This is a genomic window from Rhizobium sp. CFBP 8762, assembly GCF_014841565.1.
Lineage (GTDB): Bacteria > Pseudomonadota > Alphaproteobacteria > Rhizobiales > Rhizobiaceae > CFBP-8762.
Genome location: NZ_JACYUD010000002.1, coordinates 402,753 through 459,322 on the forward strand (window position 1 = coordinate 402,753; position 56,570 = coordinate 459,322).

Genomic DNA, 56,570 nt, shown 5'->3' on the forward strand with positions numbered 1-56,570 from the left:
GTGGGCAGGCCTGCCAGTGCTTCCAGCGTTGTGGCGCGAGGATGCTCGTCGCGGTCCACCACTTTCGGGTCGCCTTTGCGCTGAGGAATGGTCACAGGCACGATTTCGCGTGCCAATCGGCCATTTTGCTGTGCGCTGGCGGCTTTCGTCTGCGACGCCAAGGCAAAACGATCCTGATCGTCCCGCGACACCTGAAAATCCGCCGCGACATTCTCCCCGGTTTCCGGCATCGAGTCCACGCCATACTGTGCCTTCATCAGCGGGTTGACAAAGCGCCAGCCAATCGTGGTGTCATGGATTTCCGCGTGGCGGGAAAAGGCAGTTTCAAACTTTGGCATGACAAAGGGCGCGCGGGACATGGATTCGACCCCGCCCGCAATCACCAGTTCCAGTTCACCGGATTTGATGGCGCGCGCCGCTGTCAGCACCGCATCCATGCCGGAGCCGCACAGGCGGTTGATTGTCGTGCCGGTCACGCTGTCTGGCAGGCCCGCCAACAGCAGCGACATGCGCGCCACATTGCGGTTGTCTTCGCCTGCCTGATTGGCGCAGCCATAGATAACATCATCCACCGCTGCGAAGTCCAGCGCGGGTTGCGTCTCCATCAGCGCCTTCAGCGGAATGGCACCGAGATCATCCGCCCGGACCGATGACAGCGCGCCGCCGAAACGGCCAATAGGGGTGCGCACATAGGCGCAGATAAATGCCTCTGCCATGATCACGCTGCCTTTTCTTTTGTGCCACCATGGGCGGCGGCGGTGCGAGCCTGCAAATCACGCAGGGTGGAGATTTCAAGCTCGGAGGGCGGCGGGGTTTCTTCCAGCGTTTGCGAAAACCGCACGGTCCAGCCGCAGGTTTCCTGCACCGCAGCACGGGTGACGCCGGGGTGGAGAGAAACCACGGTAAACTCTTTTGTCTCCGGGTCAGGCCGCCACAGAGCCAGATCGGTAACCAGCAAGGTTGGCCCCTTGGTGGTAATGCCAAGCTCCTTGCGATGCTCGCCGCCCCGGCCATGGCCGAAGGAGGTGAAGAAATCGATGGTGTCGACCATCGAGCGGGTGGCCTGTTTCAGTGTAATAAAAATCTCCTGGCAGGATGTGGCGATCTCCGGCGCACCGCCGCCGCCGGGAAGCCGGACTTTTGGCTTGTCATAAGGGCCGATGACGGTCGTGTTGATATTGCCGAAGCGATCCAGTTGCGCTGCCCCCAGAAAGCCCACGGTGATGCGCCCGCCCTGCAACCAGTAGCGAAACATCTCCGGCACCGATACGGTGGTCAGCGCCGTTTCGCAAAGTTCACCATCGCCGATGGAGAGCGGCAACACATCGGGCCGGGTGGCGATCGTGCCGCTTTCATAAATCAGGGTGATATCCGGCGCATGGGTCAGCCGCGCGACGTTGCAGGCCGCAGACGGTGCGCCAATGCCGACGAAGCACACATCGGTATTCTTGAGCGCGCGCGCGGCGGCGATCGTCATCATTTCGCTGGGAGTGAAGGCAGCGGTGCTCATGCTAACAAATCCTTGACGCGGGTTTCGAACATTTCAGGCGTTGCCTTCAGCACATTGGCGTCCATCCATTGGGCAAACAGATCGCGGTCTGCTGAAATCCTGTCCCATTCCAGATAGGCGGCGTTGTCACGGGCGTAATAAGTATGGGTGTAGGATGGATGCGCGCCACCCGGCACCACCGCGATGGACGTGATGGCCCAGTGTGGCACGATGCAGAGATTGGGATGGGACCCACGCAGATCGTCCACCACCTCCTCTACCGTGACGACGGCGCGTTGGGCGGCGAGAAGCGCCTCTTTCTGAACGCCAATAATGCCTTCGATCAGCACATTGCCCTCGCGGTCCGCCTTCTGGGCGTGGATGAAGGTCACATCGGGGCGGTGCGATGGAATTGCCGCCAGTTCCTCGCCTGTGAATGGGCAAGTGAGCGAGCGAATATCCGGATTGACGCGCGCCAAATCCGCGCCCTTGTAACCGCGAAACACCGCGCAGGGCAGACCGGACGCCCCGGCCTCATAGGCATTGGCCATGGCCGCATGGGAATGCTCGACGGTTTCAATTGCGCGGGGATATTCATTCTCGATGGCGTCGCGCATGCGCCGCAGCAGCCCCACGCCGGGATTGCCCGCATAGGAAAAAACGACCTTCTTCGCCAACCCCATGCCAATCATTTGGTCATAGATCATATCCGGCGTCATGCGAATGAGCGTCAGGTCACGCTTGCCCTGACGAATGGCCTCATGGGCAGCGGCATGCGGTATGAGATGGGTAAACCCCTCAAAGGCCACCGTATCGCCGTCGAACAGGTTGTTCGCGACGGCATCGTGAAGAGATTGGAACTGAGCCATGGTTATTGACGTCTCACATATCGAGAAAAACAGTTTCACCTTCGCCTTGCAGGCGAATATCGAAAAAAAACACCGGCAGGCCGTCCCGCTCGGAACGAGTTGCGATCAGGGTTTTGCGGCGCTCTGGCTCCGGTATGCGCAACAGCAGCGGGTCAGCCGCGTTTGCCGCGTCTTCATCGCCGAAATAGGCACGGGTCTGCAGGCCCAGATTGATGCCGCGCGCAACGATCCAGAGCGTGATGTGCGGGGCTTGCATCCGACCATCGGGATAGGGAACACGCCCGGGACGGATCGTCTCGAACCGGAATGACCCATCCTGATCGCTGACCGGCTGGCGTGCCCAGCCTGCAAAACTGGGGTCCGCCTTGCCACGGGTTTCGGAGGGCGAATTGTAGAGACCGTCCGCATCGGCCTGCCAGATTTCCACCAGCGCGTCGCGCACCGGCGTGCCCGCACCATCTGTAATGCGCCCTTCCAGAATAATCGGCTCGCCTCTGGTTTCCGGGCCGACGATCGCGAGGCCAAGGTCCTTGTCCCAGACCCCTGTGATGTCCACCCAGTTCGGATTAAGCCCGATGTGAACATACGGACCTGCCGTTTGCGATGGCGATTCCTTGAGATAGTGGAGCTGCTGAACCATCAGTTGCCCTCCCTTTTGTTCTCGAACATCGTGGAACGTCGCCCGCGCAGCACGATGTCGAATTTATAGGCCAGACTGTCCATCGGGATTGTCGCATGGCGATCCAGAGCGGCGATGAGTTGCCCGACTGCCGCCGGATCGGCAATTGTCAACACAATGGGACATTGCCAGATCATCGGGTCGCCCTCGAAATACATCTGGGTGATGAGCCGCTGCGCAAAGGCATGGCCGAACACGGAGAAATGGATGTGGGCCGGTCGCCAATCGTTGACGCCATTGGGCCAAGGATACGCGCCGGGCTTGACAGTGCGAAACTCGTAGCGCCCGTCCGCATCGGTGATGCAGCGTCCACAACCGCCGAAATTCGGATCTATGGCGGCCACATACCCCTCTTTCTTGTGGCGATAGCGCCCACCGGCATTGGCCTGCCAGAATTCAACCAGGGTATTGGGAACGGGCCGTCCAGCTTCGTCCAGCACGCGGCCATAGACGAGAATGCGCTGGCCGATAGCCTCCTCGCCGTTCTTGGCGTAGTTGCGGATCAGGTCGTTGTCGAGGGGCCCGAGAATATCATGGCCGAACACCGGCCCAGTCTCTTCCGACAGGGTGGTGGGCAGCGATAGCAGCGCGTTGCGCGGCGACCGCAGAATGGACGTCTTGTAACTTGGTGTCAGTGCGGGCGGATGCCACGTGCGGTCTCGCTGGAAGAAAGAGCCGCTCATGGTGTCCCCTCCTTGGCTTCACGTAGCTGCCGGAATGTCGCCTTGGCAATCTTGATGGCATGGTTGGCCGCAGGCACGCCGGCATAGACCGCCACATGCATCAGCGCTTCGGCGATATCGTCCTCTGTCGCGCCGGTGTTGCGGGTGGCGCGCACATGCATGGCCACCTCATCATCCTGGCCCAGCGCAGCCAGCAGCGCGATGGTGACGATGGACCGTTCGCGCTTGGTAAAATGCGGGCGCGACCAGAGCGAACCCCATGCTGTCTCGGTGATGAACTGCTGGAAACCCGCATCAAACGGTGTCATATCGGCGGTTGCGCGGTCCACATGGGCATTGCCCAGAACCGAGCGGCGCACGGCCATTCCGGTCTCGTACCGTTCAGACTTAGGGGCTTCAACCATGATAAACGTCCTTCATATGCGCCCGGATCAAGCCGGCGACAGTCTGTGGCTGCTCCAGAAAGGGAATGTGTGCGGCCTGCGCGATGACGTCAAAGCGAGCGCCGGGAATCCGTTTGGCGGTATCCTCTACCAAAGCAGGCGTTGTCGCCGCGTCCTCTGCGCCGCACAGAACAAGGGTGGGAACCCGGATGTGCTTAACGGCCTCGCGCAGGTCTGCATCCCGCAACGCGGCGCAGGTTGCGACATAACCGGTAGCCGGGGTGCGTGCCAGCATGTTGCGCCACCCATGGAACGCTGCGGGAGACCGCCCGGCAAACCCTTGAGAAAACCAGCGGCTGGCAATGGCATCGGCCATAGCCGGTAGCCCGACGTCCTCAATCGCCGTGATCCGTTCTGACCAACTGGCGTCTGTTCCAATTTTTGCAGCTGTGTCCAGCAGCACCAGCCCCCTTACGCGCTGAGGCGCCGTCACCGATACCGCCTGCGAAATCAGCCCGCCGACAGAGACACCGATCAGCGCAGCGTCCTGCCAATCCTCTGCATCCATCAGCGCCAGCACATCATCAGCCAGAGTGGACAGAGCATAGGGCGTGTCTCCCACATCCGAGAGGCCATGGCCGCGCTTGTCGTAGCACAGCAGTTCAAAATCCGGCGCAAGATGCTGGCAAACCTCATCCCATATGCGCAGATCCGAGCCAAGCGAATTGGCAAGCACCAGACGCGGCGCACCCTGCCGCCCGCTGATGCGGTAGTGAATGGATGTTCCGTGAACGGACACAAACGGCATACGCGTATCACTCCTCCCAGACCCCAACTGCGCCTATCAACAGTTATATCCCTTGTTTAGTGATGTAAAATGATGTTTCATACGGCTCTCATAACCAGAGGGTTATATTGTGCTCCATCCCGCCATTCGCTTGCGCCATCTTGTGACGTTCGTAGAAGTGGCGCGCACGCAAAGCGTCGGGCGCGCCGCTGTCAACCTGTCCGTGACCCAGCCCGCCGTGTCCAAAACCATGCGGGAGCTGGAAATCATTCTGGACGTCGCTCTGTTTGACCGCACCAAGCGTGGTACGGCGCTGACGCAAGTCGGCGAGATTTTTCTCCGCCACGCGGAGGCCGGTTTGGAGGCGTTCCGTCGCGGGGTGGAAGAACTTGGTGCGGCATCTTCGCCCGGTGCAAGGCCCATCCGCATCGGTGCCCTGCCAACCGTATCGGCGCGGCTGCTGCCCGCAGCCGTTAAAGGCTATATGGCCCATGGATTGAGTGCCAGCCCACGTATCGTCACAGGGCCGAATGCCTATCTCATGCGCGAGTTGCGGGAAGGCGCGCTGGATCTGGTGGTGGGACGGATGGGCCAGCCAGCAGAAATGGTCGATCTGGCGTTCGAGCATCTTTACTCGGAGCGGATCGTTCTGGTGGGCCGCACCGGCCATCCCCTGCTGCAATCCGCGAGCTTCGATCCGCAAGCGCTGCGCCGTGTGGATATGCTGCTGCCCCCGCCGGGGTCGGTCATTCGCGCGACGGTGGATCGGCTGTTTCTGTCTGAGGGCTTGCCCTATCCGCGCGCCGTGGTCGAGACGGTATCGCTGGCTTTCGGGCGTGCCTATGTGCGTGAAACCGATGCGGTCTGGATTATCTCGGAGGGCGTGGTGCTGAGCGATATTGCCGATGGCACGATGAAGGCCCTGCCGGTGGACACGTCCGATACACTGGGTCCGGTTGGCATTACCATGACCGCCAGCGCGCCGGTAGCAGCAACGGTGGACGTGTTTTTGCGCGAAATCCGCCGTGCCGCGCTGCCGATCCGGCAAAAGGTTTTGTCTGCCAATACGTGATATCAGCGCAGCGCCGCAACTGCATCCTTCAGACCGACGCCGCTGATCCCGGTTTGCCGGATAGCTGTAACCAGAGCAACGATTGAATCCAGTGCCTGAGGGATGGCAAGCCCACCCTCGCGCACATTGGAGATGCAATTCCGGCTGGAATCCGGGGTGCCCGCCTTCGGCTGATGCGTGATATAAACACCAATGCTGTCGGAAGCGGAAAGACCCGGGCGCTCACCGATCAGCATCACGACAATGCGTGCCCTCAAAGCCTCGCCGACCGGATCGGACAGGGCGACACGCGCCTGTCTTGCAACGATGACAGGACTGAGTGCCATATGAAGCGACGCAAACCGGCTCATAAGTCCTGCCGCCAGCGGTATCGCGTTTAACTCCACGGCCGTTGACGACAACCCGTCGGCGATAACAATCGCCACATCGTAACCAGTACCCAAGGCGGTCAATCGCTCGGCAGACGCGTGCGATAACAGACGTCCAAGGTCGGGACGCCGGATATAGGTGCTGCGGTCCTGCGCCTGACTGTCCACAATCACTGTCTCGCAGCCATGACCGCCGAGACCTTTCGCCAGACGGTCGGTATCGACAGTGGACCAGACTGCCTGACGGGCTCGCGCATGGTCTAGCAGGAACGCCTGCGATGCGCGCGTGGGCATCCCTGCGCCAAAGCGACCGAGCGCAACCCGCGCATCGGTCATCTGCGTCAGGTCGATGCCGGGGTTTTGCCGGGGTGTCGCGATGGAATCCGCCATGTCAGGCTCCCACTGTTTGCGTGTGCGCGAGATAGTGCGTGAGCTTTGGCGGTGCGCCGACCAGCGCACCGGCTCCATTTGTCAAGCCGATTTCCTGCAGCCAGCGCTCGAACTCCGGTGCCGGAGGGCGCTTCAGCGTTTCCCGGCAATAGACGGCATCGTGATGGGCGAGCGACTGATAGTTCAGCATGATATCGTCAGCACCCGGCACGGTAATGACGAAATTGACGTTGGCGGCGCACAGCAGCGTCAAAAGCGCATCCATGTCCTCCTGATCGGCATCGGCGTGGTTGGTGTAGCAGACATCCACACCCATCGGCAGGCCGAGCAGCTTGCCGCAGAAGTGATCCTCCAGCCCGGCCCGGATAATCTGCTTGCCGTTGAAAAGGTATTCCGGACCGATAAACCCGACAACCGTGTTGACCAGCAGAGGATCGAATGCCCGCGCCACGGCATAGGCACGGGTTTCCATGGTTTGCTGGTCAACGCCGAAGTGCGCATTGGCAGACAGCGCCGCACCCTGCCCGGTTTCAAAATACATGATGTTGCCGTCTGCCGGTGCGCGACGAAGTGACCGTCCGGCATCATGAGCCTCTTTCAGCATGGCAAGGTCGATACCAAAACCCTGATTGGCCTTCTGCGAACCCGCCACCGACTGAAACACCAGATCGACCGGCGCACCCGCCTCCATAGCGCGGATGGCGGTGGTCACATGGCCAAGGCAGCAGGTTTGCGTGGGGATCGCAAGGCGCTCGCGCAACTCGTCCAGCAGAGACACGATCCGCACATAGTCTTCCACACTGTCGGTCGCCGGGTTAACGCCGATCACGGCATCGCCCGACCCCATCAGCAGACCATCAATGGCAGACGCGGCAATTCCTCGGCTGTCATCGGTCGGGTGGTTGGGCTGGTTGCGGGTGGACAGTCGCCCGGTAAGACCAATGGTGCTGCGAAAACGGGTTACCACTTCCCGTTTGGCCGCCACCGCAATCAGATCCTGCAGCCGCATGATTTTGGAAACCGCTGCGACCATCTCCGGGGTTACGCCAAAGGTGATGGCTTCCAGCGCCCTCTGGCCCGTTTCCGGTTTCAGCAGCCACTCCCGAAACTCGCCGACCGTCAGCGAGGCAATGGGTGCGAAGGCTGCCGCATCGTGCTGATCGGCGATCAACCTCGAAACATCATCGTCATCCGAGGAAATAACCTCTTCGTTCAGAAATGTCCGCAGCGGCAGATCGGCAAGCGCCATCTGCGCTGCCAGACGCTCCACCGGACCGTGCGCCGCAACACCGGCAAGCTGGTCGCCAGAGCGTTCCGGCGTGGCCTTGGCCAGCAAGTCTTTCAGATCGGCAAAGGTAAACACCGTCTGTTCAATCGTCATCCTGTAGGGCATGGGAGCAGAAACTACCGGTTTATGAGGGCAAGCGCTTCGTCATGAAGCTTGGGCGAGGCGGATGCCAGCACCCGACCCTGCGCGTGGATCGTCAGTTGGTTTCCCTCCCAATCGGTGATGCAGCCTCCCGCGCCGCGAACCACCGGTACCAGTGCCATATAATCATAGGGTTGCAGGCCGGTTTCAAGCACAATATCGACATGGCCGGAAGCCAGCAGCCCATAGAGATAACAATCGCCGCCAAACCGGCGTAATCGAGCGCTTCTCGAAAGACGCTCGAATTTCGCAGCCTCGTCACCGGTAAACATATCGGGAGAGGTGGTGTAGAAGCGGGCATCCTTAAGCATTTCGCAAGCGCTGGTGTGCACCTGCTGGCGCTGAAACAGGCACATGCCGGGTGCGCCCGTCCATCGCTCGCCGGTGGCGGGAATGTCGATCAGGCCGCAAAATGGCACGTCATCGCGCACCAGTGAAATCAACGTTCCGAACAGCGGAAAGCCGGTGATAAAGCTTTTGGTGCCATCAATGGGATCAATTACCCAGGTGAAGCGGTTGCCGGGTTTTGCACCCATTTCTTCACCGAGAATGCCGTGCTCGGGAAAGCGCGCCTCGATCATGGCGCGCAGCGTTGCTTCAATCGTGCGGTCGGCAATGGTCACGGGGCTTTCATCAAGCTTGGAGATGATGTCCAGAGGCGTGCGAAAATAAGACAGCGCGAGCGGCCTGACCGCCTCTGCCAGTTCTTCCGCAAAGGCCAGATAAGGGGCGGCCTCGCTGGTGCCGATACGCGTATTGTCCATTACAGTGCTTTCAGGAAAAGTGGCCAACGGGGATCGTTGATGATGTCGCGGGCGCGCATATGCTTCCAGATGCCGTATTTGTAGAAATCGAAATCCAGCGTGGAAATTCGGTTCTGCACCATCGCCCAGGTGCTCCACTTAATATCGGCCAAGGCCTTCAACACAGTAAAGCGCGCATGATAGGCGAAGGTGTAGACGCCGAAATATTCTTCGATGACCTCCCGGTCGATCTCTTCGGAAAAGAACATTTCACCGCTCCAGATGGCCAGATCGTAGAGCCGCTCATTGTTGGAAGCATATTCAAAATCAATCAGCTTGACCGATTTGTCGTCTCCGATGAGAAAATTGCCAGGCATGGGATCATTGAAGCAGGGAACCAGATCAAGGCCCGAGGCTTCCAGTGCCGCCCGTGCCTGCCGGTATTGGTCACGCAGCCAGACATGGTCCAGCGGCCAGTATCCGTTGAGTTCGCTAACTTGCGCAAAATGCTCCTCGATCATGTCGAAAACGGTTTTCGTGAGCGGCAAGGGCGGGGCGGAATGAAACTCCCGGTAGGTCGCGACCGCATTGCCGCGAATGTGCGGATCGGCAAAATCCCGGTGGGTCGAAGGGCGGCGGTCGCAGATGAACTCCGCAATTTCTATGTCGAGATGGTCGAGATAATCGAAGGTTCGTGGACCGATGCCGATGGATTCCGCCTGCTTGCTGGCCGCTGCCGCCGATTTGCGGTCGATGAACATTTCCGTTCCGCGTCCGGGAATTTTCAGGAAATAGCCGACCGGATCATTTTCGACCTCGATGCGGAAATTGGTGTTGCTGATACCGCCCAGCACCGGTTTGTAGCGCAAACGGCGCGCTTTCCACGCTTCAACCTGAACAATTGCGGCTTCGACTGCGCGCTCGGCGTCAGATGCCGCCATGCCGATATCCTTCATGATGCCATCCTCTCACACCGACCGGACATAGTCTTCAAAACCGGGATGCCCCAATAGCATGCGGCAGCGCAGAAACCGCCAACCGGCATATTTCAGAAACTCAATGCCGACGGCTTGCGAGCGCGCTTCCATCAGAAGGCTGCGCAGTGCCCAGTAGAAGTCATCGGCAGCGGCATACAGGCGGCACCGCGCAAACTTTGCGCGGCTGACTGAACCGTCATGCAATTCCAGAAGCGGCTGCATCTGCGTCTCGAACTGGTAGAGTTCGTTCATCTGCACACCGAGCTGATAATAAGGGTCCATATCGCCCGCCATATCGAAGTCCACCAACTGCATGGCACCATCCGGCCCAAGCATGACATTGGAGGAATGGGGATCACCGTGGGCCGGGCGCTGGTCGATCCCGGCGGCCTCAAGCGCTGCCCGCAGGGTATTCATCCAGTTCGCCATCCAGTCGGCATCGGCGGGAAGATGGCTTGAGCCGCGCAGCTTCATCCAGAGCCTGTCGATGCCGTCAAACACCGACCAAGGCCTGCCCAATGGCGCGCCGGACGCTATCGCCTTCTGCATGGCCACAAGCCTGGTTGCGGTACTCTCATGCATGAGATCGTCGATGCGCGCGGCCTTCCAGCCTTCACCCAGATATTGCGACAACACGGCGCGCTCCGCAGGCGCGCGGGCTATGGGTTGCGGCGAAAAACCGAGATCGAACCATCGCGACTGCGCCTCATATGCCACATCGTCATCGACCAGTTCTGCGGTTTCCTCACCGGATAGTTTCAGAAACAGCGTCGGCGTGCCGCCCCCTTCCGAAACCGTGTAAGTTGTCGACTCCACAGCGTGGTAAGAGGGCGAGGCAACCGGAGGCAAGGCCAGCTCGAAGCCGAGCGGCGCGGATACATCCGACGCAAAACGGGCAAGCGCGCGCTCCAGCCTGCCTTCCACAGCCATCGCCGCTGGACCGGTTGTCATGCAACCCCCTCCAACCCCTCGCAAGCAAGGCGATAGAGCATGTCGGCCACCACCTGCGTTCCAAACGCCTGATCTTGCGGCGTCGTCAGCTCTGTGGGGTGGTGAATGACCCCATCCTGACTGCGCACCGCAAGCACCACAGCCGGGCAGACAGACGACAGGGCCACGGCATCATGTCCGCCGATCGTGTCCAGATGGCGCGCGGTTTCGCCGAAGCCTTGAGCCGTGTTTTCAGCCAGCGCAATCAGCCCCGGTGCGAAGCTGCCCGCCTTGCGGCGGTCGATGGAGCGGACCTCAAATCCGACGCCTGCGCGCGTCGCCGCCTGCTCGATGCTGATTTTCATCTTGCGCTCGGCCTCGGCCAGAATATCGGGTGAACCGGACCGAAGCTCGATGAACAGAACCGCTTCTGCCGGTACGATATTGGGAGAATTCGGGTAGACCTCCAAACGGCCAACCGAGGTGTGCAGGTCCAGCCCGTGATCGGCCACCATGGCGCGCAGATCGGCCATCAAATAGGCGGCTGCGAGAAGCGCATCCTTACGCTCGGCCATCGGCGTCGGTCCGGTGTGGGCCTGACGGCCCAGAAAGGCGAGACGATATTTGGTGGCACCCCAGAAGCGCGTGAAGATACCAAAGGTTTCGCCGGCATTGAACAGCGTTGCAGCGCCCTCAATGTGCAACTCGATCAAGGCTGCGGGAATATCGACCGTATCCGTTCCCGCATAGCCGATAGCCTGAAGCGCGGTGCGCACGCAAACGCCGTCGCCATCGATGCGGTCCAGCGCCCATTCCAGCTCTGCTGCGCCGGTAAAGACGCTGCTGCCGAGGAGGCTCGGCTGAAACCGCGCGCCCTCCTCGTTGGTCCAGTTGGCAACCTGAAAGTTACACGCAGACAGACGGTTTTCCGCCGCCAGTTTTTCCCGAACGGCCAGAATGGCTTCACAGGCCGACACAACCCCCAGTGCACCATCGAACCGGCCACCATTGGGCTGGCTGTCCACATGTGAACCGACCATCACCACCGGAGCATTGGGACCGGCAAGTGACAGTGCGCCGAACTGGTTGCCAATGGCATCGACAGATTGCTCGAAACCATGTTCCGCAAACCAGCGCCCCAGCCAGTCCCGCGCACGGCCATCTTCTGCCGTCAGCGTCTGGCGGTTCATCGATCCATCAGGCTTGCCGCCATAGGACGACAGCGTTTCCATCATGGTTTGCAGCCGTTCGGGGTTGATCGGTGCTTTGGCGTTTGTGACGGTCGGATGTGGCATAGGACGATCTCTGTTATGGGAATGAGGCTTCATGCAATCACACGCTGCCTGTCCTGCGCCGCTGTTGCCAACGGCGGCACGACCAGATGGCAGGCAGCGAAATTCTGGTCTCCGCGCACGGTCAGGCTCGGATTGATGGTTGCACATGGCGCAAAGGCGTGCGGACAGCGTGAGCGAAAGCTGCATCCGGCGGGGATGTCAATGGGGCTCGGTGGCTCCCCTTCCAGAAGACAATCCTCTGGTTGGTATCGGCGCTCTTCCAGCGTCGGCATCGCGCTGAGCAGCGCCTTGGTGTAGGGGTGGCCGGGGTCGAAAAACAGCCGGTCGTTTTCGGCCAGTTCAAACACCTCGCCGAGATACATCACCGCCACCCGGTTGCACACCTTCCGTACCATCGCCAGATCGTGCGAAATGAAGATGTAGGTGAGGTTGTATTCCTTTTGCAGTTTCTGAAACAGGTCGAGAAGCTTGAACTGTTCGGCCTGATCGAGCGCCGAGAGCGTTTCGTCCATAATGAGGATTTCCGGCTCCAGAACCAGTGCGCGCGCCACGTTGATGCGTTGACGCTGCCCGGCGCTCAGGCCTAATGGCAACTCCTCATACAAAGCTTGGGCCAGTCCCACCTCGTTCATGACCTTCAGAACCCGTTCCCGGATCTTTGCCTTGTCGCGCCAGCCATGGGTGCGCAACGGTTCTTCCAGCATATGGCCGACGGAGGTGCGTGGCGGCAGGGAGCCAAACGGATCCTGCAACACCATCTGCAAGGTTCTGCGAAATCCCATAAGGTCCTTGCCGTGAAGCTTGGCAATATCGGCACCGTTACAGCGCACCTCACCGGAACTCGGGCGCTCCAGACGGCTGAGCAAGCGCATGAGTGTGGATTTGCCACATCCGGATTCACCCACGATGGCGAAGCTGTCACCCCGGCGCACATCAAATGTAACGTTGCGCACCGCACGCACCTCGTTCACACCGCCAAAGCCGCTTTTGCGGCGCACCTTGTAGATTTGCGACGCGTCCCGCAGGCTGACGACAACCTCACGATCATCACTGAGGCGGGGAACTTCGGCCTTCTCACTCCAAATTTTTGGCGTTTGAGCCACAAGTTCCTGTGTATAGGGGTAGTTCGGTCGGGAAATCAGCGCTTCGGTGGACTGCTCCTCCACTATGCGCCCGTCTTCCATAACGAGGATGCGCGAACAGGCTTCCCGCGCCACCGGCAGTGACGAGGACACAAACAGCACTGCTGTGCTGAAGTCTGCCGTCAACTCCTTCATCAACCGGATAACCTGCGCCGCCACCGTCACGTCCAGCGGCTGAGTTACGTTATCGGCCACCAGAAGGGCCGGGTTCGTGACAAGCGCATCGACAATCAGCGCACGCTGCATCATCCCGCCGCTAAACTGCGAGGGGTAATCATTGAAACGGCTGCGGGCAGAGGGAATGCGCACGGCCTCCAGCAGTGAAATCACCCGTTTTTCGGCCTCCGCACGCGCAAGCCCCGGCACAACCGCCCGCAGCTTCTCCACAATTTGCGACCCGACTGTGAGGGTGGGATCAAGCGCGCCCATCGGATTGGAGCCGACATAGGCCACGCGGCGGCGCAGCGTGCGCATTTCACCCTCGGCGATGGTCAGAATATCCTGCCCTTCAAACAAAACCTGTCCAGACTGGACGTGAAGCGGCGCTTCCAGCCAGTTCACGACCGCTTTTGACAGCACGGTCTTGCCCGCGCCGCTGGCGCCCACCACGCCGACAATCTCTTGGGGCTCCAGCGTTAGCGAAATACCATCCAGTATTCGGCGCGCCTGCGGGGTGCGGCCTACGGTCACGACGAGGTTTTTCAGTTCAAGCAGCGGCACGGCCATTATTCAGAGCCTCCGTGAATGGTGTTGCGCGCACGTTCAAGCGAGGCGCCCATAAGGTTGATGCTGGTCAGCGTCAGGCCCAGAAAAATTCCAGGCATAGTGGCGATCCACCAGGCATTGAGCAGATATTTGCGTCCGTCTGCGATGATGTTGCCGAAGGTCGGCGTCGGCGGTTGCACGCCAAGACCCAGAAAACCCAGCGTGGATTCAAAGATCATCATGCGAGCCACATCCAGAACCGAGGTGAACAAGACCGGCGGCAACAGGAGCGGCACCAGCAAGGTGAGGATGATGCGCAGGTCCGTGGAGCCGCCAAGCTTGGATGCGCGCACATATTCGCGCTGGCGCTCGGTCATGACGATACTGCGCATGATACGGGCGTAAACCGGCCAGTTGGACAGGCCGAGGACCAGAATGATAGCGGGAATCGTGGGCCGTGATACCCCAAGAACGGCGATGGCCAGAATGATCATCGGGATCGATAACTGCGCATCGGTCAGCCGCATGATGATGGAGTCCGTGCGACCGCCGAAATAACCGGCAATGGTGCCGAGCGTACAGCCGATAATCAACATGACGACGACGGACGCCACCCCGATCAGAAACGAATAACGCAGCCCGACAAGCGAGCGCACGAGCATGTCGCGCCCGATCTGGTCCGTACCGAGCGGATGGGCAAGGCTCCAGTTTTCGCCAATAAACAACGGTGGCAGCAGGCGCGCACGGACGTTCATCTTGGTGGGATCGATCCCGCTGATTTCCGGGTAGAGCGCCGCCGCCAGAACCAGCAGCACGAAGATGGCAAGGCCGATGCGAAAGCCGGGCATGGACGCCGCCTTATCGAACACGCGGCGGGGAATGGACCGCGTGAGCGACGGCGCGATGCGTGACGGGCTGGTCTCGACGATAACGGACATCAGTATTCCAATCGTGGATCGATGGTGGTTGCGGCGAGATCGACAATGATGTTGATCAGAACGAAGATGGCACTGGTGACGATGGCGATACCCTGAATCAGCGGGAAATCGCGCTGCAAGACGGCGTTGATGGTCAACAGGCCAAGGCCGGGATAATCGAAGATGTATTCCACGATGATCACCCCGCCGAGCAGGCTGGAGAACTGCACGCCCAAGAGATTGAGAAGCGGCACGGACGCGTTGCGCAGGACATGCCCGCCGATAATGCGCCGTTGACTAAGCCCGCGAACCCGGCCCACCGCTACGTAGGGCTCCATCATCTGTGCGGACACGGAACTGACGAGCGTGCGGATCAACACCGGCGACAGTTCCACCGCTAACACGATGGCCGGGAGAATGGTATAGGCAAAGCCCTGATAGCCGATGGCTGGCAGCCAGCCGAGCTTGACGGACAAGAGCAGCGCCAGCACGATGCCGAGCCAGAAATTGGGCAAGGAGATGAAGATGGACGAGATGTAGAATGCAACCTTGTCCGGCCACCGCCCCGGAGACAGGCCCCCGGCGATACCGACAATGGCAGAGAAGACCAGCGCAATGGCAAGCGTCACCGCCGCCAGTTGCAGCGTCATGGGCAGCGCCTCGAAAATGAGGCTGAACACCTCGGCCCGTTCGCCCCGTGTGGTATCGTTGAACGTGGCACCACCGGTGGCAGCACCATTGGCCGGGCGCACGAAGGACTGGCCGAGATCACCCTGTACAACGCCGGTCATGTACCGGCCGAACTGCACCAGAATAGGGTCGCGCAGGCCCATATCCTTGGCGATCTTCTCAATCAGCGCTTCCGGTGCCATTCCACCCGCCATCAGGCGCACCGGGTCCCCCGGAACTACGCGCAACAGCGTGAAGATGAGCAAGGACACGAGAAAGATGATGATGACACCCTGAAACAGGCGTCGCATCAGAAAGTTCAGAGCGAACATCAGCCGGTTCTCCGTTCCGAATTCCCCCGATCTGCCAGTTCCAGACCGGGGCTATCATCCATAAGAGGGTCGCGCCGACGAAACGGGCGACCATCCTTGCATCAGGCAGCGGGCCTCGACGCATCCATGGAGCCATCGGGATAGATGTAGAGACCGGCCAGATCCTTCTGCATGGCGTGGATCATGACCGAGGTAAACAGTGACAAGGATGGCATCTTGGATGCAATCAGCGGCATGGTTTCCGTCTGCAGAATGGTCTTGCGTTCTTCCAGCGTTGCAGCGTTGCGCTCCTTGTCGAGGCTGGCATCGATGTCCTTGTCCTCGATGCCGCAGATGCGGTGCGAGGAGGAATGGAAGTGCGTGCGCAGAATGAGGTCCGGCTCCGGCGAACCGGTGGACCAGCCGCAATCGACCATATGGCCAGGGCCGCCGCCCGGACGATGATAAAGCTGCTCGTTCCACGCAGCAGGTTCCAGCACGGTCAGGCTGACCTGAAACCCTTGCTCGTTGAGCATGGCGGTCAGAACCTCACCATATTCTTTGGTCTTGGGGTAAAAGCCGACGGAGGTGATGTATTCCAGCGGCGGCAAACCCGCACCGTTGGGAAAGCCTGCTTCTGCAAGCAGCGCCTGACATCTTTCCGGGTCGAACTTGGGATAGTTTTCAAGATCGACATAGCCAAACTTGACGGGAGATACGAAATTGGCGGAGGCATGTCCCGCCGAACCCAGCACTTCCAGGATCATGTCGCGGTCGATGGCATGGCAGGCAGCGAGGCGGATGCGGGGATCGTCAAACGGTGCCTTAGAGCAGCGGAACCACAGATATTTGTTCTCGACCGACACCACTTCGTTAATGGATATATTCGGATTGCTCTTCAGCGTCTCCACCTGCTCCGGCTCAAGCCGTTCCACAATGGAAGCTTGCCCGTTCATCAACGACAGCATGCGCGTTGTGGAGTCGCCGGTGAAGGTGAAATTGATGCCGGGAATGGCGGGCTTGCCTTTGAAATAACCATCGAAGGCTTCCATGACCGTATCGTTGCCGCGTTGCGCCACGAATTTGAACGGGCCTGTGCCATTCAGCCGCTGCGACAGCACACCCCCTGGGCCACCAGCGATATCCTTGGCGGACATGATTGGCAGGAAGGATGCCAGAAAGATAAATAGATGTGCGGGATAGCCACCCTTGGACGTATCAACGATGACGGTGTAGTCATCCGGCGTCTCGATTGTCAGGGTGTCCGTTGGGCCCGGATACCACTGCGCGGGGCGATCCGGCAGCGCGCCATATTCAAAGGTCGCCTTCACGTCCTCCGCCTTGAATGGCTTGCCATCATGGAACAGGATGCCTTCGCGCAGTTTGATTTGCAGGCGGTGCGGATCAAGCAGCTTGATATCCGTCGCAAGTTCGTAGACGACCTCGCCGGGGTTATCCAGCTTCATCGGCGAGCGGGTCAAAAACCCCATGACGAAGCCTTCGATATTCTTCTGAGACAGGGTGGTGTGTGCGGTCGGGTCCCAGTTGCCCGTGATGTTTTCCGCCGACAGGAAGCTCATGACTTTGCCCGACTGGGCAAAGGCCGACGAAATGAAAAACTCGGGATTTATGTGCATAAATCCGGCAGCCGCAGCCGCGCCCGCTGCTCCCTGAAGAAAGGCGCGACGGTTGATCTCCTTGGTCATATCATTCCCCTTTGTGTATGTCGCGATTGTCCCGTTAGCCTTCTGAGTGAGGCCTTTCCCGGTTGCCGCGGATTGTTGTGCGTGTTTGTTGCATCTTCCAATTCCAGTACGGCCAACATGCCACTGAAATTGAGGGTTGACCACAATAAAACACACAAAAGCACAAAATAATGAGGGTACTACACATTTTGGGCAGGTTGCTTATTGCATATGCACAAATTTCCACATAATGCCTTTTCTATACGCAGTCACGCACTCGTCTTAGCTCATGGGCTTTGTTAGTCTGGCTGCAGGACTTGAGAGGGAGGAAAGACTCATGTGGGCGTCAGAGCGTCAGGCCAAAATTCTCGAAATTTTGAACACCGAGAAACGGGTTGTGACACTCGATCTGGTCGATCTGTTTGACGTGTCTCGCGAGACCATACGCCGTGACCTTCTGGACATGGAAACGGCGGGCGCCCTCCACCGGGTCCATGGCGGAGCGATCTGCGTGGATGGGGGTGTGGCGACCGAGCCTGATTTTGCGGTGCGACTGGAGGCGGGTGCCGAATACAAAGCCGCAATCGGGGCGGCCACCTGTGATTTGATCGGCGATGGCGCAACGGTTTTCGTGGATGCCGGAACGACCACGCGGGCCTTCGCTCATCAGGCCCTGCGCAAGGGCAATTTGAAATTCATTACCAATTCCATCGAGATTGCGCAGATGGCTTCCGGCTCGAACGCGCGGGAAGTGCTTCTGCTGGGCGGACGCCCGCACAAGGATGTACCGGCAACCTATGGGGAACTGACGTTATCGGAAATCGACCGCTTCCATGCTGACTTTGCGGTCCTCTCGCCTGTTGGCCTGCACCCAACGCGGGGGGCCAGCTACTATGAACTGCATGAAGCCGAGGTGGCGCGCGCCATGATCCGGCGCTCTGCCCGCTGCATCATGCTCTGCCATTCTCCCAAGATCGGCGTGGAAAGCCGGGTCGCCGTATGCCGACCGGAGGAAATCGACCACATCGTAACCGACGAACTGGCCGACAAAAGCCTGCGCCTGCCCCGGGGGCAGGTGCACTTCACGTCGCTGGCGAGCGCAGTGTCGGGCTGAGCCCGCTCACGACATGATCAAGCCGCCATCCACGTTGATTGTTTGGCCGGTGATATAGGCGGCATCGTCACTTGCCAGAAAGGTCACCAGACCCGCAACATCCGCGCCGGAACCCGCGCGTTTCATGGGAATACCCTCGACCCATTCTCGCATCAACTCTCCCGGCGCGTAGGTGCCCAGCAGCTTGCCCCACGCTTCGTCATTGTAGGCCCACATGTCCGTCTCGATAATGCCGGGGCAGAAGGCATTGACGGTGATATTCTCGACCGCAACCTCCTTGGCAAGACTTTGTGTGATGCCGACAACGCCCATTTTCGACGCCGCATAATGGGGCGTATAGATGAAGCCGTCACGGGCCTGCCCGGACGCTGTGTTGATGATGCGACCGCCACGCTTGTGCTTGCGCATCCGCGCAATCGCCTCCTGAGCACACAAGAAAACGCCCTTTGTGTTGACGGCCATAACCTTGTCCCACTCGTTTTCGGTCATGTCCTCGATTTTGGCGATGGTAATGACACCCGCATTCTGAATCGACACATCAACGCTTCCGAACGCGGTTTCTGCAGCGTCATAGAGGGAAACAACGCTGGATTTGCTCGTAACATCGCCGACAAACGAAATGGCTTTGCCGCCTTCCTTGTTGATCAGCGCTGCCACGTCATGCACGGCATCTTCGTTCGCCGACACAACGAGGTTAGCCCCTTCCGCTGCGAAGCGTTTGGCAATAGCTGCGCCGATACCGCGACTGGCACCGGTGATGACAACTGTCTTGTTCTGAAACCGGGACATGAGATCTCCTTTGATATGCTGTAGAACCGAATGCAGTTACCAGCAGCAAAAGCCGCCATCGACCAGCAGATCCACACCGGTTACGTAGCTGGCGGCGTTGGACAGCAGGAACACGGCAGGCCCCACCATCTCATCGACGCTTGCCATGCGCTGCATGGGTGTCTGCTCTTCGAACATTTTGGTTTGATGCACCATTTCGGGCCGGGTATTCATGGGTGTTGCGGTGTAACCGGGCGAGATAGTGTTGACCCGAATGCCGCGATCCACCCACTCCATTGCCATGGATTTGGACATATGGATCACGCCGGCTTTGGAAGCGTTGTAATGGCACTGGTTCAAGCCGCGATTGACGATAACGCCGGACATGGACGCGATGTTGACGATGGCCCCTCGCCCGTGTTGCAGCATGGCGCGCGACTGGGCCTGGCAGGACAGGAATATTCCCTTGAGATTGATATCCATCAGGGTCTGATACTGGTCCTCCTCCATATCCTCTGCACGATTGGCATTGGCGATGCCAGCTGCGTTCAAGGCAAGCGACAGGCGACCAAGTTCGGATTCCGTCTGAGCGACCGCATCGGCCAGCGATTGCTTGTCCGTCACATCGGCTGCAATCTGAATGGATTTTCGACCGCTCGCGTGCACAAGCTCGGCGGTTTGCGCAAGGCCGTCATCACTGCGCCGGTCGAGCAGCGCGACATCCGCGCCGCATTGTGCCAGCCCGATGGCAATCCGTTGGCCTATGCCGCTGCCAGCCCCGGTTACAATTGCAATCTCTCCCGATAGATCAAAAAGTCGGGGTGCATTGAGCGTTATGGTTGCCATCGCTCGTCCTTTCCTAAAGCATGTCGCGCAGAAGTGCGCAGCGGTTTTGCGATAACGATATGCAACAACATGTCTTATGCTGTTGCGAGTTCCATGACCGACACATCATTGGCCTGTTCCCGCTCCAGAATGCCCGCCTGATTGCCTTGCGCCAGCACCAGAATACGGTGCGAGACGCCCAGAACCTCCTCAAGATCGGAGCTGACGACGATAACGGCGACGCCCTGGGCAGCAAGGTTCACAATGATGTCGTAAATGCCTGCGCGTGCGCCCACGTCGATGCCACGGGTCGGCTCGTCCAGCACCACGACCCGTGGGTTGCGTGCCAGCCATTTTGCAATCACCACCTTCTGCTGGTTGCCACCCGAAAGGTCCGATGCCAACTGGTCGCTGCGGCCTTTGACGCCAAATTTGGCAATTGCCCTGTCGGCAAAATCCCGTTTCATTCGGCCCGTCAGCCAGCGTCCGCCAAACTGGTCCAGATTGGCATAGACCATATTTTCGCCGATACCGTGTTTGACCACCAACCCCTGAATTTTCCGGTCTTCCGGAACCATGACGATACCATGCGCGATAGCATCGACCGGGCTGCGAAATGCCACATCCACGCCGTCAACACGGATAGTTCCCGATGCAAGACTATCGGCACCGGTGACAGCACGCACCAGTTCCGTGCGTCCGGCCCCGACCAACCCCGCAATGCCCAGAATTTCTCCGGCATGAAGATCGAACGTCACATTACGAAAAGCATTGACGGACGATGTCAGCCCGCTGACCTGCAAAACGGGTTTGTCGGTCGGCTGCGGCACTGGTGGAAACATCCGTTCCAGCGGCCTGCCGACCATGCTTTCCACGACCGTTCTAACCGGCGTGGCGCTATCGGCAAACTCGTTGACCTTCTCGCCGTCCCGCAAGACGATGATCCGGTCCGTGATTTTTTTGATTTCTTCCATTCGGTGGGAAATATAGATGATGCCGACACCCTGCGCCCGAAGCTTGCGCACCTGCTCAAACAAGGCTTCCGTTTCCGCGCCACCCAGAGCGGCGGTCGGCTCGTCAAGGATCAACAGTTTGGCATTCAGGGCCAGCGCCTTGGCAATCTCGATCAATTGCTGGTTGGCGGTCGATAGGCCGGCAACCTTGCGTGTGGCAGGGATATGCAGGTTGAGGCGCGACATCTGGTCCTGTGCCCGCTGAACCATTTTTTGGCGATCAACAACACCGTTGCGCATCGGCCAGCGTCCCAGAAAGACATTTTCGGCAATCGACAACTGCGGCAGCAGCTGCAACTCCTGATGAATGAGCACCACACCACGGTCAATCGCATCGCGTGGAGACGCCGGAGCGTAGGGCTGCCCCAGCCACGTCATGGACCCTTGAGATGGCATCCGCGATCCGGCGATAATACCGGACAAGGTTGACTTACCGGCACCGTTTTCGCCGAGCAGGGCGACCACCTCTCCCGGAAAAACATCGAAGCTGACGTTCTTGACCACCTGAGCCGGGCCATATTGCTTGGATATTCCGCTGAGCGACAACAGTGGTTCAGTCATGGCATGCCTCCCCTTGACCGTGGGCGTTTTCCAGTCGGTCGCCAGAGCGCCGTGCGCCGATGCTGTGGCAACCGACTGGAAAATATGGGATACAGAAACAGACGATCAGGGATGGTTGGCGATAAAGCCGTCCACATTATCCTTCGTCGTCAAGGTTGCCTCGGAAAGTTGCACCGCCGGGACCTTTTCTCCACCGACGATCTTGGCGGCCATATCAACGGCATCGCGACCCATTTTCTGGGTTTGCTGCGTTGCCGTTACGTCAAACACCCCGTTCTTCAAGGCTTCGAGCGCAGCCGTATCGCCGTCAAAGCCACCGACAACGATTGTCTGCGTTGGCTTGGCGACCTTGATAGCCTGTGCAGCGCCCAGCGCCAGACCATCGGCCTGTGCAAACACGATGGAGACATCCGGGTTCGCCTGAAGCATGTTCTGCATGATCTGGAACCCTTCGTCCTGGCTCCAGAGGTTTGACCACTGTTCCGCAACGATTTTGACGTCCGGATAGGCTTTCAGGGCCTCCATGCAGCCTTTGGACCGATCGACTTCCGGCGTGGTGCCCTTCTGCCCGTGAATGATGACCATATTTCCCTTACCGCCAGCCTTGTCCAGAATGTGCTTGCACACGGCATTGGCGGAGGCAACCGAATCGGTTGCAAGGAATGTATCACCCGGCGCACCGTCGGCATTGCGATCGATATTGATGACAGGAACACCGGCATTTCGCGCGAGCTTCACCGGAACGGTGGCAGCGGCCGCACCCGCAGGGATGTAGATGAGTGCATCAATATCCTGGGTCAGCAGATCCTGGATCTGGTTGACCTGCGTTGGGCCATCGCCCTTGGCATCAACGGTTACGACCTCGATGCCGCGTGTCTTGGCTTCCGCCTCGACGGCCTGCTTGATCTGGTTGAAGAAGTTGGCCTGCAGGTTGGCGACCGCCAGCCCCAGCTTTTTCAGTTCCTTGGCCTGCGCGCCACTCATCGAAAGTGCCAGAGCGGCGGCGGATACGAGCAGAATACGTGATAGTTTCATAATTTCCTCCTGTTGAACCCGACCCTCGGCACGTCCTCCGCCCGCAAGGTCATTCATCCGCTTCACTGGTTGAAGGGAATTTTTTCAGCCGGGCGGCGTGCGCCCGGATTATGCTTTCCAGCGGCGCACGGTTTCCGCGCCAACGGCCAGAACAATCACAATGCCGATGATGACCTGCTGGAGAAAGGGCGAGACATTGAGCAAATTCAGCCCGTTTCGCAGTACACCGATGATGAGCACGCCAATCAATGTGCCACCAATGCCCCCGGCACCACCGGTGAGCGACGTGCCGCCAATGACCACGGCTGCAATTGTATCCAGCTCATAGCCGAAGCCACTGGATGGCTGCACAGAGTCAAGCCGCGCTGCGAGTACGATGCCGGCCAGACCTGCCAGAACCGCACACAGGACATAAACACCGATCGTGACCAGATTGACCTTGATACCGGCCAGACGCGCTACCTCGGGATTACCGCCAACGGCATAGACCATGCGGCCCTCGGACCGGTATTGCAGAAAAATCCAGGACAGCAACACCACAGCCAGCATCAGGAAAACCGTCGCGGTCAGCACGCCGAAATGACGGTCAATCGCAAGCATGGTGAACCAGTCGGGAAAACCGACAATCTGTTGTCCGTCGGTGATCATATTGGCGACACCGCGCGCAGCCGACATCATCGCCAGCGTTGCAATGAACGCCGGAACCTGAAAGGCGGTGATTAACAACCCCACCATCAGCCCACTGACCGCAGACACCGCCAGCGCCAGGATGATTGCCAACCCCATAGGAAGCCCGGCAACATTCGCAGCCCAGCCCATGACCATCATGGAAAGCGCCAGAACGGAGCCGACTGACAGATCAATACCGCCGATCAGAATAACGAATGTCATCCCAACGGCCATGATGCCAAGAACCGTGATCTGATCCAGAATGTTCAGACCATTGCGGACAGACAGGAATGTATCCGTACTCACGCTCAGGAAGATGCAAAGCGCCAGAAGCCCGATCAACGGGCCGGTAGCGCCTTTCAGTTTGGCAAACAGATTGGGCGCACTACCGTGCGCCTTCACGTCAATTGCTGACATCGTTCCTCCCACGGATCGGGCCCCAGCCCACCAACTCAACATAAAGAATATTTATTCACAACTGTTGGAAAATGCAATAGCGGGTTTCGTCTTCTCTGTCAATATTGAGTGTTCACGATCTTGCCCAAACCAACGTCCCTCCGCAACAGCACTTGACTATCTCAATTTATGTGTAACAATATTTCTATATGAATATTTATGCATGGGGAGTTTGAGATGCAGGTCAAGGAACTGGAGCAGGTCGCCCGGCAGATCCGTCGACGGGACTTACAGGCGGTTTTTGAGGCGGGCGCTGGCCATATCGGCGGAGAAATGTCCGTCATCGATATGCTCACTGCGCTGTACTTCCGGGTTCTGCGCATAGAGCCGGAGAACCCGACGCACCCGGACCGGGACCGGTTCGTACTGTCCAAGGGCCACACGGCCTGCGCCCTGTATGTGACACTTGCCAAACGGGGGTTTCTTCCGGAATCTGAAATTGAAACCTTTCTTAAACCGCACTCGCGGCTGAACGGTCATCCAAACCGCAACAAGGTGCCGGGTGTCGAGACCAATACCGGGCCGCTGGGCCACGGTCTGCCGGTCGCCGTTGGCATGGCGAAAGCTGCGAAGCTTTCAGGCGCGAACTACCACACCTATGTTATCACCGGTGACGGCGAAATGCAGGAGGGGTCGAACTGGGAAGCCATTATGGCGGCCGCCCATTTCGGGCTGGACAATCTGACGCTGGCGATTGACCACAACCGTTTTCAACAGGGCGCCGCCCTGTCCGATACCAACGATCTGGCCCCTCTGCGCCCCAAGCTGGAAGCCTTCGGTTGGGACGTGACCGAAATCAACGGCAACAGCATGGCGGAGATCGTGCCTGCATTCGAGCATCGGAGCAATCGCCCGCATTGCATCGTTGCCCATACCAACAAAGGTCATGGTATTTCCTTCATGCAGGACACGGTGGATTGGCACCATAAGGTTCCGAGCAAGGAACAGTACCAGATTGCCATGAACGAACTTTCGGAGACCCTGTAATGGACGCGCCTGTTTCAACCCAGAAGCTTTACGATTGCCGGGATGCCTTTGCGCAAACGCTGGAAAATCTCGCTGCACGCGACGAAACCGTGGTTGCGGTGTGTAACGATTCGGTCGGCTCATCCAAACTGGGTGGCTTCAAATCCAAGTTCCCGGAGCGTTTGGTGAATGTCGGTATTGCCGAACAGAATATGATCGGTGTTGCTGCCGGGCTTGCCAATGGCGGGCGTCTTCCCTTCGTCTGCGCCGCGTCCTGCTTTTTGACCGGGCGCGCGCTGGAGCAGATCAAAGCCGACATTGCCTATTCGAACAACAATGTAAAACTCGTCGGGATTTCGTCCGGCATGGCCTATGGTGATCTCGGACCGACACATCATTCAATCGAAGACTTTGCCTGGACGCGGGTTTTGCCCAATCTCCCGGTCATTGCCCCCTGTGATCGGATCGAAACGGCAGCCGCTATCGAATGGGCTGCGACCTACGCGGGACCATGTTTCCTTCGCCTGTCGCGGGTCGGCGTGCCTGATCTATTGCCGGAAGGTCATCAGTTTGAGTTGGGTCGCGCCAATGTGCTGCGGGATGGAACGGATGCAACGCTGATTGCAAACGGCACGTTGACGCACCGCATGATGAAGGCGGCGGTTCTTCTGGCAGCCGATGGCATCAACGTACGCGTCCTGAACATGGCCACAGTGCGCCCTATCGATGAACAGGCCATCATTGCTGCGGCAAAGGAAACGGGTGCAATCGTGACTGCGGAGGAGCATTCCATCTACGGTGGGCTTGGATCGGCTGTTGCGGAAGTCGTGGTCGACAACGCGCCGGTGCCGATGAAACGTCTGGGCGTCCCCGGTATATTCGCGCCAACGGGTTCGGCGGAGTTCCTGTTGGACGAGTTCGGCATGAGCCCGAAAGCCATCGCGGACGCGACAAAGACACTGCTTCAACGCAAGTAAAGCCCTGCAAATAAGAGAGCTTTTTGTTTTAACGCTTTGTCCAGACGTAAAAGCAAGTCCGCTTTTACTAGAAACGCTCTCTCGGGGTCGCAGACCAGCGGCCCTGCATACACCTTGTTTTGGAGACGACATGCAGGCCATTCTTGCAATCGATCAGGGCACCACCAACTCAAAAGCCGTTCTGTTATCGCAGACTGGCGCAGTGCTTGCCCGTGGCTCATCGCCTGTTGGCATTGAGTATCCGCAACCGGGGTGGGTCGAGCAAAATCCTTTGCGAATTTGGCAGTCGGTGTGCGAGGCGGTAAGGGCGTGCCTGGACGGAGCAAGTGGCATTGCCGTGAGCGGCGTTGCCATTTCCAATCAACGGGAATCGGTGACCATATGGGATGCGGAGACCGGAGAGCCCCTCGGACCGGTGATCAGTTGGCAGTGCCGACGAACAGCCGACGATTGCGCACGGTTGATCGACGCGGGACATCTGGACCGTGTTCAAGCGTTGACCGGCCTCCCGCTCGACCCGATGTTTCCCGGACCGAAGATGCGCTGGCTTCTTGACCGCGCCGCAACGGGCAGGCCCGTTCGTCTCGGAACAATCGATAGCTGGCTTATTCATTGCCTGACGAAAGGCAAGGTTCACGCTTGCGATGCCTCGAACGCGGCCCGCAGCCAGGTGTTCGATCTCAGTCGGCAAACCTGGAGCGAGGAGCTGTGCAGGCTTTTCGGCGTCGATGTTGCCGTGCTTCCGGAGGTGCGGGACAGTTCCGGTGATTTTGGCGTCACCGTTGGTCTGCCGGGCGTTGCCGATGGCACCCCCATTCGCGCTGCCATTGGTGATAGTCATGGCGCATTGTTCGGCCACGGAGCGTTTCATCCCGGTGATGGAAAAATGACGTTTGGCACAGGCTCATCGGTCATGACCACATTGTCACGCTTTATTGCACCGCAAGCCGGGATAACAACTACCGTCGCATGGCGGCTGAATGGCGAGCCGACCTATGCGTTTGAAGGAAACATTCTGGTATCCGCTGCCAGCCTTCCATGGATGGCCGAAATACTAGGCTTGCCGAATGTGAGCGCCCTGGTGGAGTTGGCCGCAACAGCAGAACCGGGCGGGCCGGGTTTCGTGCCTGCCTTTGTAGGGCTTGGCGCACCCCATTGGGATTCGCATGCGCGAGCGTTGTTCTCGCAGATCAACTTTAAAACAACGCGGGCGCAAATGGCCCGGGCAGTGACCGATTCCATTGCATTTCAGGTGCGGGACGTGTTCGCGGCCATGCAAAGCCAGACGCAGACCGCGTTCGGCGCGCTGTATGTGGATGGCGGTCCCAGTCAAAACCATTTTTTGATGCAAAGCGTTGCCGATTGCCTGGCCCACCCCGTGATTCAGTGTGAAGCACCCGAAGTATCGGCAATTGGCGCTGCCTATCTTGCCGGGCTTTCGCTGGGCATCTGGCCTAATGTTTCATCCATTGCGACGCTGCCGCGCGAGACCGCCATCATCGAACCCCGGACGCAAGTTGCGGATGCAAAAGCGGACGCATGGCAGGATGCAATTGCTCGCTCGACGTATCGCGTGTCTGCCGGTAAAGGTGATGAGAGCGCGGTTCGATCTGATTGAGGCCGATCGGCGCTCTAACCAATTGTTTTGAAGCATAATCTTGTCGATCCTCGTTTCACTCCGGTCGGATTATGCTCGAAGCATTTACCACTGGAGATCCGATGGGACGTCTCAACGAACTTCGCCTCATTTCGCGCGTCGCGCAGATGTACCATATCGAGCATAAGCGACAGGCCGAGATTGCCCAACATTTGCGGTTATCACAGGCAACGGTGTCGCGTATGCTGAAGCGGGCCGAGGCAGAAGATATCGTCCGCACCACCGTCATCCCGCCTGCTGGAACCTATATTGACCTTGAAAGCGCGTTGCGTGAGCGCTTCAACCTACCCGAAGCAATTGTCGTGGATTGTTCCGAGGACCGGGACGGCGCTATCATGGCGCGCATTGGCGAGGCGGCTGCCCACCTGATGGAAGTCAGTCTTGCACAGGGTGAAATCATCGGCGTTTCCAGCTGGAGCCAGACCATTTTCAAGATGGTCGAAAACATCCATCCGCTGAAAAGTGCGCAGGTGAAGTATGTAGTGCAAACCCTTGGCGGGATGGGGGATCCTTCCGTGCAGACCCATGCAACCCAGTTGACCACACGGCTTGCCCGATTAACGGGAGCCGAGCCGAAGCTTCTTCCGGTTCAGGGGGTTACCACCTCGCGCGAAGCCAAACTGCTGATGATGAGCGACCCGTTCGTTCGTGACACAATTGATCTGTTTGGCAGCATCACACTGGCCATTGTCGGTATTGGGGCGGTGGAACCTTCGGAACTGCTGGCCCGCTCCGGTAATATTTTTTCCGCCCGCGAACTCGCTGACCTCTCGGACGCCGGGGCAGTGGGCGATATATCGCTTCGCTTTTTCGATCAGCAGGGCAACCTCGTCAAAACCCCGCTGGACGAACGGGTCATCGGCATTTCGCTGGAAGACCTGTCAAAAGTTGAGCGTGTTGTTGCACTGGCCGGGGGCCGGGAAAAAACCTCCGCGATTGCCGGAGCGCTGCGGACAGGGGTCATCGATATGCTGGTGACCGACAAATTTACTGCTGAACGTCTGATACGTGAGGGACAGAGCATAATCCGACCGGAGTGAAACGAGGATCGACAAGATTATGCTTCAAAGCAAATTTTTAGAGCGCCGATCTGATTCAATCACATCGAACAGCGCTCTAAACCCCAAAGCATCTAATTGGAAAGCCGGATGAGATCCGGCTTTCCAAGGCTTGATGTATCTACTGAACAGTTCCGATGGACCAGAACATGGTTTCACCGGAGCTTTCGTCCACCCCATCATTGTCAGTTATGACATAGGCTTGACCCTTCGGGTCGATGGCGAGGCTCTCGACCTTGTCCAGCACATAGCCGTTGAGGGATTTCAGGTCTGGCATGAGGTCTCGTACCTCTCCCTTGGCTACGACCGGCAAAGCGCCACCTAATTTGGCAGGTTTCAGGTCAGACAAGGCAATGCGGAAGATTTTCTTGTGTTTGGCTTTGTCACCAATCTGGTTGTCGCGCTCGATGACATAAGCATAGTCACCGTGGATCGTGAGTTCGGAGAGACCATTCCAGGCATCGTCGGCTGCGGCATCCAGCTTGTAATGAACTGCACCCCATTCGCCGGTTTTCGGCGTGTAGGACAAAAGCTTGACCGTATCTTTCGGATCGTCTTTCCAGGGACGCTGCATGGCGATCCACAGAACCTGCTCGTCGCCGGTGCCAACGGCCGCGATGCCTTCGGCACCGTAGTGGGTTTCATTTGCCAGCAACTCGGCGGGGAAAGGGACTTCAGTGATGATCTTACCCTTCGCATCCACCTGATAAAGCGCATGCGGGGTAAGTTTGTCCGTTCTTCCCTCGGAGGCCAGCCAGAAACCACCCTCGCCATCCAGCGTAATTCCTTCGATATCGAGTTTCTGCGCTGGCGCACCGTTTCGAGTCACAACGGTTTTGCCCGTAATACGCGCCGGTTTCGATGTCGCGTCGATCTCGTAAATAGCAGGCTCAGCAGAAAGCACGCTGTCGGAGACGGCGTAAAGCTTGCCATCCACTTTCGGGTCCGCCACAGCGCCGGACAGAGCAGCCCAGCCAAGAGGGCGGCCGTCACTATCCAGATCGGCGATCAGTTGCGGGTAAGCGGCGGGGGCCTCTGTACGCTCGTAGATCATGATATGGCTTCCCGCCGCGCCGTCTTTACGAAGGTCGGCCTCGTTGGCGGTGACCAACAGATTGCGCTGCGCAATAGCGGCGACCCCTTCCGGTGAGATGCCGGATGGCAGCGACTGGACGTAACGAGGCTCCGCACCTGTAACCTGGTAGACTGCAATCAGGGAGGAGCGCTCCTGCGCGATGAAGATCAGCGTATCTTCGCCAAAGCGGGCAACGTCCAGCCCTTCGGGCTCTATGCCCTTTTTATTGCGCTTGTCGGGATAGTGGCCAAGGCGTGCGGCCATGGCTTCCATGGCACCCGCATCTTCATAGGCAACGCTGCCATCACGGTTGAAGATGGTGAAGCTGCGAGAGCCGCCATTCAGATCGCCCTCATTGGCGGTCACCAAGCGGTCGTCACCCAGCCACTTGATGCTATCGGGCTCGCGCGGCACATCATCCATGGAACCCGTAAAGCGCAATGCGCCGTCTTTTTTGGTATCGATGTTTTTCAAAGACACCGTACCGGCTGAAAAGTCCCCTACAATCTTCGCCGTCTTGCCATCAACGATGACGACGTGGTTGTTTTCCTGTAAGGTGACAGCCACCTCATCGCGGCTGTTGAACGACACGAACTCGGGCTCCGGGTCTTCCGTCGCAATGCCTGCAATGCCGGTCAGATCAACCTTTTTAAGGCTATTACAGTCGATACCCGTGTCCGACACGTCAACCAACGTCAGAAAACCGGCTGGCAGTTGCGGCATAGCGCCCTTGTTGACCTCTTCGTCGCGCTCGTTTTCGATGGCGATGGCCAACAGCGAGCCGTTGCGGTTGCGGGCGACCGAGTCTGGCTGTCCGCCGAGGTCACAGCTGGCGATTTCGGTTTTGCTTGCCAGATCAACCACCGCAAGACGACCGGAAGGCTGTGCCTTGGTTTCAGACGTGTTAACCCCGACAAAGACGCGCGAACCGATGATCGTGACCGATGTCGGCTCACCTTTCATCGGCAGAAAACCGGTGGCTTTCGGTGCCTTGGCATCCGTAATGTCCACAAAGCCGATGCCGCCTGCCGGGCTGTCAGAATAAACCAGCGTCATGCCATCATCCGAGGCGGCCACGATTTCAGCCGAAGTGGCTTTTGCTTGCGCGTTGTTTTGTGCAATCGCCAGACTGGCAATGCGGTTAAACGACGATTGCGCCAGTGCGGGCGACGCCGCAGAGGCGAGCAAAGCAAAGGCAAACGCGGCACGGAATGGTTTTGTCGACACGGTAACTCCTGTGATCTGACCCAGACGATGCTGTTGCGATAGGCGTGCCGCACAACGGATGGATGACAGTTTCACGACAATACCGTGACATGCCCCATCCGTCAGTTTGCTTGGGCGGTGCTTTGTTACGAAACATTGCGACTCTGTCAGGGAACAAAACCGTGTTTATGAACGTTTGTTCATCTCCGCGCCGTAGGTGGCCTCCCCTGCTACCGGGTGGGGATGCGACCAGAAGCCAGGAAACTTGCCCGTATGAATATCCTCTCTGTTACGTCGGAGATCTATCCTCTTATTAAAACGGGCGGTCTTGCCGATGTTACAGGGTCTCTGCCCAAGGCACTGGAGCCCTTTGGGGCGCATACCCGCACCCTTCTTCCGGGCTACCCCAAAGTGATGAAACAGCTTGGCGAAACCCGCCAGCATGCCAGCTTTCACAATCTGTTTGGCGCTGAGGCGCGACTTCTGTCCGCAACGGTTGAGGGTCTGTTCGTCTATATACTGGACGCGCCAGAATTCTATGATCGCCCCGGTGGGCCCTATGTGAACGAGGCCGGCAAAGACCACCCGGACAACTGGAAACGCTTTGCCGCGCTCGCGCGCGTGGGGGCCGAGATCGCCGGTGGCCTTCTGCCGGACTGGAAGCCAGATCTGGTACACACCCATGACTGGCAGTCGGCGCTTACGTCCGTTTACATGCATTACGGGCGCGCCCGCTTCGTACCAAGCGTTCTGACAGTGCACAACCTCGCCTTTCAAGGACAGTTCAGTGCTGAGCTGTTCGATCAACTCGAACTGCCGAGCGAGGCTTTTTCGGTCAATTGTCTCGAATATTATGGGGACATCAGCTACCTCAAGGGTGGGTTGCAGACAGCCAATGCCATTTCGACCGTGAGCCCGACCTATGTGCGCGAAACTCTGACCCCGGAGTTCGGCATGGGTTTGGACGGGGTTTTGAACGAACGTTTGAACGACCTGCGCGGTATCGTTAACGGTATCGATGTAGAGGTCTGGAACCCGTCAAGCGACCCGTATCTGATCCAGAATTATTCAACTCAATACATGCGTCGCCGATACTTCAACCGGATGCGCCTTATCGAAGAGTTCGGAATCGATGATGACCGAGGTCCGATCTTTGCCGTTGTCAGCCGCCTGACCTGGCAAAAAGGCGTGGATATGCTGCCCGACGTGGTGGACGACATTGTCGCTCAAGGCGGCAAGCTCATTGTGCTGGGACAGGGCGACAGCGCCATTGAAGATGCGCTACGCGCTACTGCATTGCGCCACCCGGGCCGCGTGTCGGTAACGATTGGGTATAAAGAAAGCCTTGCCCATCTCATTCATGGCGGAGCGGATTCAGTGCTACAGCCTTCGCGCTTTGAGCCTTGCGGCCTGACGCAGCTTTACGCGTTGCGCTATGGGTGCGTGCCAATCGTGTCGCGCACCGGCGGTCTTTCGGAAACCATTATCGACGCCAACGAAGCTGCGATGTCGGCCCGTGTAGCAACGGGTTTCCAGTTTCATCCCATTGATGCGGATGGCCTGCGGCTGGCTTTGATGCGGGTGTTTGAAGCCTACCAGAAGCCGAAGGTCTGGGCGCGTCTGCAGCATCAGGCTATGAAGGCGGATTTTTCATGGGAGCGTAGCGCCGGGCAGTACGCGGAGCTTTACCAAAGCGTCTTGCAACAGGCTGCTGCGGCCTAATAGTTCAAGTCACAAAAAAAGACGCTGCTCAGTGCAGCGTCCTTTTTATCAAGTCTGGTTCAATTTTCAGTTGGCAGCAGCAAGCGTGATCGATGCGCTACCGGCAGCAACATTAAGACCCAACTGGCCGGTGAGGCTGACGGCCTGCAACTGGATGGAACCCGATGTACCACCGATCAACACATTGGCACCGACGCCAGCACCGACTGTGGCTTCAGCGCTCGCGCCGCCGTAAAAGCCGGAGAGCGAACCGCGGTGATAACCGGCCGTTGGCGCAAATACAGCCCAGACAAGCTTGCTGCGCGTCGTGAAGCCGAGGTCAACACCGATCTTGCGGATGGCACCAACATAGCGCTCGGACCGCTTGGGGCCGACTGTGGACTGGAAGACGCAATCGGCTTCCTTGGCCGAGCCGATGACATATCCAACGCCACCGCCGATTTCGCACTCAAGATAACCGATCTTGACGCCATTGCGCTCATCTTGCTCTTCGTAAACGACAACAGGGTCGGCAGCGCGGGCAGCGGTTACGCCAGCGGCGGTTAATGTGGTGGCGGCCAGTGCCAAAGCGAGGGTCTTGTTCATCGTGCTCTCCTTCAAACCCGAACAGGCGCAATTGCTGCCGCGTTCGGTCAATAATTTTCAGGCCGTTAACGTTTGTAAACGAAAAAGGATCCATCTTCACATGCGCGTATTCAAAGACAGCGAAAAAGCGTTTCGCTTGGTGGCCCGGTCGTTGGCAATCCTTTTCGCTGTTGCCCCCGCAAACGCTTGTTTTCTGCGTTCTTAAATTTCGCCGTCTCTATACATTAGAGTGGAGCGAACCCTGAAGGCCAGAGATGCGGGCATGGGGGGGCTTGTCGGACACCGTGCTTGCGGTAAAGTCATGAACCAGAAACCTGATGCGCAGACGAGAGCGCAAGTGGAGGCAAGAATGCGGATGAAACGACTCACGAAAGCACTGATGGCAGGCTTAATTGTCGGAACCGTTCAGTTGACTGGCATTGGCGCAGCCTTCGCAGACAGCACTATCTTAAATGTGTCCTATGATCCGACACGGGAATTATACAAGGATTACAATGCTGCTTTTGCCAAGCACTGGCAGGCTGAAACCGGCGAAACGGTGACCATCCAGACCTCCCACGGCGGCAGCGGCAAGCAGGCGCGCTCCGTCATCGATGGTCTTGAGGCGGATGTGGTCACACTCGCTCTGGAAGCCGATATCGACGCAATCGTTGACGCCACCAAGAAAATTCCCGCCGACTGGCGCGGACGCCTCGAAAACAACAGTGCGCCCTACACGTCTACAATCGTGTTTCTGGTGCGCAAGGGAAATCCTAAAGGCATTAAGGACTGGGGCGATCTGGTGAAGGATGATGTTCAGGTCATCACGCCAAACCCGAAAACATCGGGCGGTGCGCGTTGGAATCTGCTGGCCGCATGGGCGTGGGCGCGTCAGGCCAATGGTGGCGACGATGCCAAGGCGCAGGCCTATGTCGCTGATCTCTTCAAACATGTGCCCGTGCTGGATACGGGCGCACGGGGCGCAACCACAACATTCGTGCAGCGCGGTCTGGGCGACGTCCTGCTGGCTTGGGAAAACGAAGCCTACCTATCGCTCGAAGAGCTGGGACCGGACAGTTTTGAAATCGTGACGCCATCCGTATCGATCAAGGCGGAACCTCCGGTTTCGCTGGTGGATGCGAATGTGGATGCCAAAGGCACCCGAAAGGTGGCAGAAGCCTACTTGAAGTATCTGTACTCCGATGAGGGCCAGAAAATCGCGGCCAAGCATTACTACCGCCCCTTCAAGCCTGAGGTTGCAGACCCTGCCGATGTTGCCCGGTTCAAGGATGTCAAGCTGTCCACCATCGATGATTTCGGCGGTTGGAAGGAAGCACAGCCCAAATTCTTCGCCGATGGCGGTTTGTTCGATCAGATTTACCGTCCCGGCAACTAACGTATGGAATTTGGCACCGTAAAGCGGTCGCAATGGCGGTCCCCAAGCGTTCTTCCGGGCTTCGGTCTGGCGCTTGGGGCCACTCTTGTCTGGCTGACGCTGATTATTCTTATTCCCTTGTCCGGCCTCGCTGTGCGCACGAGTTCGCTCGGCTGGGCAAAGTTTTGGGCCATTGCCAGCGATGAGCGAACGCTGAAGGCACTGCAAGTCAGCTTTGGCACCGCTTTTGTAGCGGCCCTGATCAATGTTGTGTTCGGCGTTCTTCTGGCTTGGGTGCTGGTGCGTTATCGCTTTCCCGGTCGGCGCATTATTGATGCGGTGGTAGATCTGCCGTTTGCACTGCCCACCGCCGTTGCCGGTATTGCGCTGACAACACTCTATGCACCCAATGGCTGGATTGGCGCGCCGCTGGCCTCGCTGGGCCTGAAAGTTGCCTTCACTCCTGTCGGCATTGTGTTGGCTCTCGTGTTTGTCGGCCTGCCCTTTGTGGTGCGCACGGTGCAGCCGGTGATGGAGGAAATTGATCGGGAAGTGGAGGAAACCTCCGCCACGCTTGGAGCCAATCGGTTTCAGACCATTGCGCATGTGCTGCTGCCGGGGCTGCTGCCCGCCGTTCTCACGGGATTTGCGCTGGCATTTGCGCGCGGTGTCGGGGAATATGGCTCCGTCATCTTCATTGCCGGAAATCTGCCCTATGTGTCGGAGATTGCACCGCTTTTGATTGTGATACGGCTGGAAGAGTTCAACTATCCCGGTGCCACGGCCATTGCGGCAATCATGCTGATCCTTTCCTTTGCCATGCTGCTGGTCATCAATCTGATACAGGCATGGAGCAGACGGCGGTATGGCTATGGCACTTGACACAACCATTGAACAAACTGCGCTGGTGCAGGCCGCAACCTCTGAAAGCCGGGTGGCGCGCTACACCCTGATCACCATTTCGCTGGTGTTTCTGGCGCTGATCCTCGCACTGCCTCTGGCAGCCGTGTTTCACGAGGCTTTTCGCAAAGGAACTGCAGCCTTCACCTCTGCGCTGCAAGACCCGGAAACGCTATCGGCCATCAAGCTCACACTCATCGTGGCAGGCATTGCCGTGCCGCTTAATCTGGTCTTCGGCGTGGCGGCGGCCTGGGCCATCGCCAAGTTCGAGTTTCGCGGCAAGGCCTTTCTGACCACCCTGATCGACCTGCCCTTCTCGGTCTCACCGGTCATTTCCGGGCTGGTGTTCGTCATTCTGTTCGGAAGCCAGAGCCTTTTAGGGCCGGTGCTGAAAAGCTATGGCATACAAATCCTGTTTGCCGTTCCAGGGCTGGTGCTGGCAACGGTGTTTGTGACTTTCCCCTTTGTGGCGCGCGAACTGATACCGCTGATGCAGGAGCAAGGCACGGCCGATGAAGAGGCGGCGCTGTCGCTCGGTGCCAGCGGCTGGCAAACGTTTTGGCATGTGACGCTGCCCAACATCAAATGGGGCCTGCTCTACGGCGTGTTGCTCTGCAATGCCCGGGCCATGGGCGAATTTGGCGCGGTGTCTGTCGTATCCGGCCATATACGCGGGGAAACCAACACCATGCCCTTGCAGGTGGAAATTCTCTACAATGAATACAACTTCGTTGCGGCCTTTGCCGTTGCAACGTTGCTGGCTCTGCTCGCCTTGGTCACACTGGTGTTAAAAACGCTGCTGGAAATTAAATTCAGTGATGAAATCGCCGCTAGCCGCAGGCATTAAACTTATTTAGCAATTGGATTTGTAATGGAAGTACGCGTTCAAAACATCGTCAAGCAGTTCGAGCGTTTTCCTGCGCTGAAAGACGTTTCGCTCGACATTCGCTCCGGTGAGCTGATTGCGCTGCTGGGCCCATCGGGCTCCGGCAAAACAACACTGTTGCGCCTGATTGCCGGTCTGGAAAGCCCCACGGCGGGCCAGATTTTCTTCGGTGATGAAGATGCTTCGCTGAAAACCGTGCAGGAACGCAATATCGGCTTTGTGTTTCAGCACTATGCGCTGTTTCGCCATATGACGGTGCTGGACAATATCTCTTTCGGCCTTCGTATTCGCAAGGCGGACCGACGGCCCGCGAAGGCCGATATCCGCGCGCGGGCCATGGAATTGATTGATCTGGTGCAACTGTCGGGCATGGAAAAGCGCTATCCGGCGCAACTCTCCGGCGGGCAGAGGCAGCGCGTTGCGCTCGCCCGCGCCATGGCGGTGGAGCCCAATGTTCTGCTGCTGGACGAGCCGTTTGGCGCGCTGGATGCGCAGGTGCGCAAAGAACTGCGCCGTTGGCTGCGCGACATCCACAACCGCACGGGCCACACCACGGTGTTCGTCACCCATGATCAGGAAGAAGCACTGGAACTCGCCGACCGTGTGGTCGTCATGAGTCAGGGCAAGATCGAGCAGGCCGGAACGCCTGACGAAATCTACGACGCACCCAACTCGCCGTTTGTGTTCTCGTTCATCGGACAATCCAACATTCTGCCCGTCCGGGTGGAAAGCGGGCAGATCTGGCTGGAAGACAGGCCAATCGGAGTTGAATCAGCTGGTACAGCCGATGGCACGGCCAATCTGCATTTCCGTCCACATGACATCGGCTTGCAGGATGGCTGCGGCGGCTGTCTTGCCGGGATCGTCACCACCAGCCGCCGCGTGGCGGGCAAACGGCATGTAGAACTCGATATTGGCCAGCAACATGCCCGCGTCGAAATCGAGTTGCCCGCCGATCATCCTGCTACCGAAGGGTCGCGGGTTGCGTTTCGTCCCACACGCTTCAAGCTATTTCAGGCTTAATCAGGCGACCGGAGCAAACCCCGGTCGCCAATGTCATTACTTCAACGAAACGACGCCGTCGGCAACGTTGGGCATCACAGGTATAATTCCGCTTTTGGCATACCACTCGGCGATGGCGCCGATCTGTTGAACATCGGCCTCGGTTACGCCGGTCGTTGGCACGGCATTGTTTTCACCAATTTTGGCTGCCAGATCGGCGGGTATGTTCATTTCCTTCGCCCAGATCGCGCCCGCCTCGGCCTTGTTGGCCAGCCCCCAAGCATTCTCCGCTTTGATCACGTCAAAGACGAGTTGAAGCTGATCGGTTTTATTCGTGGCGAAATCCTTCGACGCTACCAGAACCACGGCATTGTCCGATTTGATTGCATCACCGTTGGCTACCACCTTGCCATCATAGGACTTTTCGGCAATTGTCAGAAATGGGTCCCAGGTCGCCCAGGCATCGACATGGCCTTGTGTGAAGCTCGGCCCGCTGTCGCTGGGGCTGAGATAAACGCGCTCGACGGATTTTGGATCAACGCCGTTGGTTTCCAGACCCCGCATCAGCAGATATTCGCCCGTACCGCCACGGTTGACGGCCACTTTCTTGCCCGCCAGATCCTTGATGGAGGCAATGCCGGACTGCTGCTTGACGACAATGCCTTCCGCGCCTGCGGCCATCTTCTGATAGGCGAAAACCACCAGCGGAATTTTGGCCGCAAGAGCCGCAATCGCGGAGGTGGAACTGCCTGCGGTGATATCGATGCTGCCTGCATTCAGCGCCTCGAACGCGGGGGCCGCTGCCGGAAACGGGCCAGCCCATTCGACCTTGATGCCCTTTTCGCCCAATGCCTTTTCCAGCGTGCCGCGCGATTTGGCCAGTGTAATATCATTGGGTCCACGCAACCAGCCGATCCGCACGACCTGATCGGCCGCGAGGCTGGCGGATGCGCTGACGAGAATGCCAGCGGTGGCGGCGAGCGATAGGAGAAAGTTACGCTTGTTCATCATTTACCGTTTCCGTTCCTTGTTGTTCAGACAGTCAAAGGTTCAACACCCAGTTCGCTCAAGAGGTCAGCCTCTATGCGTGCGAGTTCCGGGTCACTGCGTCGTCTCGGATGGGAGACGGGAACACGGACTTCCTTCGTAAAATGCCCGTCGCCCAAAACGAGGATGCGGTCGGCAAGTGCAATGGCCTCCCAGACATCATGGGTAACCAGCAGAACCGCCGGGCCGTGCTTGCGCCAGAGGTCAAACACCAGACTGTGCATACGCAGGCGGGTCAGTGCATCCAGCGAGGCAAACGGTTCATCCAGCAGCAGCAATTCAGGCTTGCGCACCAATGCGCGGGCCAAGGCTGCGCGTTGCGCCTCACCGCCAGAAAGTGTCAGCGGCCACGCGTGCTTGCGATGGGACAGGCCAACATCATCCAGCGTTTGCTGCGCCCGTTCGTCGACAGTTTTCCCGTCCACGCCGAGGGTCACGTTATCCAGCACGGTTTTCCACGGCATGAGCCGGGGTTCCTGAAACACCACCGAGCGGCGCGGTGGCAGATGCAGCCGGTCCGCCGTCCCCTCGTCCAGCCCCGCCAGCATCCGCAACAGCGTGGATTTTCCCGATCCGCTGCGGCCCAATAGGGCCACAAATTCGCCGGGCGCAATTTGCAGGTCGATGCCCTTGAGAACAGAAACAGCCCCAAACGAACGGCTCAGATTTCGGATATCAACAAGGTTCGTCATGCCAGCACCTGCGGACGCCAGCGCAGAGCGTGTGCCTCCACCAGCCGCACCAGCCCATCGGTCACCAGCCCCATCAGCGCATAGACCATCAGGCAGACGACGATGACATCCGTTTGCAGAAAATCCCGGGCATAGGTGATGATTTGGCCGATGCCGCTCGACGCGTTGATCTGCTCGCCCACGACCAGACTGAGCCACGCCACACTTAGCCCATAGCGAATGCCAACCAGCAGCGAGGGCAGTGCGCCGGGAATGAAGATATGACGGATAATGCCAAGATTGCTCAGACCCAGCGTGCGCCCGGCCTCAACCAGTTTCTTATCCACGCCGCGTATGCCGCCGAGCAGGGTCAGGTAAATCGGGAACACTGCGCCGAACGCAACAAGGCCGATCTTAGGCGTTTCGCCAATGCCGAACCACAGAATGAACAGTGGTAAGAGACCAAGGAACGGCATGGCCTTCAACATCTGGATGGGCGGGTCGATCAACAGATCACCGATGCGCGATACGCCAGCCACCAGTGCCAGCACAACACCGGCAACAAGCGCGATGGAAAAGCCCGCCAGCACCCTCAGAAAGGAGACCATAAGCCCGGTGATCAACTCGCCGGATGCAATCAGCCGCTGCGCTGCCGCAATAATATCGGTCGGCCCCGCGAGAATGCGGGCCGGGAGAATACCGGTTGCGCTTAAAACCTGCCACAGCACCAGCAGCAGCAGCGGCGAAATCAAGCGCCGTCCCAACCCAAGAAACCGCCGACCAGAGGACGGTCTCACGGCCTCATTGATCGGTCGGTCCGCGCCGGTGAGAGGTAGGGGCATATCGCTCATGAAGCAGGCTTTCCGCTGAGGTCACGGTCAAACAGGGTTGACCATGTAAACTGCTTTCGCTCCGGCGTGAACCGTTCAACCGGGAGTTTTGGCAGAACCAGCTCGCCAAAGCGATAGGCTTCCTCCAGAAGCGGCATTCCGGACAGGATGAACGTATCGACGCCAACCTTTTGATAGGCCTCCAATGTGCGGATGACCGTATCCGGCGAACCGACGATGGCGGTGCCCGGCCCCGGACGAACAAGGCCGATACCTGCCCAAAGATTGGGGGAGATTTCAAGATCGCGCAGATTGGTGGGCTTGATGCCGCCATGCATGGCGCTCATGCGCTGCTGGCCTACCGAGTCCGTGTTGGACACAAAGCGCTGGTTGGCCGCAATGGCGGCCTCGTCCATTTCATTATAGAGATCGGCGGCAGCATCCCAAGCCTTCTCATCGGTTTGGCGAACGATGACATAGAGGCGGATACCGTAATTGAGTGTGCGACCGTAAGCCTCTGCCCGCGCCTTTACCTTTTTGACTTTCTCGCCCATCTGCTCCGGCGTTTCTCCCCAAGAGAGATACGTCTCCACGTGTTTGGCCGCCACGTCGATGGCGCTATCGGAGGAACCGCCAAACCAGAGCGGCGGTGAGGCGATGCTGGTGCCAGCGGGCAGTGCCAGTTTTGCGCCTTCGGTTTGGAAATACTTGCCCGTGTGGGTAACGCTTTCACCAGCCATCAGCCTGTGCCACAGGGTCAGATATTCGTCCGCCATCTGATAGCGCTCATCATGCGGCAGCATCATGCCATAGGCACCGAGCATTTTCGCGTCGCCGGACACGACGTTCAGCATCAGCCGTCCGTTAGAGAACTCCTGAAATGTTGCCGCCATTTTTGCCAGAAGCGTCGGCGCAATCAAACCGGGATGGAAGGCAATGAGGAACTTCATTCGCTCCGTATAGGGCAGCAATGCACCCGCCAGAGGCCACACATCGTGCGCACCGGTGGCAAACAGCGCGCCGGTATAGCCCAGATGATCGTAAGCCTGCGCCAGCTGTTTGTAATAGCCATAATCGACCGCGCGCGAGCCCTCGGGCTTCCACGGATAAGCACCATCGGGGGCGCACATGTACCACAAAACATTCATATTATATCTCTTCGCCGTGCAGGCTCTTGATCGTCAGCGGTGCCGCCAGATCGCCGTGGTGAAACAGCGTATCGGCCTCCGCCTGTTGTTCGCGCAGCACCAGCGTGTCGGCAGCGGCAACGTGCCAGTTGCGCTCCGCAACCACACGGGTCCACGCGCGCCGTTCAGCCGGATCGTCGTTTGTGGAAAGCAATTCGGCAGCCTTTTCCGGGTCGGCTGCAATGGCGTTACCAAGTTGCTGTAATTCAGAGGCGAACGCGTCCAACACCTCGTCGCGCACCCCGCGCTCATTGATGGTCCAGAACAGCGAACGGTTGGGAATCAAGCTGCCGCAATCCGCCAGCACGCGAAATTCACCCGTCGCCAGTGACTGCTGCAAATGCGGAGCCATGGCGACCCATGCGCTGACCGCGCCTGATTGCAGCGCGTCCCGTGAAGCTCCCGGGGCCATATCGAGACGCTGAACATCCTTCAGCATCAAGCCGCCCTCCTCCAGCCGCTTGGCCAGAAAATAGGTAAGAAAAGACCCGTCCACCAAGGCCACGGGCTGCTCTTTGAGGTCTGCCAGATTTTGGATAATCGAGGACTCACGAACCAGAATTGCGCCGTTGGCGGGACGAGGGCTGGATGCCGCAACATAGCGGACGGCAAGCCCGGAAGCCTCCGCAAGAATGGGTGGTGTGGAGCCAGTGCCGCCGATGTCTATTGCGCCCTCTTTCAGCAAATCGGCGGTGTCGCGCCCCTCTGGATAGGCAACAAACTCGGCCTTCAGGCCCGCAAATGCGCCGGGCCATACGGATGCCAACCGCAGATGCAAATTGTTGGGATGGTGGCCAATCCGGAATGCCAATGCGAACGCCTCATTGATTGTTGATCTATAAATTTATAGAATGACGCGTCTCTCGCTTCGAGGATTGGATATCCAAACTGCGGTATCTGTATAGAAAATAATTCTGCCGGGATTGGAGGTTTGTACGATGCCCAAGACGTCACAACCACACACGCCAAAGGTCAAATGTCGTGCCATCGGCGCGGCATCGGACTTCCTCAAGGCCATATCGAATCCTGTCCGGCTGTCGATCTTGTGCGTTCTTACGGAAGGGGCGCGTTCTGTTGGTGAGCTCGAAGAGATACTGGATGTTCACCAGCCGACGCTATCGCAGCAGATCGGGGAACTTCGGGAAGCGGGACTGATTTCCGGAACGCGGCTGACGAAAGCTGTCGTGTATCGGCTGGTTGACCCGCGGGCCAGCCAAATCATCGGGCATCTCCGGCTGCTGTTTCCCGATGCGCAAGCGTCTGCCATCTGGAAAGGTGCGCAGTTTGAGACGAGCGGCCAGAACGAGATGATTTAAGCATAATCCGACCGGAGCGAAGCGAGGATCGATAAGATTATGCTCCCGATCGAAAGAGCTAAACCGCTTCCGCCCGATAGGCGTGGTATCCCTTGGCCCGCAGATCGCACGCGGGGCAGACGCCACAGCCATAGCCCCAGTCATGACGCTGGTCGCGGTTGCCGAGATAGCAGGTGTGGCTGTCTTCCACGATCAGATCAACGAGTTCCTCGCCGCCAAGCGTCTGGGCAAGCCGCCATGTCTGCGCCTTGTCGATCCACATCAACGGCGTTTCCAGCACGAAACGGCGGTCCATTCCAAGATTCAGCGCGACCTGAAGCGCCTTGATCGTATCATCCCGGCAATCCGGGTAGCCGGAAAAATCGGTTTCGCACATGCCGCCGACAATGTGTTTCAACCCCCGGCGACAGGCAAGCGCGGCTGCGAAAGTGAGGAAGATGATGTTGCGGCCCGGCACGAACGAATTTGGCAAGCCTCCCTCCTCCATTTCAATTTCAATGTCACGCGTCAGCGATGTCTGCGACACCTCGCCCAGCGCCGCCAGCGATATGGTGTGGTCCTCACCGAGCTTTGCGGCCCAATCCGGGTTCATCGTGCGAAGACCAGCCCGCAAGGCTTCGCGGCATTCCAGCTCGATCCGGTGACGCTGTCCGTAGTCGAAACCCAAGGTTTCCACCGTGTCAAATCGGTCCAGCGCCCACGCAAGACAGGTGGCGGAATCCTGACCGCCGGAAAACAGCACCAGAGCGCCAGCCATACCTATTCTCCCGTGTATTCGGCCCAGCAGGCCGGCGTTTCATAAACCTTGACCGAGGACAGGGCAGGCAAAAGCGGCTTGGTGCGATCCCAAATCCACATGGAAATATGCTCCGCAGTGGGGTTTTCCAAACCGTCGATATCGTTCAGCGTATGGTGGTCCAATTGCTGCAACAGCGGGCCGAAGGCATGCTCAACATCAAAGAAGTCGATGACAAAGCCTGTTGCCGGATCAATCGGCCCTTCCAGTTGCAACTCCACCCGGTATGAGTGGCCGTGCATACGGTGGCACTTGTGCGTAGCGGGCACGTTGGGAAGGCGGTGGGCCGCCTCAAAGGTGAAGGCCTGAGTGATTTTCATGGAATTCCAATCAGTTTATGCGTTTGGAGGCTGAGCCTCCACGGTGGGTTCTCAAGACAATAGGCGGCAACGGCGGCCGTGTTTTCGGCCTGTTGCGGACCGTCCATTGGTTGCAGCCAGTAATGGGTGAATTCCATGTCGGTCATCTGCTGCGGGCCGAAGTCAACCTGCGGGTAAACCAGCTTCAACTCGTGGCCGCGCCTGAGCACGATGGGGGCACCGGCCTTGGGGCTTACGCAAATCCAGTCAACACCGTCTGGCGCTTCCAGCGTACCGTTGGTTTCCACGGCAATTTCAAAGCCATGGGCGTGGACAGCGTTAACAAGAGCGGTATCCAGTTGCAGAAGCGGCTCCCCGCCGGTGAACACGACGAACCGGTTTGCTTGCCCTGGCCCCCACGTGGCGGCAATGGAATCCGCCAGCGCATGTTCGGTTTTAAACTTGCCACCGCCTTCACCGTCTGTGCCGATGAAGTCCGTATCGCAGAACTGACACACGGCAGCGTGCCGATCACTTTCGCGCCCGGACCACAAATTACAGCCCGCAAACCGGCAAAACACCGCAGCGCGTCCCGCCTGCGCACCTTCGCCTTGCAGCGTCTTGAACATTTCCTTGACGGCGTACGTCATACCGGTCTTCCGTGTCACTCTGTCAAACGGCAGGGTGTGCAGAACAGCCCGCCAAAATGCAAGGCTGAACTGATAAAGCAAGCAGGATTATGACACCTGCACTATTCCGGCGCCAGTACGCTGCTGACCAGCCGGAACGGGCTGGAGACCGCCGCACCCGCCACATCGAAAATGAACGAGCCCACCCGCGCGCCTGCATTTCCATCACGGTTTTCAAGCGATGCCAGTTGTGGACCAAACTGTGCGAGACTGGCGTAGCGGTCATGGCCCAAGCCATCCGGTCCTTCCAGCGACGAAATATCGATGAGGCGAATCCCGTATTGGACAGCCAGTTCCTGTACCCGCGGATCGTCCACATCCAGCCTCCCGACGCGCGGCCGTTCGCCACTGATAAAGCTGGAGGCGATCAGCGCCTTGTCATCTTTTGAGACGAACAGCGTCAACGGCACGGGCAACGTGCCGACCACTTCCAGTTGAGACCGGAAAACCTGAGCATCAATATCAGGCGCGGCCAGCGCTACGACGAGCCGTTTGAGAATATCCTGACGTCCTTGAATTTTGAGTTCCTGAAGAACCTCCATAACCAGAAAGCCGCCCATACTGTGCCCAAACAGCACGATGCGCTTGACCGTCGGCTGTTCGGACAACGCAATGATGAGGGATTTCAAATCCTGACGGGACGAGAGTGCCGCATCGCGGTCTCCAACATAGCCGGTGAGTGAGCCCGCCGATGGCCATGAAAACAGGATGGGGTCTGCACCTGTGCGGCTTTTGGCGTCGACTGCAAACTGCACGAGGCGAAACAGCGCCTCCTGAAACCGGTAATTATAGCCATGGACGAAAATGTTGACCGTGCCATTGGCATCCACACGTTCGCGCGCCATGGACAGAAACTGCGCCTGCGACAAGGCTTTGCGCGCAGTCACCACCATATCCCGGCGTGGATCCGGCTTGGCCTTTGGATACTCGATTTGTGTCAGGCGATGAGTCGGCGGAATGGACACCGTATAGGTTTCGAACGCCACAGCGCCACGATCCGTGCCATAGCCTTCACCATCGCGTATGCGGTTGGTGGCAGACAGCAAAGTCACCTGTTCTCGCGTGGGCTCTGTGAGATTGACCGGTTGCAACACTGCCGCCGTGGGTCGGCTGGCACAGCCCGACACCACTGCGAGGCTTAGAAAAGCCGAGATCAAGGAAATATGCCAGCGAGACAAAAAGCCGTTATCAGTCAACGCGCTGGCAATAATCATGATGCTCTGGTCCGTATCAGGCTTGTTGAATGTTTGTGACATCAACGCATAAAGAAACAACGTGATTTTGCCTATCGCTATTTACGTTATCCGATTGTCTGCAAAATCTGCGGTTTGCCCCCTGCCAGCCGGGCCAACACGGCCTTGCCGAGTTGCAACCCGGCAAGCTTGAAATCTTCCGTCACCACGATCAACTGTGGCCGGAACCATGGCAGAATATCGGTGGACTGTTTCGCCGCGACATCAACATCCTCGCCGATCGTCAAATCCGCTGCCTCAATGCCTGCAACAAGTGCGATGGCCGCCGCCGAACCGCCACAGATCAGCCCATCCGGCCGATCGGGTTGCATCATCAGGTCGCGTATTTTGGTCCGCAGTTCGTCAAGCGGTGTGTCGATATCAATGCCGCCGAACACGACACCGCTGGCCCCGGTCTCCCTCAACCCACGCTGAAACCCGCTGACCGCGTGGCCGTAATAGGTGAGTGCGGGCGGTGGCGTTAGTACTGCCAGACGCTTTCGTCCTCGTGCGGCCAGCGCCTTTACCATATCGAAAGTAAAGGTGTCGTTGTCGAAATCGTGGTATGGATGGTGGATACCCAGTTCCGTGCGGCCATGCGTAGCAAACGGAATATTGTGCTCGGTCAGGTATCGCACGCGTGCATCCTGCGGCTCGGTTCGCGACAGGATGATAGCGTCCGCTGATCCCGTTTCCACCACGTAACGAACCGGGTCCATCGGGTCTTTTGAATGTAGGTAGGGGGTCAGGATCAGATGGTATTGGGTGCCAACCAGAGCCTGCGACACACCGTGGATGACCTGAGAGGTAAATCCCATGATTTCGTCCTGCGTGTTCAACAGCAGTGCAATCACGTTGGTCTTGCCGGTGCGCAGCCGCACGCCCGCCCGGTTGGGCCGGTAGCCCACTTGTTTGGCAATCTGTTGAACGCGGCGGCGGGTTGCCGGACCAATTTCCGGTGCATCCTTCAGCGCACGCGAAACCGTCGTCACGCCAAGGCCGGCCATGAGCGCAATGGTTTTCAGTGTTGGGCGGATGCCCTCCTCTGCCGGTGCCGTATCACGTTCTTTCATCGGTTCTCCCCATCCGGACATGTGACACAGACAGTTCCGCGTGCGCAACGAAAAAGGCCGGACAAAGCCCGGCCTTTTCCCTTAAGAATGCGGTGATTAGCGACGCGGCAGATCGGTGACGTTGTTGGTGCCGGACTTGATACCGATACGCTCGTCTTCCACTTCCACTTCGGTGTGGCGCACGGTATCGCTGACGGTTTCGGTGCGCTGCTCGGATTCTTTGCGCAGCGCAATCTCTTCCGTCACGCGTACATCCTTCGAGACGACAGCTTCCTCGCGACGCTCTTCGGCTTCAATCGTGCGGTCGGTAAAAGCTGCATCCGTGCCGGATACGGCGCGATCAACAGGGCGACGCTCCAGAAACACGTTTTCATTGCGCAAGGAAACATCTTCGCTAACAGGTGTTTCCACCACATAGGAGCGAACCCGCACACGGCCAACGTTCACATCGCGCTTACCGACCTTGATCTGCTCCTGATAGACTGGGATCACGTCTTCATCGCCGGTGGATGTGCTGGAACCGGTGAGGCCAACGCCACCGCCCAGTGCGCCTGCATCGGCATAGGTCCGCTCGGACGTTGTATCGACCAGATCGTCGGCAACGGTTTGATGGCCGGACCAGCCTTCTGCACGCCAGGATGCTTCGCGTTCGTCCAGATCTATGCTGCCTTCGTCGTCCAGAATATCGAGTGCGACGTCATGCTGTTCGGTCGTCAGGTTGGACACGCTCACCAAATAGCCACCCCGGCGCAGACCTTCTGCGTAGGTGTTGCGGTCATCATCCGGCATGAACAGATCGCCGAGCGATGCCCAGAAGCCCTTGTGATCGGTCTCGACATGGCCGGAACTCGTATCATTGCCCGCTACAACGCGAATGCTGTCGTGAGCAATACCGGCTGCCTGCAGACGCTCGACAGCGGAATCGGCATCAGACCGGGACTCAAAGAATGCCGTCAGCGTATTGTAAGATGACGATGTGGTCGTTTCGGAATACATGCTCATGGTAATTTCTCCTCGAAATTATCGGGTTGAGGGACAGTTGTTCTTTCCAGCTCCGCCCGTTGCTTGCGCAACGTTACGGGAACAGAAACATCTTGCGCGGTGGACACACGGAGGATGTGAATTTCCTCCTTCAACACCAGCCGCTTTTCAACGATGACGATCTCTTCCAGAACAGGAATGATCGTAACATCACCTTCGGTGCGAACCTGCGGGGCGACATCGACTTCGCGGTCGATGGGAACGCGGGTCACCGAAACGGTTTCTGTGTTGAGTCGGGTATTAACGGTTTCATCAACAGTATCTGTATGAGTGGTTACTCGCACACGACCTGTGACGACTTCGGCTTTACTGACCGATATGGTCTCTTCCAAAAGTGGAATTATGATTTCTTCAGGCTCGGACATCAACTTACCACCGCGTTAAGCTTCAACAACGGCGGTATGACTGATTGGTTCCGATGGTTAATCTTCAATCCTAGGGATTGACAGAACGATTACAATCTCATGACAATCGCACCTGCGCTGAGCCCTGCGCCCGCCGCGGTCATCAACACGGTTTCACCGGATGTTAATTGCCGTTGCTGATGCTTCATGGACAGACTAAGCGGAATGGTCGCAGCCGACGAATTTCCATAGGCGCTGATGGAGCCGACCAGCTTGCACGGATCAACCCCCAGAGTGGCGGCGACCAACTCCACCATGCGTGTATTGGCCTGATGGGCAGCCACGTAATCCACCGCGTTGATTTGCAGATTTGCTCGGGAAAGGGCTGTCTGTGCACAGCCTGCCATCGCAGCCACAGCCTTGATAAACAAACCCTTGCCGTCGCGCATTGCCATGCGGGTATCGGTTATGGTCGTCCCCTCGCCGAAGGGGGCCGCGCTGCCGCCTGCGGGAATGCCGATGAAATCATAGGCGCTGCCATCGGACACAAGGTCAAGACCCAGAACGCCCCGATGCGGCTCGTCGACCGGCGTTACCACCACTGCGCCCGCAGCATCGGCAAACAGAACAGCGCTGGCGCGATCCTCGAAATTCAGGCGGCGGCTCAAAATGTTGGCGGCGATCACGAGGACCGATTTGTTCTGTGTGCGGCAAAAGCTATCGGCCAGTGCCAGCGCATAGACAAAGCCGGAACAGGCGCCCGCCATATCCAGCGTACCGCAGGCAAGGCCCAGATGGTGGGCAACCAACGGTGATGTCGGCGGCAGAAGATGATCCGGCGTGGAGGTTGCCAGCAACACAAGGCCAATCTCTGCCGGGTCTATGCCAGCACTCTGCAAGGCCATGCGCCCGGCCTTCACCGCGAAATGGCAGAGCGTCTCGCCATCGCCAGCATAGCGCCGTGCGATGACGCCGGTGCGCCGCTCGATCCAGCCGGCGGACAATCCAAGGCGGGTTTCCAGCTCCGCGTTGGTCACGACCATGTCAGGGACGTAGTGGCCGAAGCCGGACAGGGTCGTGCCCATTAGAGTTTGCCTTTCGAGACGGCTTCTGCCGCCTCAAGTATGGTATCCCACGCCGCTCCAATTTCGTCGGCGCCGGAGCAGTAGGGCGGCATGAGGTAAACGACATTACCCAGCGGGCGAATGAGCATGTGGCGTGAGCGGAAAAACGCGCGCAAGCGCGGCGCGACATCGCTGAGATACCCGCTGTCACCCACCACCAAATCCACCGCAGCGATGGTGCCAGTTCGGCGGGGGTTTTCAACAGTGTTGCCGGTTGCAACGAGCAGGCCCTCCAACTGATGGGCGATACGGTCGATGCGGCCTTGCACCGGCTCGGTCTTCCAGACCTCAAGATTGGCAAGGCCCGCCGAGCAGGCGATGGGATTGGCCGTGTAGGAGCTGGAATGGAAGAACATCTTCGCGCGATCCGTGCTGAGATGGCTCTCGAAAATATCTGCCGTTGCCAGCGTTGCAGCCAGCGGCAGAGAACCGCCCGTCAGCCCCTTGGACGTGCAGAGAATATCGGGCGATATCTTGGCCTGCGAGCAGGCAAACATGGTGCCGGTGCGCCCCCATCCGGTCATCACCTCATCGGCGATCAGCAATACGCCGTGGCGGGTTGCAATGTCACGAAGCGCTGTCAAGAGAGCGGGCCGATACATGCACATACCACCGGCTCCCAGCACCAGCGGCTCTATCAACAGAGCCGCAACATCGCCGCTTCGACACAGGGTTTCAAACGCCTCCAGCATGCGCGCACCGCTTCCGTCGGGAAAAGGCAGACGCTCCACCTCAAACATAAGCGGCGTAAACGGCAGGTTGAACACACCCCGCGCACCCACGGACATCGTACCGATGGTGTCGCCGTGATAAGAATGCTCCAGCACGACGATGCGATGACGCTTCTGTCCGCGATTGAAGAAATGGCCCAGCGCCATTTTCAGGGCAACTTCCACCGCCGTTGATCCACTGTCCGAATAAAACACTTGAGCAAGGCCGGGCGGAGCGACCGCCAGCAATCCGCGCGCCAGTTGCTCGGCAGCGTCGTGCGTGTATTCGGCAAAAATTACCTGATTCAGCGTACGCGCGGCCTGTTCAATGGCCGCCGTGATCGTGGGATGCCGGTGACCGTGGGTGGTTACCCACCAGGAGGAAATCGCGTCGAACGTGCGGTTGCCCTCCGCATCGGTGATGAACGCGCCTCTAGCACTGACCGCTCTGCGCATGGGCGGCTCAATTCCATGCTGGGTAAATGGATGCCAGACGGGGGAGTTCAGCAACAGCACAATCCTTGCAATGCCGCCAGATCGACATTGTCGCGAAAGGCGGTCGCGAGCGTGGTCGGCGTCAATGGGTTAAGACGTGGCAAACGGCCAAGCATGCGCACGCCACTCATATCCGCAACGACCTGTTGCGTGTGCGGGACCGTATCGCCGATGAAAGCAATGCCTGCGATGGGAATGGCCCGGCTCCGTAAAGCCTCTATGGTCAGCAGCGTGTGGTTGATGGTCCCGAGCCCCGTGCGAGCGCAGACAATAACCGGCCATTGCCATCGTGCCAGCACATCGGCAAGAACATGATGGCGGGTCAGTGGCACAAGCAGCCCGCCAGCGCCTTCAATGATCAGCGGCGTATTACAAGGCGGAATGGTCAGCCCATCCACGTCGATCTCAACACCGTCCAAAGCCGCGGCATGATGGGGCGAAGCAGGCGTGTTCAGCCGGTAGGCCTCGGCCAAGATGCGATGGTCTGGCAGCGCACCGAGACGGGCGACGGTTTGACTATCCGTTTCCCCATCCAGACCGGCCTGCACTGGCTTCCAGTAGCTTGCTTGAAGGGCGGAGGCTAAACCGGCGCAAAAGACGGTTTTGCCGATATCCGTATCGGTTCCGGTCACCACGAAGCCACGCATCACACACTCTTCGCCAAGGTATGTGCGAGAGCAGCACTCATGCGTGTCATATCGTCCTCGCTGGCATTGAGCGTGATCGAAATGCGCAGCCGCGCCGTGCCTTCCGGCACCGTTGGTGGACGGATCGCGCGAATATCGAACCCTTCGTCCGCCAAAGCCGCAGACACCCGCACCGCCCGCGCATTATCGCGAATGAGAATCGGGATTATGTGCGCATTCCCCATTGTCTCGATGTTCAGATCGCCAAGCCGGGCACGCGCAAAGGCCACCCTCTCCTGCAGGTCTTGCGCCAGCGTCGGGGTATCAGCAACCATCCGCAGGGCCTCGCGCACCCCGACAGCCATAAGCGGTGACGGTGCTGTGGAATAAACGAAAGGTCGGGCTCGGTTGATGAGATAATCAATGAACGTTGCGGCAGCACAGATCAGACCGCCGGACGCACCCAGCGCTTTTCCGCAGGTGTGCAGCGAAATCAAATTATCCCGCCCCTCATAGGCAGATGCCAACCCTCTGCCCTGCGGGCCAAAAACCCCAGTCGCATGCGCTTCATCCACCACCAGAATGGCCTCATGCCGGTTGGCGACCTGCATCAGGTCATGCACCGGCGCGCGGTCCCCATCCATGGAATAGAGTGTTTCAACCGCAATCCACGCATGGCCCAGACCACCCTGCTCGCGCCACGCACGGATGGCATCATCAACGGCTTGTGCATCGTTATGGGGTGCCGCCACGACTTTTGCCTTGCTGGCCGAGATTCCATCGATGGCGCTGGCGTGGATCAGCTCGTCATAGACAATCAAATCTTCCCGCCGAGGCAATGTTGAAAACAATGCGAGATTAGCCGCAAACCCATTGGCAAAATACAGTGCTTTTTGCGCACCAAAATGTCGGGCAGCCTCCATTTCCAGCGCCGCATGCTCCGGGTGATGGCCGCGCAGCAGCCGGGAACCGCCCGCCCCCATGGGCACACCGCGCGCCAGTGCCGCCGAAATGGCCTGCGCAATGCGCGGCGCCTGGGCAAGCGCCAGATAATCGTTGGAGGCGAAATCCACCCCGCGCGCCGCGATAAGACGGCGCGCACGGCCCTTACGCTCCAACCCTGCCAGCAGCCGTGCATGCGCCCCTGTCACATCAAGCGTCAGCATGCCTCGCAGCAGCCTTTTCGCTCCGGCTCCGCCAGTGGCATGGGCCGCAACCCCAGACGGTCAAACAGCTTCATATCCTCGTTCTTTTCTGGATTATCAGCCGTCAGCAGCTTGTCACCCATGAAAATCGAATTGGCTCCAGCAAAGAAACAGAGCGCCTGCATTTCATCGCTCATATTCGTGCGCCCTGCCGAGAGCCGCACATGGGAGGCAGGCATAAGAATGCGTGCCAGCGCAATCATCCGCACGAAGTCGATAGGGTCCACCGGATCTGCATTGGCAAGGCGGGAGCCGGGAATGGGGATCAGCATGTTGATCGGCACACTTTCCGGAGGCACCTCAAGGTTGGCAAGCGTCAACAGCATGCTCATCCTGTCTTCGGGCGTTTCGCCCATGCCGAGAATGCCGCCCGCACACACCTTGATACCCGCTTCCCGTACATTGGCCAGCGTCTGCAAACGGTCGGCAAAGGTGCGGCTGGTGATAACGTTGGAATAGTAGTTTTCCGAGGTATCAATATTGTGGTTGTAATAATCCAGCCCAGCCTCAGCCAGCGTTGCCGCCTGTGCTTCGTCCAGCATACCGAGTGTCATGCAGGTTTCCATGCCCATCGACTTCACGCCGTTGATCATGGCCGCGAGCGTATCCATGTTGCGCATCTGGGGGCTACGCCACGCTGCACCCATGCAATAACGTGTTGCGCCTTCCGCCTTAGCACGGGCCGCAGCATCCAGCACCGTTTGCACGTCCATCAGCTTTGTTGCCTTCAGGCCCGTTCCCGGAGCGGCCCGGGCCGACTGGCTGCAATACCCACAGTCTTCCGGGCACCCCCCTGTTTTGATCGACAGAAGCACGCTGATCTGCACTTCGTTCGGATCGAAGTTTTCACGATGGACGGTCTGGGCGCGGAAGAGCAGATCGTTGAAGGGCAAATTATAGATAGTTTGCGCATCGTCCAATGACCAGCGTTTCGGTCCCTCGTCTTCGATAATCTGCAAACTGGACGCGCTCGGCGGCGATTGGAACCTGACCCTAGGCGTCTGCCCTTTACTGCCCGAATACAACTCCATAATACACCTCCTCGCTGCGACTATCGCCAAAATGCAGAAATTATAGATAAATTCAATAGCTAATTTGGTGCCGATTTCGGAACATAGTGGGGTCCCTGTTGTTCTACACCGGAGAAACCAACCGGCGACCTTCTAGGAGACTTCAGATGAAAGCTTTATGCTGGCACGGAAAAGGCGATATTCGCTGCGACGACGTTCGCGAACCGAAACTGCAAGACAGCCGGGACGTCATCATTAAAATGAGTGCCTGCGCCATCTGCGGATCGGACCTGCACTTGATGGACGGCTACATTCCTTTCATGGAAAAAGGCGATGTCCTTGGCCATGAATTTATGGGCGAGGTGGTCGATGTCGGCAAGGACAACAAAAACCTTAAGGTCGGTGATCGTGTGGTGGTTCCTTTCACCATCTGCTGTGGTGAGTGCGAGCAGTGCCTGAAGGGCAACTGGTCCGTATGCGAGCGCAGCAATCCAAAGCCTGAAAACGCTATCAAGGCATTTGGGTATCCTACTGCCGGCTTGTTTGGTTATTCGCATCTGACCGGAGGTTTTGCTGGCGGACAGGCGGAATTTGTTCGCGTTCCTTACGCGGATGTGTCGCCCATTATTATCCCGAATGGTATGAGTGACGAGCAGGCTCTTTTTCTGGGCGATATCTTCCCAACCGGCTGGATGGCTGCTCTGAACTGCGATATTCAACCGACAGATATCGTGGCGATCTGGGGCTGCGGTCCGGTTGGTCAGTTCGCCATCAAGAGTGCGCTGATGCTGGGCGCGGCCAGGGTTATCGCAATCGATAACGTGCCTGAACGCCTTGCGATGGCACAGCAGGCTGGCGCTGAATCATCAATTTCGATGATGAGGATGCAACCATTCCGGACCGTCTGAAGGACATGACCGGCGGCCATGGCCCGGACAAGTGCATTGACGCCGTCGGGGCGGAATCCCACGCGACTGCTTCGTTCGATGCCATGGTGGACAAGGCGAAAGCAGCCTTGCTGCTTGGTACCGACCGCCCGCATGTGTTGCGCACCGCACTGATGGCATGCCGCCCCGGCGGTATCGTCTCCGTTCCCGGTGTCTATGGTGGCTTCCTCGACAAGATTCCGTTTGGTGCCGCAATGAACAAGGGGCTGGCTATCCGCACCGGTCAGACACACGTGAACCGCTACTCCAAGGATTTGTTGCGCCGAATTGAAGAGGGTGAAATCGACCCAAGCTGGATCATCACCCACCGCGCAAAACTGGATGACGGCCCGGATCTCTATAAAACCTTCCGTGATAAGGAGGACGGCTGCATCAAAGTGGTGCTAACCGCTTGATCTACAGGGTTCACCAATGGTTCAAGACGTGACGATTCATTTACTGTAACACTGAAAAAAACCTATGTGGATGTCGAACGCAAATCGACATTCACTTATTGGTTACTAATACAGATCATTCTACTTTGAGAACGGTCTGTGGAGCAGCCAGCCTGCCCCGCCTCAATTACTGAGAAGACCGAATTTGGCTTCCTCTCATTCAGGCGGATCTGATGACCTACTTTCTACCAAGGTCTTTGGCAGCAAAACTAATGCTGATGTCCAGCATCATCTTGGCGATTGTTCTTGTAAGTTTCAGCCTGTACCTGATCAGGCAGACGCATAAAACGATGGTTCAACAAATTCGCCTTCTGGCAAATGCGGAGGCCGGGGCGATCACCCAATCGATTATTGGGCGGGTGGATCGGTCCGCAAGCGTGGGCCGCACAATTGCTGGCACAATCGGCAGTCTGCATGAAATGAATGCAATCAGCCGCTCGCAACTGATCGGTACGCTCAAAACCTATACGGTCAACGACAACAGTTTTTTCGGAAGCTGGTTTGCCGAATCCCCAAACGCTTTTGATGGCCTGACCGGAGACATCGCCAACAACGTTGCGCTCGGAACCAACGCAGAGGGCATTTTTGCGCCCTATTGGATACAGGCCGGGCCGGGCTCCTACCAGTTTCAGGCATTCCCGGTTGATTACAAAGCTGACTGGTATGCTGATGCGTTGAAAAATCCTACTGGCTATCTGTCGGAGCCCTTTGTTGCAGAGGAAACGGTGGGAAAACCGATCATTGCATCTCTCTCCTTCCCCGTTCGTTCAAAGGACAATATCATTGGTGTGGCCGGCGTCGACTTGAAGATGGAAGACCTCGCCCGCGAACTGTCAGCAATGCGGCCATTCACGGACGGTCGCATCATGCTCATTTCGAAATCCGGCAAATGGCTTGTTGGACCGCAACCCGCTGACACTATGAAAGATTACACCGGCAGCGGACCGATCAATGCCAACGGTTTCATTCCCTTTGACCGTCCTGACGGCGAAAAGATGCTGCGGATTGAATATCCGGTTGCCTTCAGCAATTTCGCCTCCGGCTGGACTCTGCTTCTTGAAGTGCCAGCTAGCGTGATTACCGACGTGGTATGGAGCCGTGTGACTGCGCTGCTCATTGGTAGTTTGCGGTGTTGGTTTCTTTGTTGATCGGTTTATGGTTTGCTGCCAATCGGTTCATTCAGCGTCCGCTTGCCGCCGTGCTGGACGACGTCAACCGACTGAATTCCGGGGACTATACACAGGCGGTGAAGGGACAGCATCGTACTGACGAAACAGGTGCGGTGGCGAGTGCGCTAGAGAGCTTTCGCCACAAACTGAATGTTGCCTTAAAGGGGGAAAAAGCAGCTCAGCTTGAACGCCAAGCGGCTGAAGCCGCCCGGCAAGCCCACGACGAAGAACGGAGCACACAGGCAACCTTGCAGCAAAGGATGGTTGAGACGTTGGGGGCGGGCCTTTCGCACTTATCCCGCGGCGACCTTGCCTTTCGTGTGCAGGAGGAATTTCCTGACAGTTATATGCGACTGAAGACCGACTTCAACGCAGCCATGGAAAGTCTTGAAGCAACGCTTTCAGCGGTGAATGGGTCCGTATCCGTTATGCACACCGGTTCAGGGGAAATTAGTTCTGCAACGCGGGACCTGTCTCAACGTACCGAGCAACAAGCGGCCAGCCTTGAAGAAACAGCCGCTGCTTTGGACGAACTGACGTCGCAGGTCAATGCCAGCGCTGACCATGCGAAAGTTGCCGCCAATACGGTTGCCGCCGCCAGCGGAGATGCCGAGCAATCAGGAGAAATCGTTCAACGCGCCATTTCGGCGATGCACAGTATCGAGCAATCATCGGCAGAAGTTGGGCGTATTATCGGGGTGATTGACGAGATAGCATTCCAGACAAACCTGCTTGCGCTGAACGCTGGCGTGGAGGCCGCGCGCGCAGGCGAAGCCGGACGTGGTTTCGCCGTGGTTGCCCAAGAGGTGCGTGAATTGGCACAACGGTCCGCGCATGCTGCCAAGGAGATCAAAGGGTTGGTTCACGCCTCATCCACACAGGTCAAAGAGGGGGTCGGACTGGTGACACAGGCGGGGGCGGCGCTTCAAAACATTGCAACACAAGTCTTGCAGATCAACCGTGTCATCGGACA

General features: G+C 58.3%; 54 protein-coding genes and 2 pseudogenes (2 of these 56 cut by a window edge). 15 read left to right on the forward strand and 41 right to left on the reverse strand.

Going from position 1 to position 56,570, the window contains the following annotated elements:
• The 7 genes in view from pcaF to pcaD are tightly spaced (at most 13 nt apart) and all read right to left on the reverse strand, a layout consistent with a single transcriptional unit that may run on beyond the window.
• Window positions 1-716, reverse strand: the 5' portion of a protein-coding gene (pcaF, locus tag IFT84_RS07020) for a 3-oxoadipyl-CoA thiolase (RefSeq protein WP_192117940.1). 487 nt of this gene lie to the left of the window's left edge; only the first 716 of its 1,203 coding nucleotides appear in the window; its start codon is at window positions 714-716; the stop codon falls past the left edge of the window.
• A 2-nt stretch (window positions 717-718) separates the two neighbouring features.
• Entirely contained in the window at window positions 719-1,510 is a 792-nt protein-coding gene (locus tag IFT84_RS07025; RefSeq protein ID WP_192117941.1) for a CoA-transferase subunit beta, read from the reverse strand.
• Window positions 1,507-2,358: a CoA transferase subunit A gene (locus IFT84_RS07030; RefSeq protein WP_192117942.1), complete on the reverse strand. Its 852-nt coding sequence runs from the start codon at window positions 2,356-2,358 to the stop codon at window positions 1,507-1,509. Before IFT84_RS07030 ends, IFT84_RS07025 begins: the two co-directional genes overlap by 4 nt.
• A gap of 13 nt (window positions 2,359-2,371) precedes the next feature.
• Window positions 2,372-2,998, reverse strand: a complete 627-nt coding sequence (pcaG, locus tag IFT84_RS07035; protein WP_192117943.1) for a protocatechuate 3,4-dioxygenase subunit alpha — start codon at window positions 2,996-2,998, stop codon at window positions 2,372-2,374.
• A complete protein-coding gene (gene pcaH, locus IFT84_RS07040; RefSeq protein WP_192117944.1) occupies window positions 2,998-3,720 on the reverse strand; it encodes a protocatechuate 3,4-dioxygenase subunit beta in 723 nt (240 codons plus the stop codon). The genes pcaG and pcaH overlap by 1 nt, the downstream gene beginning before the upstream one ends.
• On the reverse strand, window positions 3,717-4,124 hold the full coding sequence (gene pcaC / locus IFT84_RS07045; protein ID WP_192117945.1) for a 4-carboxymuconolactone decarboxylase: 408 nt from the start codon (window positions 4,122-4,124) through the stop codon (window positions 3,717-3,719). Before pcaC ends, pcaH begins: the two co-directional genes overlap by 4 nt.
• On the reverse strand, window positions 4,117-4,911 hold the full coding sequence (gene pcaD / locus IFT84_RS07050; RefSeq protein ID WP_192117946.1) for a 3-oxoadipate enol-lactonase: 795 nt from the start codon (window positions 4,909-4,911) through the stop codon (window positions 4,117-4,119). The genes pcaC and pcaD overlap by 8 nt, the downstream gene beginning before the upstream one ends.
• 109 nt (window positions 4,912-5,020) lie before the next feature.
• Here pcaD and pcaQ point away from each other — a divergent pair, with 109 nt between their 5' ends.
• The gene (gene pcaQ, locus IFT84_RS07055; RefSeq protein ID WP_192117947.1) at window positions 5,021-5,962 is read left to right on the forward strand and encodes a pca operon transcription factor PcaQ; all 942 of its coding nucleotides are present in this window, start codon (window positions 5,021-5,023) and stop codon (window positions 5,960-5,962) included.
• A gap of 2 nt (window positions 5,963-5,964) precedes the next feature.
• On the opposite strand, the gene eutC is transcribed toward pcaQ, so the two are convergent.
• The 10 genes from eutC to IFT84_RS07105 form a co-directional block, all read right to left on the reverse strand.
• Window positions 5,965-6,720 carry an ethanolamine ammonia-lyase subunit EutC gene (gene eutC / locus IFT84_RS07060; protein WP_192117948.1) on the reverse strand — a complete coding sequence of 252 codons (756 nt, stop codon included), beginning with the start codon at window positions 6,718-6,720 and terminating at the stop codon, window positions 5,965-5,967.
• Between the two features lies 1 nt (window position 6,721).
• Complete coding sequence (locus IFT84_RS07065) at window positions 6,722-8,113, reverse strand: ethanolamine ammonia-lyase subunit EutB (protein WP_192117949.1); 1,392 nt, start codon at window positions 8,111-8,113, stop codon at window positions 6,722-6,724.
• Window positions 8,114-8,124: 11 nt separating this feature from the next.
• Entirely contained in the window at window positions 8,125-8,913 is a 789-nt protein-coding gene (gene hisN / locus IFT84_RS07070; protein ID WP_192117950.1) for a histidinol-phosphatase, read from the reverse strand.
• Window positions 8,913-9,848 (reverse strand): phosphotransferase, encoded by a 936-nt coding sequence (locus IFT84_RS07075; protein WP_192117951.1) that lies wholly within the window; start codon window positions 9,846-9,848, stop codon window positions 8,913-8,915. Before IFT84_RS07075 ends, hisN begins: the two co-directional genes overlap by 1 nt.
• Before the next feature lie 12 nt (window positions 9,849-9,860).
• Window positions 9,861-10,820: a phosphotransferase gene (locus tag IFT84_RS07080; RefSeq protein ID WP_192117952.1), complete on the reverse strand. Its 960-nt coding sequence runs from the start codon at window positions 10,818-10,820 to the stop codon at window positions 9,861-9,863.
• On the reverse strand, window positions 10,817-12,094 hold the full coding sequence (locus IFT84_RS07085; RefSeq protein WP_192117953.1) for a Zn-dependent hydrolase: 1,278 nt from the start codon (window positions 12,092-12,094) through the stop codon (window positions 10,817-10,819). The genes IFT84_RS07080 and IFT84_RS07085 overlap by 4 nt, the downstream gene beginning before the upstream one ends.
• A 29-nt stretch (window positions 12,095-12,123) precedes the next feature.
• Complete coding sequence (locus tag IFT84_RS07090) at window positions 12,124-13,962, reverse strand: ABC transporter ATP-binding protein (protein WP_192117954.1); 1,839 nt, start codon at window positions 13,960-13,962, stop codon at window positions 12,124-12,126.
• A complete protein-coding gene (locus tag IFT84_RS07095; RefSeq protein WP_192117955.1) occupies window positions 13,962-14,879 on the reverse strand; it encodes an ABC transporter permease in 918 nt (305 codons plus the stop codon). Before IFT84_RS07095 ends, IFT84_RS07090 begins: the two co-directional genes overlap by 1 nt.
• On the reverse strand, window positions 14,879-15,859 hold the full coding sequence (locus IFT84_RS07100) for an ABC transporter permease (protein WP_192117956.1): 981 nt from the start codon (window positions 15,857-15,859) through the stop codon (window positions 14,879-14,881). Before IFT84_RS07100 ends, IFT84_RS07095 begins: the two co-directional genes overlap by 1 nt.
• Before the next feature lie 101 nt (window positions 15,860-15,960).
• Complete coding sequence (locus IFT84_RS07105; protein ID WP_192117957.1) at window positions 15,961-17,544, reverse strand: ABC transporter substrate-binding protein; 1,584 nt, start codon at window positions 17,542-17,544, stop codon at window positions 15,961-15,963.
• Between the two features lie 316 nt (window positions 17,545-17,860).
• Here IFT84_RS07105 and IFT84_RS07110 point away from each other — a divergent pair, with 316 nt between their 5' ends.
• Window positions 17,861-18,637, forward strand: coding sequence for a DeoR/GlpR family DNA-binding transcription regulator (locus tag IFT84_RS07110; RefSeq protein ID WP_192117958.1), 777 nt, complete (start codon window positions 17,861-17,863; stop codon window positions 18,635-18,637).
• A 6-nt stretch (window positions 18,638-18,643) separates the two neighbouring features.
• Here the strand turns inward: IFT84_RS07110 and IFT84_RS07115 are convergent, their stop codons facing one another.
• The 5 genes from IFT84_RS07115 to IFT84_RS07135 form a co-directional block, all read right to left on the reverse strand.
• Window positions 18,644-19,426, reverse strand: a complete 783-nt coding sequence (locus IFT84_RS07115) for a glucose 1-dehydrogenase (RefSeq protein WP_192117959.1) — start codon at window positions 19,424-19,426, stop codon at window positions 18,644-18,646.
• A 36-nt stretch (window positions 19,427-19,462) separates the two neighbouring features.
• Complete coding sequence (locus IFT84_RS07120; RefSeq protein WP_192117960.1) at window positions 19,463-20,251, reverse strand: SDR family oxidoreductase; 789 nt, start codon at window positions 20,249-20,251, stop codon at window positions 19,463-19,465.
• A gap of 74 nt (window positions 20,252-20,325) precedes the next feature.
• Window positions 20,326-21,804 (reverse strand): sugar ABC transporter ATP-binding protein, encoded by a 1,479-nt coding sequence (locus IFT84_RS07125; RefSeq protein WP_192117961.1) that lies wholly within the window; start codon window positions 21,802-21,804, stop codon window positions 20,326-20,328.
• A gap of 105 nt (window positions 21,805-21,909) precedes the next feature.
• Complete coding sequence (locus IFT84_RS07130) at window positions 21,910-22,839, reverse strand: sugar ABC transporter substrate-binding protein (RefSeq protein WP_192117962.1); 930 nt, start codon at window positions 22,837-22,839, stop codon at window positions 21,910-21,912.
• Window positions 22,840-22,947: 108 nt separating this feature from the next.
• The gene (locus IFT84_RS07135) at window positions 22,948-23,925 is read right to left on the reverse strand and encodes an ABC transporter permease (protein WP_192117963.1); all 978 of its coding nucleotides are present in this window, start codon (window positions 23,923-23,925) and stop codon (window positions 22,948-22,950) included.
• Between the two features lie 216 nt (window positions 23,926-24,141).
• Between IFT84_RS07135 and IFT84_RS07140 the strand changes: the two genes are divergently transcribed.
• The 4 genes from IFT84_RS07140 to IFT84_RS07155 all read left to right on the forward strand — a co-directional run bounded on the left by IFT84_RS07140 (window position 24,142) and on the right by IFT84_RS07155 (window position 28,604).
• Window positions 24,142-24,951 (forward strand): transketolase, encoded by an 810-nt coding sequence (locus IFT84_RS07140; RefSeq protein ID WP_192117964.1) that lies wholly within the window; start codon window positions 24,142-24,144, stop codon window positions 24,949-24,951.
• The gene (locus IFT84_RS07145; RefSeq protein ID WP_192117965.1) at window positions 24,951-25,907 is read left to right on the forward strand and encodes a transketolase family protein; all 957 of its coding nucleotides are present in this window, start codon (window positions 24,951-24,953) and stop codon (window positions 25,905-25,907) included. Before IFT84_RS07140 ends, IFT84_RS07145 begins: the two co-directional genes overlap by 1 nt.
• Before the next feature lie 130 nt (window positions 25,908-26,037).
• Complete coding sequence (locus tag IFT84_RS07150; protein ID WP_192117966.1) at window positions 26,038-27,525, forward strand: FGGY family carbohydrate kinase; 1,488 nt, start codon at window positions 26,038-26,040, stop codon at window positions 27,523-27,525.
• 101 nt (window positions 27,526-27,626) lie between these two features.
• Window positions 27,627-28,604, forward strand: coding sequence for a sugar-binding transcriptional regulator (locus IFT84_RS07155; RefSeq protein ID WP_192117967.1), 978 nt, complete (start codon window positions 27,627-27,629; stop codon window positions 28,602-28,604).
• 139 nt (window positions 28,605-28,743) lie between these two features.
• Here IFT84_RS07155 and IFT84_RS07160 read toward each other — a convergent pair whose 3' ends face one another.
• Window positions 28,744-30,924: an esterase-like activity of phytase family protein gene (locus tag IFT84_RS07160; RefSeq protein WP_192117968.1), complete on the reverse strand. Its 2,181-nt coding sequence runs from the start codon at window positions 30,922-30,924 to the stop codon at window positions 28,744-28,746.
• A 252-nt stretch (window positions 30,925-31,176) separates the two neighbouring features.
• Here IFT84_RS07160 and glgA point away from each other — a divergent pair, with 252 nt between their 5' ends.
• A complete protein-coding gene (gene glgA, locus IFT84_RS07165) occupies window positions 31,177-32,625 on the forward strand; it encodes a glycogen synthase GlgA (protein WP_192117969.1) in 1,449 nt (482 codons plus the stop codon).
• A 66-nt stretch (window positions 32,626-32,691) separates the two neighbouring features.
• Here glgA and IFT84_RS07170 read toward each other — a convergent pair whose 3' ends face one another.
• Complete coding sequence (locus tag IFT84_RS07170) at window positions 32,692-33,210, reverse strand: DUF992 domain-containing protein (RefSeq protein WP_192117970.1); 519 nt, start codon at window positions 33,208-33,210, stop codon at window positions 32,692-32,694.
• Between the two features lie 379 nt (window positions 33,211-33,589).
• Here IFT84_RS07170 and IFT84_RS07175 point away from each other — a divergent pair, with 379 nt between their 5' ends.
• From IFT84_RS07175 to IFT84_RS07190, 4 genes are read left to right on the forward strand one after another with little or no spacing between them, the layout of a single operon-like run.
• On the forward strand, window positions 33,590-34,585 hold the full coding sequence (locus IFT84_RS07175) for a sulfate ABC transporter substrate-binding protein (protein WP_446737580.1): 996 nt from the start codon (window positions 33,590-33,592) through the stop codon (window positions 34,583-34,585).
• 3 nt (window positions 34,586-34,588) lie between these two features.
• On the forward strand, window positions 34,589-35,446 hold the full coding sequence (gene cysT / locus IFT84_RS07180) for a sulfate ABC transporter permease subunit CysT (RefSeq protein ID WP_192117972.1): 858 nt from the start codon (window positions 34,589-34,591) through the stop codon (window positions 35,444-35,446).
• Window positions 35,436-36,311 (forward strand): sulfate ABC transporter permease subunit CysW, encoded by an 876-nt coding sequence (gene cysW, locus IFT84_RS07185; RefSeq protein WP_192117973.1) that lies wholly within the window; start codon window positions 35,436-35,438, stop codon window positions 36,309-36,311. The genes cysT and cysW overlap by 11 nt, the downstream gene beginning before the upstream one ends.
• Before the next feature lie 24 nt (window positions 36,312-36,335).
• A complete protein-coding gene (locus tag IFT84_RS07190; protein ID WP_192117974.1) occupies window positions 36,336-37,373 on the forward strand; it encodes a sulfate/molybdate ABC transporter ATP-binding protein in 1,038 nt (345 codons plus the stop codon).
• A 36-nt stretch (window positions 37,374-37,409) separates the two neighbouring features.
• Here IFT84_RS07190 and IFT84_RS07195 read toward each other — a convergent pair whose 3' ends face one another.
• Genes IFT84_RS07195 through IFT84_RS07215 form a run of 5 tightly spaced genes read right to left on the reverse strand, consistent with a single transcriptional unit; the run spans window position 37,410 to window position 41,898 of the window.
• Window positions 37,410-38,363 (reverse strand): aliphatic sulfonate ABC transporter substrate-binding protein, encoded by a 954-nt coding sequence (locus IFT84_RS07195; protein ID WP_244651126.1) that lies wholly within the window; start codon window positions 38,361-38,363, stop codon window positions 37,410-37,412.
• A 23-nt stretch (window positions 38,364-38,386) separates the two neighbouring features.
• A complete protein-coding gene (locus tag IFT84_RS07200; RefSeq protein ID WP_192117975.1) occupies window positions 38,387-39,091 on the reverse strand; it encodes an ABC transporter ATP-binding protein in 705 nt (234 codons plus the stop codon).
• Entirely contained in the window at window positions 39,088-39,921 is an 834-nt protein-coding gene (locus IFT84_RS07205) for an ABC transporter permease (protein ID WP_192117976.1), read from the reverse strand. Before IFT84_RS07205 ends, IFT84_RS07200 begins: the two co-directional genes overlap by 4 nt.
• Entirely contained in the window at window positions 39,918-41,048 is a 1,131-nt protein-coding gene (locus tag IFT84_RS07210; RefSeq protein ID WP_192117977.1) for an LLM class flavin-dependent oxidoreductase, read from the reverse strand. The genes IFT84_RS07205 and IFT84_RS07210 overlap by 4 nt, the downstream gene beginning before the upstream one ends.
• 1 nt (window position 41,049) lies before the next feature.
• Window positions 41,050-41,898, reverse strand: a complete 849-nt coding sequence (locus tag IFT84_RS07215; RefSeq protein WP_192117978.1) for an ABC transporter substrate-binding protein — start codon at window positions 41,896-41,898, stop codon at window positions 41,050-41,052.
• A gap of 127 nt (window positions 41,899-42,025) precedes the next feature.
• Here IFT84_RS07215 and IFT84_RS07220 point away from each other — a divergent pair, with 127 nt between their 5' ends.
• Window positions 42,026-42,403 (forward strand): ArsR/SmtB family transcription factor, encoded by a 378-nt coding sequence (locus IFT84_RS07220; RefSeq protein ID WP_192117979.1) that lies wholly within the window; start codon window positions 42,026-42,028, stop codon window positions 42,401-42,403.
• 58 nt (window positions 42,404-42,461) lie between these two features.
• Here the strand turns inward: IFT84_RS07220 and queC are convergent, their stop codons facing one another.
• From queC to bioB, 12 genes are all read right to left on the reverse strand, one after another.
• The gene (gene queC / locus IFT84_RS07225; RefSeq protein ID WP_192117980.1) at window positions 42,462-43,160 is read right to left on the reverse strand and encodes a 7-cyano-7-deazaguanine synthase QueC; all 699 of its coding nucleotides are present in this window, start codon (window positions 43,158-43,160) and stop codon (window positions 42,462-42,464) included.
• A 2-nt stretch (window positions 43,161-43,162) separates the two neighbouring features.
• Complete coding sequence (gene queD / locus IFT84_RS07230) at window positions 43,163-43,519, reverse strand: 6-carboxytetrahydropterin synthase QueD (protein WP_192117981.1); 357 nt, start codon at window positions 43,517-43,519, stop codon at window positions 43,163-43,165.
• Complete coding sequence (queE, locus tag IFT84_RS07235) at window positions 43,516-44,148, reverse strand: 7-carboxy-7-deazaguanine synthase (RefSeq protein ID WP_192117982.1); 633 nt, start codon at window positions 44,146-44,148, stop codon at window positions 43,516-43,518. Before queE ends, queD begins: the two co-directional genes overlap by 4 nt.
• Before the next feature lie 101 nt (window positions 44,149-44,249).
• Entirely contained in the window at window positions 44,250-45,401 is a 1,152-nt protein-coding gene (locus IFT84_RS07240; RefSeq protein WP_192117983.1) for an alpha/beta hydrolase, read from the reverse strand.
• A gap of 86 nt (window positions 45,402-45,487) precedes the next feature.
• Window positions 45,488-46,492 carry a LacI family transcriptional regulator gene (locus IFT84_RS07245; RefSeq protein WP_192117984.1) on the reverse strand — a complete coding sequence of 335 codons (1,005 nt, stop codon included), beginning with the start codon at window positions 46,490-46,492 and terminating at the stop codon, window positions 45,488-45,490.
• 96 nt (window positions 46,493-46,588) lie between these two features.
• Entirely contained in the window at window positions 46,589-47,494 is a 906-nt protein-coding gene (locus IFT84_RS07250; RefSeq protein ID WP_244651127.1) for a YsnF/AvaK domain-containing protein, read from the reverse strand.
• Window positions 47,491-47,898 carry a YsnF/AvaK domain-containing protein gene (locus IFT84_RS07255; RefSeq protein ID WP_192117985.1) on the reverse strand — a complete coding sequence of 136 codons (408 nt, stop codon included), beginning with the start codon at window positions 47,896-47,898 and terminating at the stop codon, window positions 47,491-47,493. Before IFT84_RS07255 ends, IFT84_RS07250 begins: the two co-directional genes overlap by 4 nt.
• An 89-nt stretch (window positions 47,899-47,987) precedes the next feature.
• Window positions 47,988-48,962, reverse strand: coding sequence for a beta-ketoacyl-ACP synthase III (locus tag IFT84_RS07260; RefSeq protein WP_192117986.1), 975 nt, complete (start codon window positions 48,960-48,962; stop codon window positions 47,988-47,990).
• Complete coding sequence (locus IFT84_RS07265; RefSeq protein ID WP_192117987.1) at window positions 48,962-50,221, reverse strand: adenosylmethionine--8-amino-7-oxononanoate transaminase; 1,260 nt, start codon at window positions 50,219-50,221, stop codon at window positions 48,962-48,964. The genes IFT84_RS07260 and IFT84_RS07265 overlap by 1 nt, the downstream gene beginning before the upstream one ends.
• Window positions 50,215-50,853: a dethiobiotin synthase gene (bioD, locus tag IFT84_RS07270; RefSeq protein ID WP_192117988.1), complete on the reverse strand. Its 639-nt coding sequence runs from the start codon at window positions 50,851-50,853 to the stop codon at window positions 50,215-50,217. The genes IFT84_RS07265 and bioD overlap by 7 nt, the downstream gene beginning before the upstream one ends.
• On the reverse strand, window positions 50,853-51,998 hold the full coding sequence (locus tag IFT84_RS07275; RefSeq protein WP_192117989.1) for an 8-amino-7-oxononanoate synthase: 1,146 nt from the start codon (window positions 51,996-51,998) through the stop codon (window positions 50,853-50,855). Before IFT84_RS07275 ends, bioD begins: the two co-directional genes overlap by 1 nt.
• Window positions 51,992-53,068: a biotin synthase BioB gene (gene bioB / locus IFT84_RS07280; RefSeq protein WP_192117990.1), complete on the reverse strand. Its 1,077-nt coding sequence runs from the start codon at window positions 53,066-53,068 to the stop codon at window positions 51,992-51,994. Before bioB ends, IFT84_RS07275 begins: the two co-directional genes overlap by 7 nt.
• Window positions 53,069-53,214: 146 nt before the next feature.
• On the opposite strand from bioB, the pseudogene IFT84_RS07285 reads away from it, so the two are divergent.
• From IFT84_RS07285 to IFT84_RS07295, 3 genes and pseudogenes are all read left to right on the forward strand, one after another.
• Window positions 53,215-54,389: pseudogene (locus IFT84_RS07285) on the forward strand (zinc-dependent alcohol dehydrogenase).
• 329 nt (window positions 54,390-54,718) lie between these two features.
• Window positions 54,719-55,576 carry a cache domain-containing protein gene (locus tag IFT84_RS07290; protein WP_192117991.1) on the forward strand — a complete coding sequence of 286 codons (858 nt, stop codon included), beginning with the start codon at window positions 54,719-54,721 and terminating at the stop codon, window positions 55,574-55,576.
• 14 nt (window positions 55,577-55,590) lie between these two features.
• Window positions 55,591-56,570: pseudogene (locus IFT84_RS07295) on the forward strand (methyl-accepting chemotaxis protein) (its annotated part continues 172 nt past the right edge of the window); the annotation flags it as partial.

What these genes read in the sequence shown, in the direction of transcription:
- IFT84_RS07245 (WP_192117984.1), bottom strand. Translation starts at nt 46,492, where the DNA reads ATGAAAGAACGTGATACGGCACCGGCAGAGGAGGGCATCCGCCCAACA.
- IFT84_RS07170 (WP_192117970.1), bottom strand. Translation starts at nt 33,210, where the DNA reads ATGAACAAGACCCTCGCTTTGGCACTGGCCGCCACCACATTAACCGCC.
- pcaG (WP_192117943.1), bottom strand. Translation starts at nt 2,998, where the DNA reads ATGGTTCAGCAGCTCCACTATCTCAAGGAATCGCCATCGCAAACGGCA.
- IFT84_RS07220 (WP_192117979.1), top strand. Translation starts at nt 42,026, where the DNA reads ATGCCCAAGACGTCACAACCACACACGCCAAAGGTCAAATGTCGTGCC.
- pcaC (WP_192117945.1), bottom strand. Translation starts at nt 4,124, where the DNA reads ATGGTTGAAGCCCCTAAGTCTGAACGGTACGAGACCGGAATGGCCGTG.
- IFT84_RS07260 (WP_192117986.1), bottom strand. Translation starts at nt 48,962, where the DNA reads ATGGGCACGACCCTGTCCGGCTTCGGCCACTACGTCCCTGACATGGTC.
- IFT84_RS07090 (WP_192117954.1), bottom strand. Translation starts at nt 13,962, where the DNA reads ATGGCCGTGCCGCTGCTTGAACTGAAAAACCTCGTCGTGACCGTAGGC.
- IFT84_RS07130 (WP_192117962.1), bottom strand. Translation starts at nt 22,839, where the DNA reads ATGAAACTATCACGTATTCTGCTCGTATCCGCCGCCGCTCTGGCACTT.
- queC (WP_192117980.1), bottom strand. Translation starts at nt 43,160, where the DNA reads ATGGCTGGCGCTCTGGTGCTGTTTTCCGGCGGTCAGGATTCCGCCACC.
- IFT84_RS07030 (WP_192117942.1), bottom strand. Translation starts at nt 2,358, where the DNA reads ATGGCTCAGTTCCAATCTCTTCACGATGCCGTCGCGAACAACCTGTTC.
- IFT84_RS07140 (WP_192117964.1), top strand. Translation starts at nt 24,142, where the DNA reads ATGCAGGTCAAGGAACTGGAGCAGGTCGCCCGGCAGATCCGTCGACGG.
- IFT84_RS07210 (WP_192117977.1), bottom strand. Translation starts at nt 41,048, where the DNA reads ATGAATGTTTTGTGGTACATGTGCGCCCCCGATGGTGCTTATCCGTGG.
- IFT84_RS07205 (WP_192117976.1), bottom strand. Translation starts at nt 39,921, where the DNA reads ATGAGCGATATGCCCCTACCTCTCACCGGCGCGGACCGACCGATCAAT.
- IFT84_RS07275 (WP_192117989.1), bottom strand. Translation starts at nt 51,998, where the DNA reads ATGCTGACGCTTGATGTGACAGGGGCGCATGCACGGCTGCTGGCAGGG.
- hisN (WP_192117950.1), bottom strand. Translation starts at nt 8,913, where the DNA reads ATGGACAATACGCGTATCGGCACCAGCGAGGCCGCCCCTTATCTGGCC.
- IFT84_RS07025 (WP_192117941.1), bottom strand. Translation starts at nt 1,510, where the DNA reads ATGAGCACCGCTGCCTTCACTCCCAGCGAAATGATGACGATCGCCGCC.
- IFT84_RS07075 (WP_192117951.1), bottom strand. Translation starts at nt 9,848, where the DNA reads ATGAAGGATATCGGCATGGCGGCATCTGACGCCGAGCGCGCAGTCGAA.
- IFT84_RS07155 (WP_192117967.1), top strand. Translation starts at nt 27,627, where the DNA reads ATGGGACGTCTCAACGAACTTCGCCTCATTTCGCGCGTCGCGCAGATG.
- IFT84_RS07105 (WP_192117957.1), bottom strand. Translation starts at nt 17,544, where the DNA reads ATGACCAAGGAGATCAACCGTCGCGCCTTTCTTCAGGGAGCAGCGGGC.
- bioB (WP_192117990.1), bottom strand. Translation starts at nt 53,068, where the DNA reads ATGGAGTTGTATTCGGGCAGTAAAGGGCAGACGCCTAGGGTCAGGTTC.
- queD (WP_192117981.1), bottom strand. Translation starts at nt 43,519, where the DNA reads ATGAAAATCACTCAGGCCTTCACCTTTGAGGCGGCCCACCGCCTTCCC.
- IFT84_RS07195 (WP_244651126.1), bottom strand. Translation starts at nt 38,363, where the DNA reads ATGATGAACAAGCGTAACTTTCTCCTATCGCTCGCCGCCACCGCTGGC.
- queE (WP_192117982.1), bottom strand. Translation starts at nt 44,148, where the DNA reads ATGACGTACGCCGTCAAGGAAATGTTCAAGACGCTGCAAGGCGAAGGT.
- eutC (WP_192117948.1), bottom strand. Translation starts at nt 6,720, where the DNA reads ATGGCGGATTCCATCGCGACACCCCGGCAAAACCCCGGCATCGACCTG.
- IFT84_RS07120 (WP_192117960.1), bottom strand. Translation starts at nt 20,251, where the DNA reads ATGGCAACCATAACGCTCAATGCACCCCGACTTTTTGATCTATCGGGA.
- cysT (WP_192117972.1), top strand. Translation starts at nt 34,589, where the DNA reads ATGGAATTTGGCACCGTAAAGCGGTCGCAATGGCGGTCCCCAAGCGTT.
- IFT84_RS07115 (WP_192117959.1), bottom strand. Translation starts at nt 19,426, where the DNA reads ATGTCCCGGTTTCAGAACAAGACAGTTGTCATCACCGGTGCCAGTCGC.
- cysW (WP_192117973.1), top strand. Translation starts at nt 35,436, where the DNA reads ATGGCACTTGACACAACCATTGAACAAACTGCGCTGGTGCAGGCCGCA.
- IFT84_RS07095 (WP_192117955.1), bottom strand. Translation starts at nt 14,879, where the DNA reads ATGTCCGTTATCGTCGAGACCAGCCCGTCACGCATCGCGCCGTCGCTC.
- IFT84_RS07190 (WP_192117974.1), top strand. Translation starts at nt 36,336, where the DNA reads ATGGAAGTACGCGTTCAAAACATCGTCAAGCAGTTCGAGCGTTTTCCT.
- IFT84_RS07135 (WP_192117963.1), bottom strand. Translation starts at nt 23,925, where the DNA reads ATGTCAGCAATTGACGTGAAGGCGCACGGTAGTGCGCCCAATCTGTTT.
- pcaD (WP_192117946.1), bottom strand. Translation starts at nt 4,911, where the DNA reads ATGCCGTTTGTGTCCGTTCACGGAACATCCATTCACTACCGCATCAGC.
- IFT84_RS07100 (WP_192117956.1), bottom strand. Translation starts at nt 15,859, where the DNA reads ATGTTCGCTCTGAACTTTCTGATGCGACGCCTGTTTCAGGGTGTCATC.
- IFT84_RS07175 (WP_446737580.1), top strand. Translation starts at nt 33,590, where the DNA reads ATGGCAGGCTTAATTGTCGGAACCGTTCAGTTGACTGGCATTGGCGCA.
- IFT84_RS07290 (WP_192117991.1), top strand. Translation starts at nt 54,719, where the DNA reads ATGGTTCAACAAATTCGCCTTCTGGCAAATGCGGAGGCCGGGGCGATC.
- bioD (WP_192117988.1), bottom strand. Translation starts at nt 50,853, where the DNA reads ATGCGTGGCTTCGTGGTGACCGGAACCGATACGGATATCGGCAAAACC.
- IFT84_RS07080 (WP_192117952.1), bottom strand. Translation starts at nt 10,820, where the DNA reads ATGACAACCGGTCCAGCGGCGATGGCTGTGGAAGGCAGGCTGGAGCGC.
- IFT84_RS07125 (WP_192117961.1), bottom strand. Translation starts at nt 21,804, where the DNA reads ATGACTGAACCACTGTTGTCGCTCAGCGGAATATCCAAGCAATATGGC.
- IFT84_RS07250 (WP_244651127.1), bottom strand. Translation starts at nt 47,494, where the DNA reads ATGAGCATGTATTCCGAAACGACCACATCGTCATCTTACAATACGCTG.
- IFT84_RS07110 (WP_192117958.1), top strand. Translation starts at nt 17,861, where the DNA reads ATGTGGGCGTCAGAGCGTCAGGCCAAAATTCTCGAAATTTTGAACACC.
- IFT84_RS07065 (WP_192117949.1), bottom strand. Translation starts at nt 8,113, where the DNA reads ATGCCCTACAGGATGACGATTGAACAGACGGTGTTTACCTTTGCCGAT.
- pcaH (WP_192117944.1), bottom strand. Translation starts at nt 3,720, where the DNA reads ATGAGCGGCTCTTTCTTCCAGCGAGACCGCACGTGGCATCCGCCCGCA.
- IFT84_RS07200 (WP_192117975.1), bottom strand. Translation starts at nt 39,091, where the DNA reads ATGACGAACCTTGTTGATATCCGAAATCTGAGCCGTTCGTTTGGGGCT.
- IFT84_RS07085 (WP_192117953.1), bottom strand. Translation starts at nt 12,094, where the DNA reads ATGCCACATCCGACCGTCACAAACGCCAAAGCACCGATCAACCCCGAA.
- IFT84_RS07150 (WP_192117966.1), top strand. Translation starts at nt 26,038, where the DNA reads ATGCAGGCCATTCTTGCAATCGATCAGGGCACCACCAACTCAAAAGCC.
- glgA (WP_192117969.1), top strand. Translation starts at nt 31,177, where the DNA reads ATGAATATCCTCTCTGTTACGTCGGAGATCTATCCTCTTATTAAAACG.
- IFT84_RS07145 (WP_192117965.1), top strand. Translation starts at nt 24,951, where the DNA reads ATGGACGCGCCTGTTTCAACCCAGAAGCTTTACGATTGCCGGGATGCC.
- IFT84_RS07255 (WP_192117985.1), bottom strand. Translation starts at nt 47,898, where the DNA reads ATGTCCGAGCCTGAAGAAATCATAATTCCACTTTTGGAAGAGACCATA.
- IFT84_RS07240 (WP_192117983.1), bottom strand. Translation starts at nt 45,401, where the DNA reads ATGATTATTGCCAGCGCGTTGACTGATAACGGCTTTTTGTCTCGCTGG.